The sequence below is a fragment of the Coleofasciculus sp. B1-GNL1-01 genome (assembly GCF_040220235.1).
Classification (GTDB): Bacteria; Cyanobacteriota; Cyanobacteriia; order Cyanobacteriales; family Coleofasciculaceae; genus Coleofasciculus.
The window spans coordinates 1-57671 of sequence record NZ_JAVJTO010000088.1; the positions used below are offsets into that span (position 1 = coordinate 1).

Annotated in this window: 41 protein-coding genes and 1 pseudogene (1 of these 42 running past the window's edge); 21 read left to right on the top strand and 21 right to left on the bottom strand. The window is 45.5% G+C overall.

The genetic code is table 11. The features are described from left to right. The 3 genes and pseudogenes from RID53_RS21445 to ppk1 all read left to right on the top strand — a co-directional run. Positions 1-186 (top strand): annotated as a pseudogene (locus RID53_RS21445) (hypothetical protein); the annotation flags it as partial. Between the two features lie 945 nt (positions 187-1131). Further along, entirely contained in the window at positions 1132-2172 is a 1041-nt protein-coding gene (locus RID53_RS21450; RefSeq protein WP_446390024.1) for an L-histidine N(alpha)-methyltransferase, read from the top strand. A gap of 307 nt (positions 2173-2479) precedes the next feature. Continuing rightward, positions 2480-4627, top strand: a complete 2148-nt coding sequence (gene ppk1, locus RID53_RS21455) for a polyphosphate kinase 1 (RefSeq protein WP_446390025.1) — start codon at positions 2480-2482, stop codon at positions 4625-4627. A gap of 440 nt (positions 4628-5067) precedes the next feature. Here the strand turns inward: ppk1 and RID53_RS21460 are convergent, their stop codons facing one another. The 4 genes from RID53_RS21460 to RID53_RS21475 form a co-directional block, all read right to left on the bottom strand. Further along, on the bottom strand, positions 5068-6372 hold the full coding sequence (locus tag RID53_RS21460) for a pentapeptide repeat-containing protein (RefSeq protein ID WP_446390026.1): 1305 nt from the start codon (positions 6370-6372) through the stop codon (positions 5068-5070). Positions 6373-6661: 289 nt separating this feature from the next. Then, a complete protein-coding gene (locus RID53_RS21465; protein ID WP_446390027.1) occupies positions 6662-7012 on the bottom strand; it encodes a ribulose bisphosphate carboxylase small subunit in 351 nt (116 codons plus the stop codon). Between the two features lie 78 nt (positions 7013-7090). Further along, complete coding sequence (rcbX, locus tag RID53_RS21470) at positions 7091-7477, bottom strand: RuBisCO chaperone RbcX (RefSeq protein WP_446390028.1); 387 nt, start codon at positions 7475-7477, stop codon at positions 7091-7093. Positions 7478-7562: 85 nt separating this feature from the next. After that, positions 7563-8993 (bottom strand): form I ribulose bisphosphate carboxylase large subunit, encoded by a 1431-nt coding sequence (locus RID53_RS21475; RefSeq protein ID WP_446390029.1) that lies wholly within the window; start codon positions 8991-8993, stop codon positions 7563-7565. Between the two features lie 642 nt (positions 8994-9635). On the opposite strand from RID53_RS21475, the gene RID53_RS21480 reads away from it, so the two are divergent. The 3 genes from RID53_RS21480 to RID53_RS21490 all read left to right on the top strand — a co-directional run bounded on the left by RID53_RS21480 (position 9636) and on the right by RID53_RS21490 (position 12379). After that, positions 9636-10763 (top strand): ligand-binding sensor domain-containing protein, encoded by a 1128-nt coding sequence (locus RID53_RS21480; protein ID WP_446390030.1) that lies wholly within the window; start codon positions 9636-9638, stop codon positions 10761-10763. A gap of 241 nt (positions 10764-11004) precedes the next feature. Continuing rightward, positions 11005-11784, top strand: coding sequence for a 3-methyl-2-oxobutanoate hydroxymethyltransferase (panB, locus tag RID53_RS21485; RefSeq protein WP_446390031.1), 780 nt, complete (start codon positions 11005-11007; stop codon positions 11782-11784). 82 nt (positions 11785-11866) lie between these two features. Beyond that, positions 11867-12379 (top strand): DUF3862 domain-containing protein, encoded by a 513-nt coding sequence (locus tag RID53_RS21490; RefSeq protein ID WP_446390032.1) that lies wholly within the window; start codon positions 11867-11869, stop codon positions 12377-12379. A gap of 46 nt (positions 12380-12425) precedes the next feature. Here RID53_RS21490 and RID53_RS21495 read toward each other — a convergent pair whose 3' ends face one another. The 3 genes from RID53_RS21495 to RID53_RS21505 form a co-directional block, all read right to left on the bottom strand. Beyond that, positions 12426-12833 carry a DUF4351 domain-containing protein gene (locus tag RID53_RS21495; RefSeq protein ID WP_446390126.1) on the bottom strand — a complete coding sequence of 136 codons (408 nt, stop codon included), beginning with the start codon at positions 12831-12833 and terminating at the stop codon, positions 12426-12428. A 9-nt stretch (positions 12834-12842) separates the two neighbouring features. After that, positions 12843-13031, bottom strand: a complete 189-nt coding sequence (locus RID53_RS21500; RefSeq protein ID WP_446390131.1) for a hypothetical protein — start codon at positions 13029-13031, stop codon at positions 12843-12845. 83 nt (positions 13032-13114) lie between these two features. Continuing rightward, entirely contained in the window at positions 13115-14503 is a 1389-nt protein-coding gene (locus RID53_RS21505; RefSeq protein ID WP_446390033.1) for a hypothetical protein, read from the bottom strand. A gap of 821 nt (positions 14504-15324) precedes the next feature. Here RID53_RS21505 and RID53_RS21510 point away from each other — a divergent pair. Further along, positions 15325-17709 (top strand): M48 family metalloprotease, encoded by a 2385-nt coding sequence (locus RID53_RS21510; protein WP_446390034.1) that lies wholly within the window; start codon positions 15325-15327, stop codon positions 17707-17709. A gap of 693 nt (positions 17710-18402) precedes the next feature. Here the strand turns inward: RID53_RS21510 and RID53_RS21515 are convergent. The 3 genes from RID53_RS21515 to RID53_RS21525 form a co-directional block, all read right to left on the bottom strand. Then, positions 18403-18786 carry a hypothetical protein gene (locus RID53_RS21515; protein ID WP_446390035.1) on the bottom strand — a complete coding sequence of 128 codons (384 nt, stop codon included), beginning with the start codon at positions 18784-18786 and terminating at the stop codon, positions 18403-18405. A gap of 133 nt (positions 18787-18919) precedes the next feature. Beyond that, positions 18920-19492 (bottom strand): CAP family protein, encoded by a 573-nt coding sequence (locus RID53_RS21520; protein ID WP_446390036.1) that lies wholly within the window; start codon positions 19490-19492, stop codon positions 18920-18922. 112 nt (positions 19493-19604) lie between these two features. Continuing rightward, positions 19605-20990, bottom strand: a complete 1386-nt coding sequence (locus RID53_RS21525) for an HlyD family secretion protein (protein WP_446390037.1) — start codon at positions 20988-20990, stop codon at positions 19605-19607. An 83-nt stretch (positions 20991-21073) separates the two neighbouring features. Between RID53_RS21525 and RID53_RS21530 the strand changes: the two genes are divergently transcribed. Beyond that, on the top strand, positions 21074-21289 hold the full coding sequence (locus RID53_RS21530; RefSeq protein ID WP_446390038.1) for a hypothetical protein: 216 nt from the start codon (positions 21074-21076) through the stop codon (positions 21287-21289). 132 nt (positions 21290-21421) lie between these two features. Here RID53_RS21530 and RID53_RS21535 read toward each other — a convergent pair whose 3' ends face one another. The 5 genes from RID53_RS21535 to RID53_RS21555 form a co-directional block, all read right to left on the bottom strand. Beyond that, positions 21422-22861: a M50 family metallopeptidase gene (locus RID53_RS21535; protein WP_446390039.1), complete on the bottom strand. Its 1440-nt coding sequence runs from the start codon at positions 22859-22861 to the stop codon at positions 21422-21424. 807 nt (positions 22862-23668) lie between these two features. Continuing rightward, on the bottom strand, positions 23669-24877 hold the full coding sequence (locus tag RID53_RS21540; protein ID WP_446390040.1) for a glycosyltransferase: 1209 nt from the start codon (positions 24875-24877) through the stop codon (positions 23669-23671). A 748-nt stretch (positions 24878-25625) separates the two neighbouring features. Next, positions 25626-29120: a S8 family serine peptidase gene (locus tag RID53_RS21545; RefSeq protein ID WP_446390041.1), complete on the bottom strand. Its 3495-nt coding sequence runs from the start codon at positions 29118-29120 to the stop codon at positions 25626-25628. A 610-nt stretch (positions 29121-29730) separates the two neighbouring features. Beyond that, complete coding sequence (locus RID53_RS21550) at positions 29731-29928, bottom strand: hypothetical protein (protein ID WP_446390127.1); 198 nt, start codon at positions 29926-29928, stop codon at positions 29731-29733. A gap of 76 nt (positions 29929-30004) precedes the next feature. Beyond that, positions 30005-30937, bottom strand: a complete 933-nt coding sequence (locus RID53_RS21555) for a PEP-CTERM sorting domain-containing protein (protein ID WP_446390042.1) — start codon at positions 30935-30937, stop codon at positions 30005-30007. Between the two features lie 495 nt (positions 30938-31432). On the opposite strand from RID53_RS21555, the gene RID53_RS21560 reads away from it, so the two are divergent. The 3 genes from RID53_RS21560 (at position 31433) to RID53_RS21570 (ending at position 36283) form a co-directional block, all read left to right on the top strand. Then, positions 31433-32770, top strand: a complete 1338-nt coding sequence (locus RID53_RS21560) for an AAA-like domain-containing protein (RefSeq protein ID WP_446390043.1) — start codon at positions 31433-31435, stop codon at positions 32768-32770. A gap of 266 nt (positions 32771-33036) precedes the next feature. After that, positions 33037-35526, top strand: a complete 2490-nt coding sequence (locus tag RID53_RS21565) for a CHASE2 domain-containing protein (protein ID WP_446390044.1) — start codon at positions 33037-33039, stop codon at positions 35524-35526. A 16-nt stretch (positions 35527-35542) separates the two neighbouring features. Further along, positions 35543-36283 (top strand): DUF928 domain-containing protein, encoded by a 741-nt coding sequence (locus RID53_RS21570; RefSeq protein WP_446390045.1) that lies wholly within the window; start codon positions 35543-35545, stop codon positions 36281-36283. 122 nt (positions 36284-36405) lie between these two features. Here the strand turns inward: RID53_RS21570 and RID53_RS21575 are convergent, their stop codons facing one another. The 3 genes from RID53_RS21575 to RID53_RS21585 all read right to left on the bottom strand — a co-directional run bounded on the left by RID53_RS21575 (position 36406) and on the right by RID53_RS21585 (position 40339). Continuing rightward, complete coding sequence (locus RID53_RS21575) at positions 36406-36765, bottom strand: DUF5615 family PIN-like protein (RefSeq protein ID WP_446390128.1); 360 nt, start codon at positions 36763-36765, stop codon at positions 36406-36408. Between the two features lie 4 nt (positions 36766-36769). After that, positions 36770-37093, bottom strand: coding sequence for a DUF433 domain-containing protein (locus RID53_RS21580; RefSeq protein ID WP_446390046.1), 324 nt, complete (start codon positions 37091-37093; stop codon positions 36770-36772). 207 nt (positions 37094-37300) lie between these two features. Further along, positions 37301-40339 (bottom strand): CHAT domain-containing protein, encoded by a 3039-nt coding sequence (locus RID53_RS21585; RefSeq protein WP_446390047.1) that lies wholly within the window; start codon positions 40337-40339, stop codon positions 37301-37303. A gap of 562 nt (positions 40340-40901) precedes the next feature. Here RID53_RS21585 and RID53_RS21590 point away from each other — a divergent pair. Together RID53_RS21590 and RID53_RS21595 are read left to right on the top strand one after the other, a co-directional pair. After that, positions 40902-41177 (top strand): DUF433 domain-containing protein, encoded by a 276-nt coding sequence (locus RID53_RS21590; protein ID WP_446390048.1) that lies wholly within the window; start codon positions 40902-40904, stop codon positions 41175-41177. A gap of 121 nt (positions 41178-41298) precedes the next feature. Then, a complete protein-coding gene (locus RID53_RS21595) occupies positions 41299-41559 on the top strand; it encodes an AbrB/MazE/SpoVT family DNA-binding domain-containing protein (RefSeq protein WP_446390049.1) in 261 nt (86 codons plus the stop codon). 244 nt (positions 41560-41803) lie between these two features. Here the strand turns inward: RID53_RS21595 and RID53_RS21600 are convergent, their stop codons facing one another. The 3 genes from RID53_RS21600 to RID53_RS21610 all read right to left on the bottom strand — a co-directional run bounded on the left by RID53_RS21600 (position 41804) and on the right by RID53_RS21610 (position 49258). Further along, positions 41804-46114: a two-partner secretion domain-containing protein gene (locus RID53_RS21600; RefSeq protein WP_446390050.1), complete on the bottom strand. Its 4311-nt coding sequence runs from the start codon at positions 46112-46114 to the stop codon at positions 41804-41806. 672 nt (positions 46115-46786) lie between these two features. Further along, complete coding sequence (locus RID53_RS21605; protein ID WP_446390051.1) at positions 46787-47875, bottom strand: hypothetical protein; 1089 nt, start codon at positions 47873-47875, stop codon at positions 46787-46789. Positions 47876-48334: 459 nt separating this feature from the next. Then, positions 48335-49258 (bottom strand): nucleoside hydrolase, encoded by a 924-nt coding sequence (locus RID53_RS21610; RefSeq protein WP_446390052.1) that lies wholly within the window; start codon positions 49256-49258, stop codon positions 48335-48337. A 188-nt stretch (positions 49259-49446) separates the two neighbouring features. Between RID53_RS21610 and RID53_RS21615 the strand changes: the two genes are divergently transcribed. The 8 genes from RID53_RS21615 to RID53_RS21650 form a co-directional block, all read left to right on the top strand. Next, positions 49447-50715: an AAA-like domain-containing protein gene (locus tag RID53_RS21615; RefSeq protein WP_446390053.1), complete on the top strand. Its 1269-nt coding sequence runs from the start codon at positions 49447-49449 to the stop codon at positions 50713-50715. Positions 50716-50913: 198 nt separating this feature from the next. Beyond that, positions 50914-51537, top strand: a complete 624-nt coding sequence (locus tag RID53_RS21620) for a restriction endonuclease subunit R (protein ID WP_446390054.1) — start codon at positions 50914-50916, stop codon at positions 51535-51537. Between the two features lie 63 nt (positions 51538-51600). Further along, positions 51601-54276, top strand: coding sequence for an AAA-like domain-containing protein (locus RID53_RS21625; protein WP_446390055.1), 2676 nt, complete (start codon positions 51601-51603; stop codon positions 54274-54276). Positions 54277-54285: 9 nt separating this feature from the next. Continuing rightward, positions 54286-54429 (top strand): hypothetical protein, encoded by a 144-nt coding sequence (locus RID53_RS21630; protein WP_446390056.1) that lies wholly within the window; start codon positions 54286-54288, stop codon positions 54427-54429. 8 nt (positions 54430-54437) lie between these two features. Then, positions 54438-55889: a signal recognition particle protein gene (gene ffh / locus RID53_RS21635; RefSeq protein ID WP_446390057.1), complete on the top strand. Its 1452-nt coding sequence runs from the start codon at positions 54438-54440 to the stop codon at positions 55887-55889. Between the two features lie 160 nt (positions 55890-56049). Next, positions 56050-56301: a 30S ribosomal protein S16 gene (rpsP, locus tag RID53_RS21640; protein WP_446390058.1), complete on the top strand. Its 252-nt coding sequence runs from the start codon at positions 56050-56052 to the stop codon at positions 56299-56301. Next, entirely contained in the window at positions 56273-56674 is a 402-nt protein-coding gene (locus RID53_RS21645) for a KH domain-containing protein (RefSeq protein WP_446390059.1), read from the top strand. The genes rpsP and RID53_RS21645 overlap by 29 nt, the downstream gene beginning before the upstream one ends. 166 nt (positions 56675-56840) lie before the next feature. Continuing rightward, a protein-coding gene (locus RID53_RS21650) for a PhoH family protein (protein ID WP_446390060.1) crosses the window boundary here: on the top strand, positions 56841-57671 show its 5' portion. The gene runs 126 nt beyond the window's last position; only the first 831 of its 957 coding nucleotides appear in the window; its start codon is at positions 56841-56843; the stop codon falls past the right edge of the window.

The following is a 57671-nucleotide window of genomic DNA, read 5'->3' on the forward strand; positions in this document are numbered from 1 at the left end:
TCGACAAGTATTAAAAAAAACGAAATCAAGCCATGGTTAAATGAATCTTGGTGTATTCCTCCCCAAAAAAATTCTGAGTTCGTTTGCTGTATGGAGGAGGTTTTAGATGTTTACACTCGTCCCTATGACTCGGATTACCCCACCGTGCGACTTTCCGGAATTTTTCTGTCGCCCAAATACAGGTAAAAACACTCTCCACTTTGATGTAATGGGGTTGGACATCCGTTGTAGAGGAAGGGAATTTAGGGGGTTTGCGATCGCGTTCCGGACTGAGTGCCTTTGGAAGCATCCCATTTTGGTAACAACATCACCGAAAGCAACGGTATTTCAAGAGTTTCAGCCCTCCCCAAAGAGCTAATGTGCAAAATGGGGATGCTCCCGTGCCTTTCCCTTTGTCGGAACGGTCGTTGATTGTTCTTGTTAAGCGGAAAAACCCCAAAATTTAAGGTTTTTTTGTACACCTGACTGTTAGATTTTTTTTCATAAAATAACTTTGAGAGAACTTAAGTTTTGGGGTTCACTCTTAATTAGGATACCCAGATGGGGTCAACTTGTCAAAGCTGACTGGACAGCTTACTATATATGTCCAGCCTTCTGAATTGTTAAGAAAGATGTGAGTAATGCATAGCTTGCTAAGGGGGGAAATCTGAAGGGGTGACAAGCAGTCTTACACCCTTGAAAATGAGGCTTTGAGCGATATTGATATCTCTAAAGATGAAGTCTTATTGACATGCTTATTGACAGATGAAGACCACCGGATGAGGTATGGGATTAGCGAAGCGTTGCGCAGGGGGTATGGGGGAGGCGCTCGTCCCCCATTGGGGGGTCTGGGGGGCTAGTCCCCCAGAAAAAACTGCTATCTTTGACCCTATCTGTGACAAGAAGAAATGGGCTAAAAGCAGTATGGCTTAACACTTCAGCTAGCTTGTCACCCCGTGAGGGGGGAAATATTTCCTCCCGGTTCCCTCCCCTTGATAAGGGGAGGGTTAGGGTGGGGTCAAATCAAGGAAGGTATTGCTTTCTTTTTTAGCTTGAGTTGACACCAATACACGTCAGTGCGCCCCTACGATGAATGGTGCAAGATGTAACGTTGATGCACTAAAGTGCTTACTACGAACCAGGGAAACATTAATGTCTAAATCTCAATCAACTCCAATCTGTCGCACCACCCAGCCCAGTGCTGAATTTTACTCGATTTTCTCAGATGTTGAAATCTTAGATATCATTCAAACCTTAGCCACCCGACGGGAAATTAGCCTCAAATATTCCTACAAAGGTCAAGGCGCAAACATCTGGGATAAATTTTATCTCAACTATCTACGTCCGCGCTGGTATCGACCCGTTAATCGGGAAATTGCCCTGTTAAATGATACTTTTGAAATCATCACCCGCAAAATTCCAGCCGTCAACACCGTTCATATCATCGATGTCGGCGCTGGCAATTCCTATCCCGTCAAACAGTTTATCCGTCGGCTGCATCGCTTAGGTAAAATCACTCGATATATCGCCTTAGACATTAGCGACGACTTACTCAAACTATCCCGGCAAAACATCAAAAAATGGTTTCCTCATATCGACTTTATCAGCGACACAATTGACATCGAAAAACATTCACTATCCCAAACCTTATTAAACCATCAGGTTAACCTAAAACCTAACGACACCGCCCAAATCATATTACACTTAGGTGTAACCATGGGTAATCATCACAATAGAACCGCCGTCCTGCAAAATTTTAGGGATAGCATGGGAAAGCAGGATGTCCTCGTCTTCACCAACGAAATTGGTTCTAACTCTCAATGGGATGGAACAGTAAGAGGAGGATTAAAGTTTCATGTGGATCAAATCTATGCTTGGGTGAAAAATGCGCTGGGGATTCAAGCTGAGGATTGTGAACTGGTGCGAAAGTATGATCACAAAACTGATAGTATTGTGGCGACGATGAAATTTCGTCAGAACTATCGGATAAATTTTAGGTTAATGGGAGAGGATAAATGTCTAGAAATTGCTGAAGATGAAGAGATTACAATTTGGAGACAGCATAAGTTTGAAATCCCTGAACTGGTGCGAGAAATAGAACAGGCTGGACTCCAACTTATCCACGACAAAACTGACAAATATTCATCGAATATTATGGTAATTTGTGAGATTGATGAGCTGTCATGCCTTTAAATTGGGTATTATAGCGCTACGCGCTAGGCAATGGGCAATAGGCAACACCTCGGCTTACCTCGGCTTACCTCGGCTTCGCTCGGTGTTGAGCGATTTAAATTTTTCTTCTTTTGTCCTAACCTTAGAGCAAGATGTTCACACTACGTCCTGGCGATTCATCTGGTCGGTCAATCAGAGATTCGACGGCTTGACTGAGCGCTCGCCGAACGTCCGTGAGGCTTGGAGCCGATAAGCTGATAATATTTATACTGACATCCTACCCGCGCCAGAAAAGGCGAACGGATGGTGCGCCGTTTCCCTAATCATCATGGCTAAGAAATCGAAGACAACGACCGAGGTTAGTCTGAGAGACCCTAAATACTACTTCAACCGGGAACTCAGTTGGTTGGAATTTAACGATCGCGTCTTGCATGAAGCCCTCGATTCCCGAACCCCACTGCTGGAACGCTTGAAGTTTCTGGCAATCTTTAGTTCAAACCTGGATGAATTCTTTATGGTTCGGGTGGCGGGTTTGAAGCAGCAGGTGGAAGCAGGGGTGACCTCCCTAACTGCTGATGGCCGCACACCTGGCGATCAATTGGATGGGATTAATCAGCGGTTACTCCCCATGGTCAAGGAACAACATGAACATTTTGAACAAATCCTGCGACCATTATTGGCAAAACAGGGGATCTACCTGCTGGAGTACATGGATTTGAACTCCGAACAGCGGACTTATTTGCAAAACTACTTTGAGGAGCAAATTTTTCCGGTTCTGACGCCGCTAGCGGTTGATCCTAGCCACCCGTTCCCCTATATTTCCAACCTGAGCCTGAATCTAGCGGTGGTGGTGAAAGATCCTGAGCAGGGCGAGGAATTTTTTGCCCGGGTGAAAGTTCCTAAAGTCTTACCTCGCTTTGTCACCCTTCCCGAACCGTTACGAGAGCGGCAAAAGGGAAAACCTGCTCTTTGGATGGGCGTTCCCTTAGAACAGGTGATTGCCCATAATTTAGAATTTCTGTTTCCAGGGATGAATATCCAAGAATATCATCCGTTTCGGATTACTCGTAATGCTGACTTAGCCGTCGAGGAAGATGAAGCCGATGATCTCCTCTTGGCAATTGAAGAAGGATTGCGAAAGCGACGCCTAGGGGGTTCTGCCGTCCGCATGGAAATTCACGCGACTGTACCCGAAAACTTGCGGGAAACGCTGATGCGGGAGATGGGACTCCAGGACAGTGATGTTTACGAAATAGACGGTTTATTGGGACTAGGGGACTTGATGTCGTTTATGGGATTACCCCTACCGGAACTCAAAGACACATCCTGGACACCCGTCATGCCCGTCGAGTTGCGATCGCTCTCTGGGGAGGAAGATGGCGAGGACTTCTTTAGCATTATTCGTAAACGGGATTTATTTGTCCACCATCCCTACCATTCCTTTAGCGGTACCGTGCAGCGATTTATTACCCAGGCGGCGGATGACCCGGATGTACTGGCGATTAAAATGACACTCTATCGCACCTCTGGCGATTCCCCAATTGTCAATGCTTTGATTAAAGCGGCTGAAAATGGCAAACAGGTCGCCGTTTTGGTGGAATTGAAAGCCCGTTTTGATGAAGAGAATAATATTCTCTGGGCGCGTAAGTTAGAACAAGCTGGGGTTCATGTCGTTTATGGGATTATTAAGTTAAAAACCCATACCAAAATCGTACTGGTGGTGCGTCAAGAAGAGAAGCAGATTCGCCGCTATGTTCACATTGGCACGGGAAACTATAACCCGAAAACAGCCCGAATTTACACGGATTTAGGACTTCTAAGCTGTCGTGAGGATTTAGGGGCAGATTTAACCGATTTATTTAATTTTCTGACGGGATACTCTCGCCAGCGCTCCTATCGCAAGTTATTAGTCGCTCCCGTGAATTTACGCGATCGCATGACGACGATGATTCGGCGGGAAATCGAGCATTGTCGCCAGGGAAACACAGGGCGCATTGTTGCCAAAATGAATTCTTTAGTCGATCCTAAGATTATCGCGACTCTCTATGAAGCCTCCCAAGCGGGCGTACAAATTGATTTAATTGTCCGGGGAATTTGCTGTTTGCGTCCTGGTGTCGTAGGCGTTAGCGATAATATTCGCGTAATTAGTATTGTCGGTCGCTTTTTAGAACATTCGCGGATTTATTATTTCTATAATCAGGGTGATGAAGAAGTGTATATTGGTAGCGCTGACTGGATGCGTCGCAACTTAGATCGACGAGTTGAGGCGATTACACCGATAGAAGATCCAGAAATTATCAAAGATTTGCAAGAAATCCTAGCCATTATGATGGCAGATAATCGCCAAGCCTGGGAATTACAACCGGATGGGCGTTATATCCAACGTCAACCAGAGGATGCGAAAGAGCAATGCGCTCAAAAGATTTTCATGGAGATGGCGAAGGACTCAGCAAAGGAGGCGGCGGGAATGGCATAGTTAGGGGCTGCGGAATAAGTCTTGTGGTGGGGTTAGAGAGCAGGGGGAGCAGGGGGAGCTGGGGGAGCAGGGGGAGCAGGGGAAGCAGAGGGAGCTGGGGGAGCAGGGGAAGCAGAGGGAGCTGGGGGAGCAGAGGGAGCTGGGGGAGCAGGGGGAGCAGGGGAAGCAGGGGGAGCAGGGGAAGCAGGGGGAGCAGGGGAAGCAATGGTACATTTTCGGTGATTATTCTATCGCCATAGTTTTGATAGATATAGCACTACGAGGTACGGAAAGGACATCAGTTGATTCCAAGAGGGAACAGGGAACAGGGAACAGTACAGAATGTCCTAACCTGTTTTGGTACTGCTATAAGCAGCATCTTCCCCATCTTCCCCATCTTCCCCATCTTCCCCATCTTTCCCATCTCTCCCATCTCCCCCATCTCCTCCTCACCTCAATCCTTATTTCCAGTCGGCGATCGCAGGCAGTAAAATTCTGCTCAGAGGATGCTCAATGTACTCTTGCAGTCTGGTAATTCCGGCGCTTTGTACCGCTTCTATCACCCTGGATTTTAGCGGACGATTACTCTCAATCTGTTTAATCGCGGCGGCGACAGCAATTACTTTTTCTAATGGTGTATTTGTTGGGCAAGTTTGGCTCAATTCCTGTAAAAGTTGCTGAATTTCTGCGGCGACTTCTGACCATTTAGGTTGGGAAAGATTCTGATCCAGTTGTTCTAAAATTCGGTGAACTTCCGATACCGCCTGTTGTAGATTCGGTGGGATAGTCGGGCTGTCACTTAGGGAAGAAGACGGGGGACTTAAGTCTGTTCCCTGAGAAACACTAGGCGTTACGGTATCATAAACGGGCGGTTGAATGTCTACTTTAATCGGCGGTGCGCCAGTCGTTGCGGTGTAATTGACAGGCGGTTGGTGGGGCTGTTGGATTTCAACTTTTACCTCGGGTGTACTAGCGGATCTATTCGGGTTTGGGGTTGGAGAAGCTTGAACTGGAGCAACATCTGGACTAACTTTGACTTGAACAGTGTTAAGATGCTGACGCCATAACTGAGTAAACTCTCCCGGAGCAAAACTTCCCTGATTGGGATGGCGTTGTTGTTGACCCGTTTGCAAGTAAATATAATCACAAATTACTTCGTCCAAGTTGGTAGCACTGTTGATTTGCCAGTCCTGCAAACAGGTTCCCGTTAAGATAGCTTTGTTAAAGTTTGCCGATAAGACTTGGGTTTTTTCTAAATTGGCTTCACTGAGATTTGCCATCCGCAGATTCGCTTCACTCAAATTTGCCACTTGCAGATTGGCTTCACTCAAATTAGCACCACTAAGGTTAGCCATCCGCAGATTGGCTTCACTTAAATTTGCCCCACTGAGGTTAGCAATTCTCAGATTCGCTTCACTCAGGTTAACCGCCGTAAGATTAGCATCAATAAAGTTGACTAAGGTTAAATAAGCTCCGTTTAAATCCGTACCCGTCAGGTTAGCTAGATTTAGGTTAACCCCTCTCAGGTTAGCCCCCCGGAGATCGGCGCTGCTGAGATCCGCACCCTGGAGATTCGCATCACTGAGATTTGCCATCCTCAAATCAGCGTTCTGAAGGTTCACCCCACTCAAGTTTGCTTCATTGAGATTAGCTCTACTTAGCTGTGACTGACTCAAATCGGGTACGAGTTGAGGATTCTCTTCCCGCCACTGATTCCAGGTTTCTACGCCTTGTTTAAGCAAAGCCGCATGTTCTTCATTTGCCATTGACTGCTAACCTCTTCAGTTGCCCTTTTGTCGCAGCTTAGCTCAAGAAAACAGTAACCTACAAGATCCCTCGCCCTGCTCCTCTATTCCTGCATGTCCAAAAAGCTTCACCCTTAGGGGAAGCCTCGGTTTGCACCATGGTATGAAGCCTGAATTGAGGATACAACATCCAACAAAACCAATTTGAGTATAGCCTTCTGTCCTCTACCTTCTGTCCTCTGCCTTCTAAAAAAAAGAGAGGTAATCAAACCTCTCCTTCCTATCTCAGCAGATTTTAAGCTTTTGCGACTTAGTAGTAACCTCGGCTACGACCACCTTCACCGGGCTTATAGATAATAAAGCTCAAAACTTGGCACTGCTTAATATTATCAAAACCCACAACCCGGATAAAATTGTCGCGATAGTCAGAGCGACAAGCATCTACCTCAGCCATAACTTCTTTAGGCGAAGTGGCGTTGAACAGGGGAAGCTTCCACATTGTCCAGTAGTGCTGTTCGGGTTCCGAACTTTCGCTAAATTCGATCGCGGGAATAAAGCCCTGATCCAAAATGTATTCAATTTGGCGGACAATTTGCTGATCGCTCAGAGGCGGCAAATAGGACAAAGTTTCGTAACGACGCTCTTTCGGTAACGTTTGCATGGGGTTTTTCTGTAATGGTTGTGTTTTTGAAGTCCGGGTATGCCAGCAGGTGACAAGAGTACCCGGTTGAATTGCCAACTAGGTGTCCGAATCAGCTTGCTGTTCGGGTGAGGCTGGGTCAGATATACTGAGTTGCGTCATTCGCTCCAGATACTGACGTCGATATTCCATATTCGACTGCTGAATGTTACTCCGAACCATTTCTGGTAAGAAGTCTGCTACTTCTTCAGCTAGAAGCTGTCGCACAGTCATAATCCGAAACGCCAGTTCTTGTTTTTCCACCAAGAGTGCTTGGAGATAGGCATCTCCATCTTGAACGCCTTGGTTTGCCGAAAAAGAATGCAGCCACAGCGCCTGGGGGGGGTCAGTTTCACCCAATTGATCCAGAACAATCCGTAGTGCTTGGTATGTCATGTAATTGGTAAGCACTTTGGCTGTATCTTTGGCAACTCGTTTTAGATCCATAGTCTGATCCCAGCCTTCTAACAGTATGAAGTATCAATGATGAAGTATGAAGTTTTACACTTCATACTTCGCACTTCATCCCGTCTTAGACGGTATCAACAGCTTCATACTCGAACTTGATTTCCTTCCAAAGTTCGCAAGCCGCCGCTAATTCAGGACTCCATTTAGCGGCTTCGCGGATAACGTCGCCACCTTCACGCATCAGGTTGCGTCCTTCATTACGGGCTTGAATGCAGGCTTCTAATGCCACACGGTTAGCCGTTGCACCGGGAGCATTGCCCCAGGGGTGACCCAGGGTACCACCACCGAATTGCAGGCAGGAATCATCACCAAAGATTTCTACCAGTGCAGGCATGTGCCAAACGTGGATACCACCAGATGCCACAGGCATTACACCGGGCATGGATGCCCAGTCTTGGGTGAAGTAAATACCGCGTTCGCGATCGCGCTCGATATGATCTTCCCGCATTAGGTCAACAAAACCCATGGTGATGCCTTTTTCACCTTCGAGCTTACCAACCACAGTACCAGAGTGGAGGTGGTCACCACCAGACAACCGCAAGCACTTCGCCAGCACCCGGAAGTGGATACCGTGAACCTTCTGACGGTCAATTACGGCGTGCATCGCCCGGTGGATGTGCAGGAGCAGACCGTTGCTACGGCACCATTTTGCCAAGGTGGTGTTAGCGGTGAAGCCACCTGTCAGGTAATCATGCATGACGATCGGCGTACCCAGTTCTTTAGCGAACTCAGCCCGCTCCATCATTTGTTCACAGGTGGGGGCGGTAACATTCAGGTAGTGACCTTTAACTTCACCGGTTTCGGCTTGGGCTTTTTCAATTGCCTCTTGCACAAACAGGAAGCGATCGCGCCAGCGCATGAAGGGCTGGGAGTTGATGTTTTCGTCGTCTTTGGTGAAGTCTAGACCGCCGCGCAGACACTCATAAACGGCACGACCATAGTTCTTCGCCGATAGACCCAACTTGGGCTTAATCGTGCAACCCAACAAAGGACGCCCGTACTTGTTCAACTTATCGCGCTCAACCACGATACCGTGAGGCGGTCCCTGGAACGTCTTCAGATAAGCGACGGGAACCCGCAAATCTTCTAGACGCAGGGCTTTGAGAGCTTTAAATCCAAACACGTTCCCCACGATGGAGGTCAGCATGTTGGTAACCGAACCCTCTTCAAACAGATCCAAGGGGTAGGCAACGTAGCAGATATACTGATTATCTTCGCCACGGACTGGCTCAACTTCATAGCAACGACCTTTGTAGCGATCGAGGTCAGTTAACAAGTCTGTCCAAACCGTTGTCCATGTCCCGGTGGAAGACTCTGCTGCTACTGCCGCACCCGCTTCTTCCGGGGGAACTCCCGGCTGCGGAGTCATGCGGAAAGCTGCCAGAATATCTGTATCTTTAGGAGTGTAATCCGGAGTGTAATACGTTAATTTATAATCCTTGACCCCGGCATCATACCCAGCTTTTGACTGAGTTTTTGTTTTAGCGTAAGACATGTTTTCCTTCCTTAGGAACTACTGAATGTTGCGACAGGCTAAATTCATAAACATCATTAACGATTTTACGCCCTTAGTTAAGCACTAAAATCTCTAAAATGACGCTTAAAATTAGCCCTGATTGGGTGCATCCCCACACCCAACCTGCTCGTGTTGGTTTTTGGTGTCTGAATTACCTATTATCCGCCATATTGGGTCAAAAAACTTGACTAAGCCAAGACATTTTTTTATTGAGCGGATTGGGCAAGAGCTATCATCCCACAACACCAAACAAACAATTGCTTGATGGGGGTTCTCTTCCCTTATGGCTTTAGCTAATCCGGCAATTCATTTCACGCCAAGTTAAACAATCATAGCGTGTTGATGAAGCAGCATGTCATCATGCAGCTCCTTGCCAGACCCGTTAAATTTTCAGCAACGTAGCTAATATACCAAAGAATTCAATAAGTTTAACTTCAAATATTCTTGAGAATTGTATAAGGTACTGTTATAAATCAACGAAATGTAAAAATATATTAATTTTTTGTTACAAATAAACCTATTTGGGACATTTTAAGGTAAAGATTCTATAGTCTAGGCTGTACCATCACTCTTTAATATAGATATAGATCTCGAAAAACTATCCAAATCGTCTCAGACACCATGGCGTCTTTGAATGCCCCGATTCGTCTTTTCATCGGTGCTACCCTGCTAGGGTGGGGGTTGGCCCCGACCCGGCTCATCTCTCCTGTCGGGATGGGAACCGATCCGACCCTAGTGCTAGCCCAAGAGACCCTAGCTCAAACCGAACTAGGGACAGCCCCCGACTATCGAGGTGCGCCTCCTCCCCCTGGCGGCGAACCGTTACCTCCTGAACGCTTGCGACGAGAAGTCGAACCCCTACCCACAGATTTTCGCGTCCCCGCTTTGCAACCGGACTATACAGGTGATCTCTGGGTGGGAACCTACTCAGGATTATCCCGAGTTGACCCGAACACCGGACGCTTGAAAGCCCGCGTTGATTTACCCAACTACACCATCGACGCCTTAGCCCAAGACCGGGTGGGACGAATTTGGCTGGGAACGTATGAAGGATTGTTACGAGTTGATCCTCGGAGTAACGAAGTTACTGCACAAAACTTTACATTACCCTCGAATCGGGTCTTATCCTTACAAGTTGATCGGCGCGGGTATCTCTGGGTAGGAAGCGATCGCGGTTTGGCATTGATTAGTCCCGACAAAGGATTATTAATGACCACAGTGCAAGAACTTCCCGGCGTTAGCGCCAATGCGTTGACATTAGATGAAGACGGTCAACTGTGGGTGGGTACATTAGAAGGATTAGTGCAAATCGATACCGCCAGCGCCTTTATCATTCGGCGGATTGGTAATCTACCCGGAACCATTGTCCAATCCCTAACCACCGGACCCGATGGTAAGCTGTGGGTGGGAACTCCTAGTAGTTTGTTGGTGATTGACCCCAATAATCCCTTCGCTGAACCGCGTTCAGTGACACCATTACGGGGACGTAGTGTAACGGCGGTGCGCTTTGCTCTAGATGGTAGTGTTTGGGTAGGTACGGAACGTAGCTTATTAAAAATCCGAGCGGAAACGGGAGCGGTGTTGGGTGAACTGTCGAATCTTCCCTCAGACTATATTCTTTCCTTGGCTCCAGATGTGGGAAATAAATTATGGGTGGGAACGACGGAGGGATTAGCCTGGGTTAGCCTATCCACGGGTCAAGTTAGACCTCATTTAGCGTTTGTGAAGAATCCGCCAGAGACGTTTTAAGTATTGGTCATTGGTCATTTGTCATTCGTCAGAGTGGGTTTAGTCACATCCGGGTGGCACAAAATGTTAGTCGTCAAACCCACCCCTACACATCGGTCAGGGCGGGTTTTGTAGAAACGTTGACAAAAACAATTAAGATGAATTCCTAAACCCGCCCCTACAAACTATGTCCGACAAGCGAAGCGAAGGTCTTCCCTAATTACCCTGTCATTAATCCCTAATCACCAATCACCCATCCCCAATGGTCAATATCCAACAACTGAAACAATGGAAACAACAAGGGCGTCCGTTGGTCGTCTTGACCGCTTGGGATTATGCGATCGCACAATTATTAGATGCGGCGGGAGTGGATATTATTCTGGTTGGGGATTCCTTGGGAATGGTCACATTGGGGTATGAGACCACATTACCTGTGACGTTGGATGAGATGCTGCACCATGCTAAAGCCGTGCGTCGGGGTGTAAAACAGGCATTCGTGGTGTGCGATTTACCCTTTTTAAGTTATCAGGAAAGTTTACAACAAGCCATGCACTCGGCGGGTCGGGTATTGAAGGAAACCGGGGCGCAGGCGGTAAAGTTAGAAGGCGGACATCCAGCTATAGCCCAAACGGTAGCCCATTTAACGGCGGCGGGAATTCCGGTGATGGGTCATGTGGGGTTGACACCGCAGTCGGTACATCTTCTCGGTTATCGTCAGCAAGGGAAAACAGAAGCAGCAGCAGAGCGAATTTTAGCCGAAGCGATCGCCCTTGAGCAAGCGGGTGTTTTTGCCCTAGTTTTAGAGCATATTCCGGCGGATTTGGCTAGGAAGATTACACAAACCTTAACCATTCCCACTATTGGGATTGGTGCAGGAGTCGATTGCGATGGACAGGTATTAGTCACCGCCGATTTACTGGGACTTTCGGAACGTCAGCCACCTTTTGCCAAAGTCTATGCGAATTTGCGGCAAGTGATTACTCAGGCGGTGCAAGACTATAGTCATGATGTGCGAGAGCGACAGTTTCCAGAGGGGAAATAGTTAAACCAGATAGATAGTTTTGGAGATGTGAGCGTCTTTTGACTTTAAAATTTTCTTAGAGACTATACCAAAAGCTACCAATATGCAATCTCTGGGAAAAACCACACTATGGGTTTTATCGGTCTTGTTTATCCTGCTCGGGCTGGTATTTTTCGCTACTAACCTGTCTGCTGCACTAATGGCATTGCTGATAGGCGTTGTCTTGCTCCCTCCAATGGCTCAGTTCATCGACTATCCACCATTCAAAGTCATTCGTTGGGTTATTGCAGGCGCAGCGTTTGGTTTATTTGTAGCGTTTGTTCCACCTTCAGAGAACCCAGTCCAGCCACCTCAAGCCTCACCTACTCCTAGGCTGCAACGTCCAAGTCCAAGTCCTACTCAAAGATTAACACTAGAGGCTTTTAATCAGATAAAAGCAGGGATGACTTATGAACAGGTCATTGAGATTTTAGGAGAGGGGGAAGAAATCTCTAGAGTAGAAATTCCTGGGACGCCCACTACCGTCATGTACCAGTGGCAAACAGGACTTAGAAGTGTAAATGCCACATTCCAGGATAATAAGCTGATATCAAAAGCCCAGTTTAATTTAGATTAATCCGGCAAATATTGACAACTTCCCTGAGTAAGTCGAGCATAAAGCGTCAACCCAGCACCTGTTGCTCCTCCAACCAAGCCACTAAATCCGCAACTTGGAAAAAATCCAACAGCGCGACTCCCAACGCTTCCAACTGTTCTGTCGATAACCTGTGAATGCGATCGCGCAGTGAGGGGTCAACGTCACCCAGTCGTCGGGTTAGCTGGCGGAGAATCAAAGCGATTTCCACGTCTCGCATCTTTTGTCGGTCAAACCAAGCGATTAAATCCGCAACTCCGGAAAAATCCAATAGCGCTACCCCCAACTCCTCCAATTCCTCGATGGATAACGCCCGAACCCGCTCAATTGCGCCTGGGTTAACCTCACCTAGTGCAGCTTGGCAAAAATACTTGAGCAGCTTCGTAGATACGATGAAGCAGGGGGAGCAGAGGCAGCAGGGGAAGCGGGGGGAGATATTAGCTGTTCAGTTATTTCTGCCTTCTTGCACTAGCCGCCGATTGAGTTGGCGCATGACTAATGAAAGGGCTTCCTGTTGTCTTCCTTGTTGCAAGATATCTTGATAAATAACTGACTCGCGCATGATGTCCTCCCGAAAAAACCGACGTATCAAAGCTTTTTCAAACCGCAATCCAGCTAAAATCTCCGCACCCATGAATGGGACTATCGGATCACTAAACTAGGATTGGGTGTATGTTGACCTACAATAAGGTTTTATGCTGTCCCTGACATGTTCCCCTAGGATTTCTTTAATTGAACACCATACCAATTTAGGACGGCTAACCATACTATTGATAGCAATCCCGCCAAACTCAAGGTTAAGCCACTATAGGGTACAAGTAACCCTAAAATCGGTAACACCATACCCGCGATCGTACACACTATCGCCGCCAGTGACGTTTGGCGATCGCGTCCTAATCCCCAAACCAATACCAACACTACCAACGAAATTCCTGTCCACGCTAACCTTGCATCGATAATCCGGCTAAAATAAGTCAAGGCTAGCAAACTAGCAAAAAATACACCCCCTGCGATCGCAACATTCCGTAGGCTCAAGGGTAGGGAGAGATAGAGTAACAATATCCACCACAAAAATAATCCTGGCGCTAATAACAACAGACGCGGAATTACCCCAGTATTTGTAATCGGATTGGTTGCGGTAAACACACCGAACGGATTGCGAACCGATACATTATCCTCAAACAGCCAAGTAAACACCGTCCCCTCTCCCTGATTCTGCATTTGGGTGGGTATAATCCCACTGGCAAAATCCGCCTGGGGAAAATTAGCATCAATGGTGAGGCGAAAATTAGATAGTAACTGTCCCCCTGCATTGTAAACCCAGCGCGGTGCGCCTTGGGCTTGATAGGTTACCTGAAATTCCGTCTCTTCCCCCGGTTCTAAACGCAACGGAAAACTATAGTTATTTGGATTTGTCGGTTCGAGTCGCCTTCCCTGCTGTTCGACTCGGAAATTTTGTAATAATGAATAACCGTAGGGTGGTGAAATCTCAAAAAATAGTTCTTGCGTTTCTGCCAGAGTATTAGTAACCTGATACGTAGCCGTAAAGTCAATCTGGTAATGATTCGTCTGATCCTGCCAATTGCGGATTTGATCAATTGTCACCTGAATTTCAGACCCTGCCAAGGCTAACAAGCGACTGACTTCTTGTGTATCTTCCACCTGAACAATTCTGCCATTAATTTGCTGATTGTAGGTAAACGGTTCCTCTACCACATAGCGAACTTGCGGCGCAGATTGTTCCAACCGTTCCCCCGCCACAGTTGCTGCAATTTCCGCGACTTGGGCTTGTTCCCAATGGTGGTAACGATTTCCCAAAGTGGAACAGAGAAAAAATCCCGCCACTAACAGAACAACGACGACTATTCCATGCAATAATACTCGTAAAAGTTGAGAATAGCGGACAACCCATTCCCCGATAAAAATCGATTGTTCCGGTTGAGTGCGGCGCAATGCAGCACCAATCATGGCAATCACGATTCCTAACGCGCCAACCAGTAAGGCTAGGGTTAGGAATGAACTGAGTAGCTGTTCTCCAAACTGAATTAACTCTTGAGGATGGGTGAGATCAGGTAAGCCGGGAATACCTTGGGCAGTTTGATTCATTATTATACAATTCCCACTGTGAGTCGTCGTTGGCATCTTGTGCGAAGACGACTGATTCTCCTTTAGAGTTTCTACAATAGGAGAATTCATCATTTTATCGTGTCACACCCCTGTAGGGGCGACCCGCCGAATTTAATTAACACCACCCAACCCTTAATTATATCGGGTCGCCCTGCCTCGGGTATAGCCAATTATTAAAGACCCGGTAAAATTCGGGTATTTTTGATTAAGATAAAACACCGTAGGGGCAAAGATACGTAACCAATTAACACCACCCAATTCTTAATTTTATCGGTTTTTCCCCCTGTAGGGGCGACCCGCCGAATTTAATTAACATCACCCAACCCTTAATTATATCGGGTCGCCCTGCCTCGGGTATAGCCAACTATTAATTACCCGGTCAAATTCGGGTATTTTTGATTAAGATAAAACACCGTAGGGGCAAAGATACGTAACCAATTAACATCACCCAACCCTTAATTATGTCGGGTCGCCCTCCGTCGGTTATCATCTGAAACCCCATACATTTAGACGGGGGCGAGTCGAGATAGGTTAATTCTCGCACCAAACATTTGTGCAGCGACTCGCCCCTACAGCCTACACCCTACAGGTTGTTATGTTTTTACAGCATTGCAGTTAGAATTCAACAATTCCTTATCGAAGATGACAATCTTGACAATCCTCCTCTGCCCAATCCTTGCTACCCCCTGGTGCTACAGTAACTGTATAACCTGTACCGCTCAAATCCACGATTGATCCGCCGGATGAAACATTCTCGGCATGACAGATTATTGTAAAAGAGCAGGGTTAGTGTAACGATTATGGCATCTGTACCCAATCCCTCCCTTGATGCTGGTTTAGCGGCTCTTAAACAGGGCAATTACGATCTGGCGATCGCACACCTGGAAGGTGTGTGCGAATTTGAGTTAGATGAAGCCATTATCTCCCGCGCCAGTGTCGCCCTCGTCAAGGCTTATCGCCGCCGGGGTGATATCCAAAATGCGATCGCGCTTTGCCAAACCCTTACCCAAGATCCCAATCCCAAGGTGCAACAATGGGCAACAAATACCCTACCGGAACTCATGGCGGAATCCCCCCCGCCAGCGAATCAGACGGGGTTTACGCCAGAAGCAGACACTTCAGCGAATCCCACCGGATTTGTTCCTCTCAACTCGCCTTCCTCCCCAACTAAACCGGGAACGATTAAACAGCGGTTAACCGATTCGGCTAAACGCCTGTTTACAGGGGGCAAATCGCAGCAACAGTCTCCGGGAAATCAACCTCCTCCCTCTCAACCCTCATCCCAACTCCCGGTTGCGTTCACACCCCCTTCCGCGCCCTCTGTCTTTTCCCCCAGCCCTCGGTTTCGCAACTTAGGGCGTGCAGAAAACTGGCGTCCGTTCAAACGCCCGAAATTAAGGCAATTGGGGTTAATTGGGATTGGAAGTGCGATCGCGTTTGCTTGGGTGCTGCGTTTCTGGCTAAAGTTTCTGATGGCAACCACCAATACTATTTTGGTGCAATTGCCGCTATTATCACCCATTCAATGGTTCTACCGTGATCCAACTCCAGCTTTAGTTGTTTTGGCGATTGTGACGCTAATCGTCTCTCCCTGGTTAATGGATTGGCTATTAAGACAGGTGTATGGATTAGAACCACTCTCCGTCAGCCAACTCTCGGCGCGATCCTCAGAATCGGCTAAAGTGATCCAACGGTTTTGTCGTCAACGCCGTTTACCGTTACCGACGTTGGGTATTTTACCCACAGAAGCGCCGTTAGCGATAGCTTATGGGAATTTACCGCGCACCGCCCGAATTGTCGTCAGTGAAGGACTTTTATCACAACTGGCGGAAGATGAAGTCGCCACGATTTATGCGGCTCAGTTAGGGCATATTGTTCACTGGGACTTTATCTTAAGTTCTCTGGGAACCTTAATTCTCCAGTTTCCCTATCTCCTTTATTTATATGTTGCTCAAGGGGGAGAACAGTTAGCGGAATGGATTCGGCGCAAATACCCCGCCACCCAACGAGTGTTACCGCCTTTGTGTTTAGGAATTAGCAGTATTATTTCCAGCTTAGGTTACGCCACTTACTGGCTACTGCGTCTCCCCCTGCTATGGTTTTCCCGGATTAGAATTTACTATAGCGATCGCGTGGCGATAGAAACCACTGGAAATCCCAATGGCTTAACCCGGGCGCTATTGAAAATCGGCTTAGGGATGAGTCATGCAATCCATCAAGCCGAACAAACCCGCCCTTTGTGGGAAAGCTTTGATTTAGTCTTACCTGTAGGATACCGACAAGGATTACTTTTAAGCAGTTGTTCGCCTCATGTTCCCTTTGAACGGGTTTTACAGTGGGAATGTACCAACCCTTACCGCCACTGGTTAATTATCACAGCCGCGCATCCATTATTAGGCGATCGCTTGCATTTGTGCGCTCGTTATGCTCTTCATTGGAAACTAGGTACAGAATTAGATTTACCCATACCACCACCGCCAATACGGGATAATAAAACACGCTGGTTGAAACTTATCGCCAGTTATGAAGCCTTTCCCTTATTTCAAAGTGTTCTATTAACCGGATTCGTTGTCGGTGTTGTACTGCGAATTGGGTTCTGGTTACTCGGTATTCTCAGTGATTGGCTATCTCGCTGGTGGATAACTGGATTCTGGCGGCTAATCTGGTTACACAACGCCGGATCATTTCTGGATGCTTGTATCCTAATAGCCTTTAGTTTAAGTATTATTCTCTGGATTAATCGTTACTTTCCCGATATCAAACCTGCGGCGATTCGTCACCAACCCAGCTTGGAACAAATGCTAGCTGATCCGAATGCGTTACCCTCTACTCATCAACCTGTGGAATTTACAGGTAAACTTTTAGGGCGGCGAGGATTGCAGAATTGGTTAGGCGTGGATTTAATTATTGAAACCGATAGTGGGTTAGTTAAATTGCATTACTTTTCAATTTTAGGTTCTCTGGGTAACTTACTCCCTCTGGGAACTCGCCCTAGTGATTTAGTCGGTGAATCGGTGACGGTAATGGGTTGGTTTCGACGGGGGGTGACGCCTTGGATTGATGTGGAGATGTTGAGTACATCAGATGGGAAAATCAGTCGCGCTCATTATCCGTTATGGTTAGTGATTCTGGCTGTGGTGGCGGCGATATGGGCATCCTATTTAATTTGGACATTACCTGCATAGATGTTTGTAACTTTTCCCACGGCGATTAAAATCGGAAGTATGTCATCTTTGTAGGTTGGGTTGAGGAACAAAACCCAACATCATCGTTAGTAACCCCCTTTTACCACGGCGATTAAAATCGCTGCTACACAAACAAAGTCCGCCTACGCGGACTGGGTTATAAAAGGGGGTTGCTAACCCTAATTTGGTATAAATCTTTTGTCACCTTAATGTCACTAAATCCACCCTTTTGTAGGGGCGGGTTTCATATAGTAGGGACATGGCAATACCCATTGGTGTTAACTTAAGCGGAAAAACCCAAGCAATACCTTGACTCTACCCCACCCTAACCCTCCCCTTATCAAGGGGAGGGAACATTTCCCCCCAAAGCACCGGGGGGATTAAGGGGGGTTAAGATTAAAACGATGAGATTCAAAGTCTTATAGGGAAAACTTTTCACATTAAGTTGACACCAATGGGTAATGCCGTGCCCCTACAGGTAGCGCCTGTGCCGTCAATTTGCGTAAGTCCTATTTTGCTTCATGGGAGAAGGGGAACCATCAGCTAATTTTCACTTATCTGGACTTATTTCTATCGGGTTATCATCTAAGCTAAAATAGAGGCGTCAAGCTGAAACAAGATCATTCCAATGGTAGTCCGACAACCCCGATACAGCAAAGAAGAATTTGCTCAACGTGGTGACGAAATCATCGCTCATAACTCAAAAACATCTGTTCGTTCAATCATAAACCATTCATGATATAAAATTGCCAAAAAGAAATCTTCATCTTTCACCTTATCGCAAACAGCTATATAGCCAGAGAAAAAGGGGTCATCATCATAGGTAGTGTCTTTGAAAAACAACGTCAGTGAATTACCATCCGCACTCCAAATTGAACGGATAATCGTGATATTGGCATGATGCTCTCGCTCGATAGGCAGAAGTACCCAACGCCCCTCAATTTCCATAAATTCGGGTTCGTAATATCTGAGAACCGACTCCCATTTTTCGGGACCTTCATGCTTTTCAATAATTCTGTCCCAGCGCACAGATTTAATTTTTTCCAGGGTGTCTGTTGATACGTTAGCGAGTTTCATAGTCTGGTTTAACTGAAAGAAGGAATATCAATCTGACTTTTTTTTTGCACGAAAGGAGGAGAATTAAAAGCCTCTCTCCTTGCAGGAGAGAGGTTTGGAGAGAGGTTTTCCAGATCCCGTGAAGTCAGAATAATTACGGTGCCATAACGTTCTCTGGAAACTGCCCAATCACATTACCCGCAGGCGAATATTGGCAAACCACATAGAAGGCATTATACTGAGTCCCTTGAATGGTTTTGACGCCCCGTGCCGCACCACATCCTAATTGGGTGCTATTCTTCCACACCACCTGGGTAAAATGCCCTGTCTCCGAAGAAAATCCTGGATTGGCATAGTCATAGTCTGAAACCTCGTTATACCAATTTGTAACCGCTTGGTTCGCCAGGGTAGCGGCGTCTACAGAGGATGCTGTCGTGTACGAAACATAGAGGTTTTCTCCTGCATCCGAGTTACTGTGTTTTAAAACACCATTGCTTGCCAGATAATTCGCCCAGTTTTGAGCGCTGTTGTTCAGGGAATTACTCAGGGTCATATCTGGACTATTATGGGTGTTCCGATAGGTATTGTGCTGAGACAAGGCTGTGTTACGAAATGTACTTAGGTTTATCCCTGTTTGCCCGATAACGGGGTGAGTGCCGATTATCCCCAAGGGTATTATTGTTGCCAAGCCGAGACAAATACCTTTAACGAATTGCTGCGGATTCATAGGCTATTCCTGCTTGCAGATGGAAAAAAGTTGTATATCCAAGCTAACTGATCAATTGATTGAATGTCCAGGAGACGGTTCAAACCCCAGAGATGGTTATGATCAAACAATTTTAGATAAAAATCGGACGCACAACTTTGAGAACTTCATGTTTGAGTTTAGCAAATAGGGTCATCGATCGCGTTTCGATAGAGACATAGCCTGTCATTCCCGGTTTCATCGGATTCGTATGATCATTGGCAATCGAAAGTCGTACTGTCCAGATGGGTTTGATTTGGTTTTCATCGGATTGCAGGGCTGAGGAAATATTTTCTACCGCCGTGGTATAGGGTTGTAGTTCTCCTTGTTTGTAGAACTTGACTTGATCGCCTTGGAGGATAAATTTTTCATCTTCTTGGCGAATCTTGGCAATGACGGTTAAGTCAGATAAATCAACAATTTCCATGATTTTTTCACCCGCAGGATGCCAGGTATTTTCCAGTAAGTCTAAGTCTTCGGTGGTAATGGTTCCCGTTGTATCGGCGACTAAAATTAGCTGATCTCGTCGGGAGAGTTGGCGCTGAACTTCTGCGGTTAATTCCTGGATTTGTCGTTGACGATCCTTAACCACAAGTTGGGCGGCGTTCAGGTTTTCCTGGACGGATATTCTGGCGGCGGTGGCGGCGTTTAATTCCGCTTGGGCGCGGGTTAATTTATCGTTAAGTTCCTTGACAATGGATTGAATTTGGGCTTGTTTTCTGCTAATTAAACTGGTAAGTTCAGCCAGTTCCCCTTGGCGGCTATAGGTATCATCTAGAAGTTCATCAACCCGAATCGCTGGAATTACAGAACTTCCCGCTTCTTGGTTCACGGCTTTGATGGTTTTCAGACGCTGCTGGCGAAGGGTGAGACTGGCAGAAAGTTGTTCTTTTTTCTGGTAAAGTCCTTGAATATCCCGTTCTAATGCTTGAATTTGGGGGGGAGAATTGCCTTGGCGGATGCTAGCCAGTTCGTGTTGGATTCTATTCACCGCTTGACGGGCATTATTTTCTAAGACTAGCATTTCCGCCTGGTTTGCCCGTAAATCTTCGACTAATCGCAAGGCGTCTTGTAGGGCGGATTGGGCTTTTCCCAGTTCAGTTTGGGCATTAGCGATCGCGCTTTCGATTTCCTGGCTTTCTAGTTGTACGAGTTTATCACCTTTGCGGACAGGTTGATTGGGTTTGACATAGATTTGTTTAATCACACCCGCTACTTTTAAGGTAACATCTTGGCGGGCGTTGGAGGTAGAGGTGATATCGGCTTCTCCGCGTACTGAGTGGGGGAATTCGGGGATAAAGGTAACGTATCCGACACCTGCCATAATTGCGGTAATTAGGAGCCATTTTTTTAGGTTAACAGAAGGGCGTTTTTCTGGTTTGGGCAAAGCGGGTGAATCTGAGGCGGGTTGTACCGGGGATTTAGGTTGTGGGGGTACAACTTTGAGTTGATTTTGGCGGGAATTAATGGAAGGGTTCATGATGAAATAATCCTCAATTTAATTGTTCTGTCGGGGCGGGTGTCATTATTATCATTTCTCACCTTACCCAGAGGTAAGCTGTCATGCATTTAAATTGGGTATTAGTAGCGAGCAAGATGCTCAATGTAGCGAGCAAGATGCTTGATTTAGCGAGCAAGATGTTTGATTTAGCGAGCAAGATGCTTGATTTAGCGAGCAAGATGCTTGATTTAGCGAGCAAGATGTTTGATTTAGCGAGCAAGATGTTTGATTTAGCGAGCAAGATGCTCGCACTACGGCAAGGATTGCGCCATTATTGATATTAAGGTTTAAATGCCAAATAGCTTAACAATAATTTTGTTTTCCTGTAGGGGCGGGTTTCACGATTATCCTTTCGTCTCTCACCCTGATGGAACTAAACCCGCCCCGACTCAACGCCGCATAAATACCAATCATTGATCGCGGGGGAAATAGAAATAAATCGCCCAGAGAACCAACAAACTCATCGCCAGAGTCGGAATATTGGCAAAACTCCAGCCGATGACTCGATAGAGAATAAATCCGAAAACGAATTGCAAATAGAGAAAACTAAATGGGGCATAAGCTGCCAGAATCCAGGCGTCGCGGGGACGTTCTTGAATCGGTTTTCGTCGCAGTAGATTGCCGTAAAATTTAAATGAACGACTGCGTAAATTGTTAATTCCAGTTAAGGCAACGGCGAGATAATAGCCGTCAAATTTAGCCAAAGGATTGAGGTTAAGGGCAACGGTAAATAATGCCGCCCCCATTAATAGATAACTGGTGGTAAATAGCCAACTTTCGGATACAGAACCATTCCATAACCAAAGCGCGATCGCGGCAATAATCAGTTGACAGAGAACCCCAGCGGCGACAACCAGAACTCGTTGATAGTGTTTGACTAGACAATAGGCATCACTGGTATTTGTATACGCCGCAGGCATGAGAAACATGAAAAATACTCCCATTTCTGAGACTTGCAGGTTCAGGTGAGGGACTTGATTGGCATAATGTTTTAGGGTGAAAGCATGACCGAGTTCATGGAGGGAAACAACCAGTAAGGCGAGGAGGATAAAAGGGAGAAATAAGTTGCTACCTTGTGTGGTGATTAGTTTTTGTCCAATGGCTAAAATTTCCTGGCGTTGGTGCAGTCCAATGATTAGGGAAACGATTAAAAATAGACCTAATGTGAGAGCAAACTGCTTTGTCCAAATCCAGGACAGGTTCTCAACATGACGGCTTAACCAAGGATCAGGATTAAACAGGGGAATGCGGAAATATAAGAGTTGTAAGGGCGTGAATTTACCTCGGCGGGGTTTCGGGGATTTGGTTCCTTCTAGCATGGCGGTGGCGGCGAGTTGTTGGAGGAGGATTCGCAGTTGATTAGGGGGAATGTTATAGGTTTGGCAGATAGCATTGGGGGAGAGATGTTCGAGTTCATTAATGACGGTTTTGGTTTGATTGTTGAGTTGGAGAAAGGTTCTATCTTCGGGGTTACGAAGTATCCAATAGTTGTCGGTGTGTTGAATCCATTGCAGGCTGGATTTGAGATGGGGGGAATTGGGATTTGGGTGGGAGGATGGGGTAGGATTGGGCTGATTTAGGTGGGAGGGGTCTAGGGTGAGGATGTTGAGGGTGATTAATTTTTGCAGGAGTTGTGTGACGAAATTGGGGGGGAGGGTTTCGCCGAGTTTCTGTTGGATTTGATTGACGGTATAGTGTCCAGTGAAATAGCGCAAGGCTTGGGCTTCAGTGGGGGAGAATTGATGGTGATGGTGGTTATTTGGGGTGTGGAGGATGAATTGGCTGGAGTCTCGTTGTTGGCTGAGTTTCCAGTAGGGTGTTATATCGGGACAAATCCAGTTGTTATCCATAGTTTGTTGGTTTCGGATAAACGTTACGATTGTTGGCGGATTTTTTTATGTACGAAGCATTCTTGACAAAATGTTACTACGGATGTAAAAGATTTATTCAATAATGCTTCGCCCAGATATCAACCTCAAAGTGACAAAATAGAGGTAAGGATTAGGGGGGTTGGTGATATCACTCGGATGGGAAAACCTAACCCCCCCAGCCCCCCTTCCCTGCAAGGGAAGGGGGGAGTATTACTTGATAATTGGGGAGTATTACTTGATGATCGGGGAGTATTACTTGATGATCGGGAACTCTTACTCCCCTCTCCTTGCAGGAGAGGGGTTGGGGGAGAGGTTTCCCTTCTAGTATTGCGAGTGTTGGAGGGTAGATACATTGTCTTGATCATAGCTACAACTGATTATGTAAAATTTCTGTAGGGGCGGGTTTAGTCTTTAATTTTGATGTTATTGATAACGTTTCAACAAAACCCGCCCTGGTTCAAAATGGAGGTGTGTTTTAGGCGATCGCTCTTTTGATCAGGAATTAGTGCAAACCGGGAGGGGGAGGGCGATCACCGGGTGGAGATAGAGGAGGTGCGATCACATTTGAGGAAAAGACCGAAACCGGGTTGATTCTCTCCGTGTAAATTTGGTGCGTTACGTCGGGCTTTTTAATTGACTGATTAAGTCCGAAATTTATTCCCGACTAACGCACCCTACCGCTAAGGGAACAGGGAACAGTAAGGGTTTGAGGGCGATTTACTTGCACTTAATAAGCGTGCCGTTTTCTTTTGTCCGACCACTTATGTTCACTCAATTTGCCAGGGTTTAATGGTTTTCTGTAACAACAGTTTTAATCGGGACAGCAGGAGATTGAAATTGATGACGCCGAAGCGTTTGGGTTAAGGTTGTTAGGGTTTGGCTAAACTGAGCGAATTCAAATCGTTGAATGGTTTCCTGTCGCAATAGTTCGGGTTGAAATAGTAGGGGATTGGGGTAAGTCCCTTGTAAAATTTGTCGGAGATTTCGGGCAATTGCTGATTCATTTAAAGGGTCAACTAAACAGCCTAATTTGCCATGAACTAGGGGATCAACGGCTCCATCTTTGTTTCCGGCTAAGACGGGTTTTCCACAGGCGAGGGCTTCTAAATAAACAATGCCAAATCCTTCTCCTTGGCTGGGCATGGCAAAGATATCACAGAGGTTGTAATGGTCGCACAGTTCGGCGTCGGGGACGAATCCGGCTAAGGTGACAGACTGTTGTAAGTTAAGCTGGGCGATGAGGGCTTCAATTCGGGGACGATCATCTCCTTTGCCTGCCAGAATATAGTGGATGTTGGGGATGTGGCGGCGGATTTCGACTAAGGCGCGGAGAATTTGGTCGTAGCCTTTGTAGGATGCAGAACGCCCTAGGCGGGTGACGGTGAGGATGACGGGTTGGTCTTTTGTGAGTCTGTAGCGTTGGAGTAGGTAATCGGGTTTGGGGGTGGGTTGGAACTGAGTCGCTGCAAAGGTGTTGGGTAGAACGGAGATTTGGGCGGGGTTGAGTCGTTGTTCTTGGAGCAGGCGATCGCGGGTATAATGACTGACGGCAATTATTTTGTCAGCATGGCGTAATGCTTTCTGGCGCAGGGGATGAGAGAGGTTCCATCCTTCTAAACCGTGGACGATAACCCAGTAAGGGGTTCCGGTTAAACATTTGAGCCAGTAGCAGGGGATGCTGTAGTTGAGGTGGGTGGTGATAAGGGCGGTGGGTTGTTGCCAGATACCGAAGCTGATGGTTTTGAGAGTGAGCAGAAGGGTTTGTAAGAATCGAGACCAATTGCCGAGGCAGTGAAAGCGGGTTTGGCTTAAGAATGGGGGGTTGTCGGGAGTTTCGCGATCGTATTTGAGAAAGATATCATAGTTAGCTTTGGGATACAACTGCTGTAAGGCTTGTAGGAGGAAGATTGAGTAAACTTGTACTCCACCTTTGAAGCCGAAGATGTTAGGAAATAGTAAAAAAAAGTGGTGGTTTTGGGGTCGGGTTTTTAACATTTTTAGGGGTATGGGGTTGTATTCTGATAGGTTGTGATGTTGGACGTTAATCGGGGGAGTTGGGCGATCTGCTGTAGGCTCTACTCGCTTCGCTATCGCAGGGTGGGGATAGAGAAGGTGCGATCGCGTGGGAGTCCAGGTATTTGTAGGGGCGGGTTTAGCCGTTTAATTTTGATGTTTGTGATCACGTTTTAACAAAACCCGCCCTGACTCAAAATGGAGGTGTGTGTTTTAGGCGATCGCTCTTTTGATCAGGAATTAGTGCAAACTGGGAGGGGGAGGACGATCGCATTCTGGGAATAGAGGGGATGCGATCGCGTGGGAGTCCAGGTATTTGTTGGGGCAGGTTTAGCCGCTTAATTTTGATTTGTGTGATAACGTTTCAACAAAACCCGCCCTGGCTCAAAATGGAGGTGTGTTTTAGGCGATCGCTCTTTTGATCAGGGATTAGTGCAAACCGGGAGGGGGAGGGCGATCGCATTCTGGGAATAGAGGGGATGCGATCGCGTGGGAGTCCAGGTATTTGTAGGGGCGGGTTTAGGCGTTTAATTTTGATGTTTGTGATCACGTTTCAACAAAACCCGCCCTGGCTCAAAATGGAGGTGTGTTTTAGGCGATCGCTCTTTTGATCAGGGATTGGCGCTAACCGGGAGGGAGAGGGCGATCGCACGCTGGGGATAGAGGAGGTGCGATCGCCTTTTTTTCGCCAGTTAGTACATCAGAAAAACCTTAGTAGTAGTTAAACCCACTAAAAATCAATATAGTTCCTGGGGTTTTGTGCTGAGTTATTGACACGGATTTCAAAATGGAGGTGATGCCCAGTGGAGTTACCTGTATTACCTATATTACCAATGTGAGTTCCTGCATTTACTGTCTGTCCAGGACTAACATTGATACTGGACAAGTGTGCATAGCGCGTCTCTAGACCATTACTGTGATCGATTTTGATGTAGTTACCATAACCATCATTCCAACCATAACTTGCTATGACAACTGTACCGCCTTTAGCTGCTTTAACAGGTGGAGTAGTTCCATAAGTACCTAAATCAATCCCATTGTGCCAATTATCTCCACCCCATGCAGATTCATCGCGCCAACCAAATTCACTTGTTACCGGATAACCGGGAAGAGGATGTTGCCAAGATGTAGGTTGTGGTTCGGGATCAGGAGGAGGTGTAACAGGTGTTCCTGGACCCGTTGTATAACCGACAGGTAAATAAACTGACATCCCAACTTGCAGTCGCCGCGCTTCCGCCTCAGTAAACGTACTACCATCGGCTTTGGTAATTTCCCGCCAGCGACTACCATCGTTTAAGTATCGCTGGGCAATCCCCCAAAGGGTATCTCCAGACTTAATAATATACTGTTGCTGTTCACCGGGACGGGCGGGAGGTTCATTGAGCGAATTGTCGGGGCTACCATTAACAATCGCCGCTGAAATCCACTCATTGCTTCCCTGTATTTTGTACCATTTGTCTGTTGCTGTTCCTAAGCTAGGGAAGGAAATAAACTCACCCGTCGCGACTTGATCAAAGGTAACTACTTCACCATAGTTTCGGGTTCCCACAAGAGAATTCCCTGTACTCGGTCCAGAGCGAACATTTGCGCCAATGGTGGCAATGATTCGACCTGTAAAGGAAATGGGAGTATTATTATCTCCAGGGTTCTCGCTAGGTGGTGGAGCAGGTGCAGGAACTTCTTGGGGAATCTCAATGGTACTACCCGGATAGATAAGATTGGGGTTAGCAATCCCATTATGTTGAGCAATAAAATTGTAGTAAGTGGCAGAACCATTCCCCATTGTCCGGAGAGCAATTTCCGAGAGCGTATCACCGGATTGAATGGTATAAGGAACCCAGTCATAGTATTTACCCATAAAGGGAGTCGATACTGCCCGTTCCCCTGGTGTAACTTTTCCTTCCCCACTCCAACTTTCAGGAATGAGACTGGAGGGAGCATAATGCGTTTCTGGCTGCGTTGCCTTCGCCAGATTTACAGCCGCCGCCATGTTCAGCAACCCTGTACCCGTTTCTGAGTTCCAGTTGGGTGTGCCTAAATCCGTTGCTGTATCCTTGAGAATATCAATCACTTGACGATAACTCAGTTCAGGATTCGCCGCCCAAATTTGCGATGCGGCTCCCGTCACATTGGCAGTCGCTACCGAGGTTCCCGCCATTGTTCCTACACCTTCATCCGTCAATGATAGGGTGGGATTGTCAATTGTCCCCCCGTTAGACATAATGTCTAAACCGTTACCGTAGCTCGAAAAGTCACTCCGCTCAAATCCTTTCCAAACTGATGTATTCGGGTCAAACTGTTCGGCTGCACCAACCGTAATAATATTGTCAAACTCTTGAGAGGCTTGTCCCAACGCGGACATCACCCCGCCATCATTTCCCGCCGCCACCACCAGCATGACATTATTTTGACGCGCATACTCAATCGCGGATCGTTCTTGAGGTGTAAACTCATAACGAGTGGTAACGTTTCCATCCGCATCAATTTGGGTTAAATCCATACTCAGATTAACCACAGCATTGGGTTGACCCGATTCTTGAGCCGCATCAACAAATTCAACTAATGATTCTGCCCATTGACCGGAACCCACAGCACGCCCAACCCAAATTGGCGCATCATCATTAATCCCTTCAACGCCAATATCGTTATCTTGAGTCGCCCCAATTATTCCTAACACATGAGTGCCATGTTCATTCCCCTCACCAGCTTCCATCAGAGGGTTATTATCGCCATCAATCCGGTCTTGCCCTAAACTGATTCGGCTATAGTCAATATCAGGATTATTGTCACTGAAACCTGTATCAATAATGCCGACTAACGGCTGATTTTCCTGGGGAAACTCATTCCGGACAGGTTCAGCCAGTTCAGGATCTGTTGTGGGTTCGGCGATAATTTCACTGGTGTTAACAGGTTCATCGATAACAACATCCGTTGATTCTTCAGTCGTGGGTTCGGTGACAATTTCACTATTGTTAACAGATTCATCGATAACAACATCCGTTGATTCTTCAGTTGTCGGTTCGGTAACAATTTCACTCTCATCGACTGGGATGTCATCGGTTGGCGATTCCCCGACTAATTCATCCGTTAATAGTCCGCCATCATCAGGCGTATCCGGCGTAATATAAGGTTCGGCATAATCAATCAACGCTTGACCCAAATCCGTCTCCCGCCAATCCTTTCCAGACTCAATCACCTCATCCATTAAAGCCGCTTCACCCGTCGCCCCGCGCACCTGGAAAATAACATCGTTATAATCCCCATCCGACTTCGTATCCACCCGCAAATCTTCCATCACAAACGTGCTACCATCCCCCGTGACATCGGCAATTTGCCCGACATGAAACCCATCATCTGGATTCGCTGTCGCCATGGAAAATAGGGGACGCGCCGCCCCTCCCACATCGGGATTATCAAACACCCGTTGTACTGTATTATTGGGAACCAGCATGAAACCAAATTCATCCCCTGGACGCATTTGGACTGTCTGAACTCCCAAATACTCCCCAGAATTTCGGTCACCTTCTCCTAACTCTCCAACGAACCGCGCCCCCTCAGTTTGGTCAGATATCACCACATGACCTAATTCTGAATCACTCAATGCACGAGAGGCGGCTTCCTGGATAAATTCTTCTGAACCGGGTTCAAATTCATCCATGCCATCTAAGCTAAAGATAGCCAGTTCGCCTTGATAACCCCCGCCATCAAAGAGGAAATCAATGCTTACTTCCCCAGTTTCACCGACGGTGAATGTGCCAGACTCAAAGGTAGGATTGATAAAGGGAATGTCTTCGAGTTGATCGGTTAACAGTGGTGTCTCTGGCGTCGTTTCGGCACTACTATCAGCCGTATCTTCCAGGGTTAAATCGACATCCCCATCCATATTGCTAGAGGTTTGACTTTCCCCGTCTGAGATATCCCAATCCTCACCCAATTCTGGGAGTTCAGGGGTATCAATATCCATTGTTGCTAAGTCGGGTGTCTCATCGATGCCATCCACTAAACCACTAGGAGTGTACATGGGTTCGAGGATAAAGGCTTGTAGCAATATTGGAGACTTGTCATCCAGGGATTGGTGATCAGGGGGTGATTTTGACCCGAATAAACCATTCCAAAAACTCGTCAGCCATCGAAAAACACCATTGTGCGATCGCGCCTTGGTGCTGGATGCTGGAGATGGTTGAGTGGCTGTTGGTTTGCTTGTCGATACCTCTAAACGGTTCATAGAATTCGTTTCCTTAAAATCATGATCGAGAACTATGTCCATTAAAAAGGGGTTTCTGGGTGCAGAACCCCCCGTTAGGTATCAACTTCAATCGGGTTATTGCTATCAAAAGCTATCAGAAGGTATCAGGAGGTATCACAACCCAACTTTGGGGAGGTTCATTTGCTCATCGGTTGAGTAAGCGGTTATGCATTTAAATTGGGTATTAGTAGCGAGCAAGATGCAAAGCCTGCGGCATGGCTTCGCTAAACGCACTACAAGGATTTCGTCATTGTTGACATTAAGTTTTGAATGCCGAACAGCTTAGAGGGTAAGCTATAACAACCACCAAGTCAGTAGGATGGGCATTGCCCACCAGCATACCAGTCAGTTAAATTCAATTTAGTAAGTCCTGTAAGGACAAAAAAAACAGACGCCGCTTTCTCCTGCTGTTGCCTATTGAGTTTCACATCTCAAATGAAAACACTATATAAGGACACGACAGTGTCGTGTCCCTACAAATAGGCAGAAACTTTTGGGTCAAAAATCTATGGTATTGATGAATCTATTCAACCTGTTTTAAGAGTAGGGGCGCACCGACGTGCGCCCTATTCCCAACCTGCGCCCTATCTTATGTTTCTGCGCTCAATTCTCGCGACTTTTGCCTCACCATCCCCGCAATTACCGCTTGTTGCAATTTCATAAAGGCGTTGATGTCTTCTAAGCCATATTTTGTGGTTTGGAGTAATTGTCGGAGTTGGTTTTCTGCTTCAACGCTAAGATAACCATTGGTGAGCGCTTGTTGTACAATTTGCCGAATTAAAATTATGGTCTTTATCCCTCCTTGGAAACTGTCATGAATGACGGTTAGTAGAGACGTTGCCTGCAACGTCTCTACAATTTGTTTACATCCGACGACGTTTGCGAAGTTGACTAACAAAAATTAAGCCTACGGTGCCTAAACCAAAAACTGTACCTGGTTCAGGTACAGATTCACAGTAATCCCGTTCGCAAATACCGGATTTGTCAAATTTAAAGGCAATATTGTGATTGCCATCAAACTGATTTAAGTCGTAACCTGCCGTTATTAAATCAGAATCACTCAGATATATAATATCGGCAATAAACTCTCCCGATGCAATAGAGTTGAGACTTTGACCTTGATCAAAATAGGTTGTTGTGGCGGGTAAATCCCCGAAACTGGGTTCACATAAACCGGGAATACAGTCTCGGGTAACCACAGCATTATTATAGGCTTCTATGCTGCTAAAACCATTGTTTTCTCCTGTAACACTTTTGGCGGTAACATTGGCGTATAGACCCACTTCGGGTGCGCCGGAATCACTGTTGGGAGAGAAACGAACGGCAAATAAATCACCCGCGTCACTGGCGGTGGTAAAGTCTTGATCAGTCAAGTTGATGAATAAATCACCCCAACCCGTATTCCCGTCATCCGCGTCAGTTCCCTCTACACCGGTTAAGGGCATATTGCCATTGAGGACAACCAAAATGCTATCAACGGTTTCTTTGACAGACATCCCGTAGAGTTCATAGCGATTATCTTTGCCGCCAACGATATCGCCATCAACGCCATCATTGGGGGAATCTTGACTATGATCCCAGGGGGCGTCATCACTAGGTTTGGGTCTGGGTTTTTTCCCCGGATCAAGTGCGCCGCCATCGTTGAGACATTCTTCAAAGATACTGAGAATGGAGCCTTCATTTAAGGCTCGTAATGTGGCGGCTTGGGCGGCTTCTCCTGTGGGCAAAATTAAGCCCATTGCAGCGATTAAACTAATCAGTTTTGCGCTAATTAATAGTGTATTACGATTAGACATGGGTTTCTCCTTAAACTGTTATGGAGTCAGGGCTTTAGCCCTAAATTCTGTTGGGTTTCATGACGGGGCTGGAGCGAACCTGGTGCGTTACGCTTCGCTAACGCACCCTACGACTAGAATACTGCATAGTGTACAGGGGTTAGCGTTTTATTTGTAAACCGATACAAACTCAGGTTCGTATTTGTCATCTGTCATTTTTCCTTTGTCCTTGGAAAATGGGAAATCCGGCGAAATTAGGCTTGCCTCGCTCCAATTCGTGGATTTTCTGACTATCCTTATTAAAGAGTAAACTTACTGCCCTTAACCCCCCGCAACCTATCAATTTGCCCGCTAACCTAGCGGTGGGGAATTTACAGAAAGTATCAAAAGGTATCAAAAGGTATCAAAAGGTATCATCATCTTAAGTCAGGGTGGGTGGTGTGGATAAGGTATCGGTGGTATCCTCTGGTTATAGGCTAAACTCGCCCCTACAGGTGATTACAGGAAAATAGCTATATGTTGTGGGATGCATTTCTAGAACGAGTCGCGGATACTCATGATTTGTTTGCAGAAGATGAGCGACAAGCGTTCTTGGTTCGGTTTGATGAGCGAAATTTACCCCGTTCGGATATCCAGGTGGCACAGGATTTGAATATTAGTGAAGTGACGCTGCAACGGCGACTGGGGAAGGGGGTGTATACTCATTTGCTGAGGAGTTGTCCTCAGCTTAATACGGATAAAAAGGGAAAATTTAAGATAGTCCGAGATTGGTTAAAAAAAGGGTATGTTCTCTGTCAAGGGAATGGCACCACGGGGATGAATAAAACGGCGGTAAGTTCACCCTCTCCAATCGCCAATTATCCTTATGTAGAACGCCCCCCAATTGAATTGTGTTGCTATCAAAGTCTTTTTGCACCGGGCGCGTTACTTCGGATTAAGGCATCTCGGCAAATGGGAAAGACAGAGTTAATGGCAAGAGTTTTGAATTTGGCGAAACAACAAGGTTATCACCCAGTCTATTTAAATTTATGTCAACCGGAAGAATCGGTAGTCAAAAATCTGGATCAATTTTTGCGTTGGTTGTGTATGAGTGTCAGTCGTCAACTGCAAAAACCGCTGCAAATTCAGGAATATTGGGATGTGGATCTCAGTAGTAATGATAACTGCTCGGCTTATTTTCAGGACTATTTATTAGAGCAAATTGATAGTCCCTTAGTTTTAGGCTTGGATACGGTTGATCGCCTCTTTCCTCATTTAGCGATCGCTCAAGACTTTTTTGGTATGCTACGGGCATGGCATGAGGATAGTAAAATTCTGGATAATTGGCAGAAACTGCGGTTAATTGTCTCTCATTCGACGGAAGCTTATATTCCCCTAGATATCAATCACTCGCCGTTTAATGTGGGATTAACTGTTTCTTTGCCAGAATTTACCGCCGAACAAGTCACTGAGTTAGCCCAAAAGCATGGACAGGTATTCAATCAGGCTGATGTCAGTTTATTAATGAATCGGGTAGGCGGACATCCCGGCTTAATTAAAAAAGCGTTATTTGAACTCAAAACCTTACAGAATACGACTCTAACACAGCTATTAAATGAAGCGGCGACAGATTCTGGTATTTATGGAAATTATTTACGCAAGATTTGGCTAGAATTGCAGGAAAATCCAGCATTAATTCCGGCGCTAAAAAAAGTAGTGGCTGCCAGCAATAGCGTAGAATTAGCGTCAAAACTTGCCTACCAGCTTGAAAGTCTGGGATTGGTAGATTTAAACGGAAATAGAGTAACAATCAGATGTGAGCTTTATCGTGACTATTTTGGCTCTCGCTTGGCGAATTTTGGGGAGGGTTTGTAAGCTGTCATGCATTTAAATTGGGTATTAGTAGCGAGCAAGATGCAAAGCCTGCGGCATGGCTTCGCTAAACCCACTACAAGGATTGCGCCATTATTGATATTAAGGTTTAAGCAACAGAGAATAATAACAAATGACCAATGACACTTAAAATCCTAATCATCCTATCTTGATGAGAGAACTTTCCTTGTCTGTGTAATCAGTGTCAATAAGCTCTCACCTCCTACCCCTATCTCCCCAATAAATCCGTGAAATCAGTGTTTTGACAAATGACCAATGACTATCATGTAGGCGGAAGCTTACCACCAAATGCAACAAGCTATGTCATGCGTTCAGCAGATAAAGAACTCTATGAGGGATTAAAAGCCGGAGAATTTTGCTACGTGCTAAATTCCCGACAAATGGGCAAATCCAGCTTACGAGTAAACACCCAAAAACGCCTGGAAGCCGCAGGAATTGCCTGTGCGGTAGTTGATTTAACTCGAATTGGAAGTCAGGCGAATGAACAACAATGGTACAAGGGAATTGCTTATCGTTTAGTCAGTGAATTACGACTGGCGAATCGCGTCAAATGGAAACTGTGGTGGGATGAACATGACTCCTTATCACCTGTACAGCGGTTGGGAGAATTTATTGAAGCGGTTGTCCTAGACATTATCCCTCAAAATTTAGTCATTTTTATCGATGAAATCGACAGTACCCTAAATTTATCCTTCCCCACCGATGATTTCTTTGCCTTAATTCGATCCTACTATAATGGACGAGATACGAAGCAACGCTATCAGCGTTTAACCTTTGCCTTGTTAGGAGTAGCCAGCCCATCGGATTTAATCCAAGATAAAACGAAAACACCGTTTAATATTGGCAAAGCGATAGAATTACGGGGGTTTAAACTCAATGAAGCGCTGATTTTAACCAAAGGATTTGCAGGAAGGGTTAAGCATCCACGAAAAGTGCTGGAAGCGATATTATATTGGACAGGGGGTCAACCCTTTCTTACCCAAAAATTGTGTCATTTGGTACAACTGTCCTGTGACTCTCAGTTAGACAAAATTATCGACAAGGGAAGGTTGAGTCAAGTTATCGATTGCTGCGATAATTTTAGCCGTAAACCTCTAAGGATAAATCCGGCGAATTTCCCTAGATTAGGGGGTTTATCAAGAAGGCTTATGAGTAAAATTCGCCCCGACAACAATGAACGGGAATTCGTGAAACAAATCGTGCGATCGCAGATTCTGCTAAACTGGGAATTCACCGATCATCCCGAACATCTGAGAACGATACGCGATCGCATCCTCCTTAGTCACCATGGTTCAATCCCCTTACTTCGCCTCTATCAGCAAATCCTACACCGAGGAGAAATTCCCACCGATGAGAGTCACACCCAACAGGAATTGCTACTCTCTGGATTAGTAGTTCAGCGTCAGGGTAAACTCAGGGTTCATAACCCCATCTACAAATCCATCTTTAATCGCCAATGGGTCAAATCCCAACTTCCAGCACAAAATGAGCATTCTGTCAAGACCCCAGCTTGGACAATTCCGATCCTGAGTGGAGTTGTCAGCGTGGTGGTGATTGGCGTGCGATCGCTTGGCTTATTGCAAGGGTTAGAATTACAAGCCTTGGATGGATTAATCCGATTGCGCCCAACCGAAGCCTTAGACTCGCGCCTCTTGCTGGTGAAAATAACCGAAGCCGATATCAACCAATACCGCTATCCGTTATCCGATGACATTCTAGTCCAATTATTGCAGAAACTGGAATCAATGCAACCGCGAGTAATCGGCTTAGACATCTATCGAGATAACCCCATTCATTATCGCGATCGTACAGTAGAATCGTCCTTCGATTTACCCACCTATCTACGCCAAACCAATCAGGTGATTCATATCTGTAAAGTTAGCAGTGAAAGCGATCAAGGAACCGCCTCCTTCCCCAATCTTCCCTGGCAAAATCTCGGCTTTAGTAACGTATTAGTGGACAGCAACAACACCGAAACGGGTTCACTACGCCGCCAGTTATTATATCAAAAAGTCCCTTCAATTTCACCCTGTCCCACCCCCTACGCCCTCAACGTTCAACTCGCCTTTCGCTATTTAGCCGCCGAGAAAATTTTACCCAAATTTACCGCCAAAAACGGCAACTTACAGCTTAAGGATGTTATCTTTACCGATTTAAACCCCCGTGCTGGCGGATATCAACGCTATGATTCTAGAGGTCAACAAATCCTCCTCAACTACCGTGCGGTTCAACCCATCGCCCAATCCGTAACCTTAACCGAAGTTCTCCAAGGTAAAATTAATCCCCAATGGGTCAAGAATCGAGTAATATTAATAGGCGTTACCGCCACCAGCATCAAAGATAGCTTCTCTACCCCCTACGGTGAAATGCGCGGCTTAGAAATTCAGGCGCATGGGGTGAGTCAGATACTCAGCGCGGTACTCGATCAACGTCCCTTAATTCAACCGGGGAATTTCTGGAGTGAAGTATTGTGGATTGGCGGATGTTCTTTCATCGGCGGACTATTGATTCAGTTAATCCCCAAACGCCCCTACCAAATCCTCGCCTTATGTACAGCATTAGTTTTATTATCAGGACTCAGTTTAATTCTATTAATTCACGGTTATTGGATACCCCTAATCCCATCCGCGATCGCCTTAATGGTTTGTAGTAATGTTTGTAGTAATGTTTGTAGTAAGGGCTTTAGCCTTTTACCAGCCTCAAATCGTGACGACACAAGTATAACAAAAAACAAATAAAAAGGACAAACAACAAATGACAAACAAACTATTCAACCTTGCCATTATACCCCTTCTAATCATCGCCCAGAAATCCCCCCTCGACGCCCTCATCTTCAATCAACCACCACCCCCACCGGATAAAGACACACCGGGACAACAAGCGGATTCAGGAACCCGTGGACCCTGTGACGCACAGCCCTCCGCAACCGATAAGCAATTAGTCGCCTTTGTCCCCACCATAGAAAAAACCCGGAACAGCTTACCAGAAACTCATGTTTGGGGATTAACCCAGAGTCAACATCCAACATTTTGGTTTTATCTTCCCGCCACAGCAGCATCGGCTCAAGTCGCCCAATTTAGCCTCGAAAATGAAGCAGATTACCAATCCAACTTTCAATTCAATCTCCCCCAAACTCCCGGAATTATTAGCCTAGCCATCCCCACCAATGAACCCCCACTAGAACCCGGACAATGGTATTATTGGTCACTGAAACTCTATTGTCAGACTCAACCCTCAACACCTAACTTTTTTGTTGATGGCTGGATTCAACGGGTACAAAATGACACACCCTTTAACAGTGATACGCCCCAAGATAAAATAGTCATTTATGCTCAAAACGGTTTATGGTTTGACACCATCACCGAACTAGCCAACCTGCACCGCCAAACACCCCAAGAAACGGAGCCAGCCTGGGCAGATTTACTAGAATATATCGGTTGGGAATCCCTTGCTGAAAAGCCAATTCTACCCTGCTGCACCCTAGAAAAACAGTAGAAAAACTCCTCACATCTGACAACGACAAACCCTCTCTGCGTACCTCTGCGTAAAAAAAACATAATCATAATATCAATAACTAGGAGAGTAGAAGTTCAGGGAGGTAATGAGTATTGTCAGGTTCAAATGGGTAAGTAAATAATTTGGTCTTGATATTCGTCATCTAAAGCTCCTTCAGCAATAAGTATTAGTTCATTGATTGTTTCACCAATACCCATATCAGGGTTTAAAATAAAAATTCCTGGTACGTGGCGACCTTGACTGAGGTGATCAGCTAAATGCACGGGCATTGAAGTACGATTATTAGTAACTAGAATAAAGTTATGCTCTTCACACCAAATTAGGATTTCTGGATCTAATGTGCTTTTCACCGGAGTAGAGGGTTCTCCAACTGCCCGGATCACCAACTTTGGTTCTCGTCGTCGCAGTTGATTAATATAGATTGGATTCATATTTTCATCCATTAGATACTTGAGCATTATTTCTCTAATTTATTGCCTCGCTTTCCGCCTTTAATTGCATGAGTTTTCTCACGACAGGTGATGGATTACGTCGTTGCTCTTGCCGCATTTTTTGCCCCCACTCTAACCAATCTTCTATATAGTTACTAACTGTTTCTTGATTATGCAGATAATAAAGAATTGTGGCATAAACTTGTTCTAGGGAAAGAGTAGTATAAATTTTGGCAATTTCTTCTGGAGTACGAGCGCGATAAATGTACTCATACAAGATTGTCTCAATTCCGATCCGCGAACCTTTAAGCCTTATGTCATTGGGAGCGAGAATATTAAAATAGTCTTCGAGTTGCATATTGGGCTACCCGCTATTCAAAGTTAAAACGCAAAATGTAGTATTACTATACCATTTTATCCTCTTATAGCGCTACGTGCTAGAGAATAGGCAATAGCCAATAGTGATTATAGGGCATGGCAATGCCATGCCCCTACCAAAGGGTAGAGATCATTAATTTGATTAGGTAGGGACACGATACTATCATGCCCTCATCTAGCGATAAATTCATCCTGGAAACAGCGAAAGCCAATTGCCAATTAAAACAAAAGGTGCCCAATAATAGGGATGTTTATAATTCGCATTGGTTAAAAACGCCTTCTGAACTTGTTGTATCGCTTCCGCTTTGCTCATCGGTTCCGTGGAATTAGTTAACTGTTGATAAAGCAACTGAATAAAAGCAGTCGTTGATTGATCATTCACTTCCCATAACGTCGCAATCGTACTCCGCGCCCCAGCCCGAACCGCTATTCCCGCCAGCCCTAATGTCGCCCGATTATCCCCATTAGCGGTTTGACAAGCACTCAACACTAACAGTTCAATCGGATCAGGTAAACTTTCCTCGCGACTTTTGAGATAATGACTTAATTCATTCACCTGAATTCGTTTATCCCATGCCAAAATAAAGGTTTCATTGGGATTAGAACTAAATTGTCCGTGGGTGGCAAAATGAACAATAGAAAAGGGGCGAGCGTTGATTTGATTTTGCAGGGCTTGACTGGTAAATGCATCATTGAGTAGCGTTACATCTGACGGAATTTGTGATAGTTCGGCTTCAACATTGGCGAGGGATTGAAAGCTTTTATGAGGGGCAAAACCGGAGCGCACCTGAGAGAGTCCAAAAGCCAGCGTCTGTAAGGGGTACTGGGAGAGGGGTACAGGGGCGAGTAATTGGGGTTCTCGATTTAGCGCGATCGCATATTTTTCAATTAGGTACTGGTTCCCATCCCAAAGCACTGCCATGGGAATGGTTTGTAAGGCACCATCAAGGACAAAAACCAAGGTGTTTATCCTATTCGCTTTAAGCTGGGATTCAAAGGGAGCAATTAACCAATTATAGATGGGTTGCGAGGTATTTTGAATCGCTTGACTATAGCGAGAAGTCCGTTGGGGATTGGTAAGTTGAGTGCGGAGTTGATCAACTCTTTCTTCCACCTGACGGGGGGAAAGTTTGACGCGATGGTGTTGTAAAGTTGCACCCGCCAAAATTTCAGTGGGATTCGATTTAGAATGACTGGGGTTAATTTTCGATCGCCATGGTGTAGAGACGTTGCATGCAACGTCTCTACAGTGTTGACAGTTGTCGTCGTTAATTTTGTTACATTCCGAGGGTTGAGGTAATTTAAGGATAACCTCTAATCGATTATCTAAAAGAATGGTATAAATAACCGCCGTATTCGGGGCATGTTCATCAACAATTTGGTCAATCAAAGCCGGATCTGATGATGCACAGGCTTCTTGTAAGTAGTTCTCTAATTCCGCTAATTGCAGTTGAGCTAAAACCTCTCTGGCTTGGATTAAATTTTGCGGAGATGGCGTTTCATCTCGCAAAAGCAAATCAATTAATTCTCGATAAATCGGCTCAACTTCATCGCGAAATGAAAAGCGAACATCAGGATTGAGAGTGGCTAAATCTTGGCGAATCGTATTGAGTGTATTGACCGCCGCTTGATAAGCCGCGATCGCGGAGCGTGTTCTTTCAGAACGTATCGCGCCCAATTCTCCTTCAATGTTTCCCTGGGCTTTCCGCAAGCGTCCCAGTTGCCATTGCCATTGATAAGCAATATCCCACGCCTGAATCGATTGGCTAATTTGAATCGCTTGATTAGTTAATTCCTGGGCATTGTCCAGGTTCTGAGTGGATTCATAGAGTTTACCACTAATCCCCGTCACATAAGCCTCACTGCGCCGATCCTCTACATCCTGGGTTTGTTGAATAATTTGTTGATTTTTGTCAAAGGTTGCGGTTAATAAACCCTCCAATCTTGTCCAAATGCTATGGCGATAAATGGTGGGAACCTGTACCTGGTTTTGGTTAACCGTTTCCTTAATTTGGTTTAAAGTAACCAGCAGTTGAGCAAACTGAATTTGGCAATCAATAGCGGTGTGATTAGGAGGTAATGTAGTGATCTTGGCTTGAACTTGGGTTAAATTCGGCAGTTGCGGTACAAGTTTTTCCTGCCACCAGGTTTGAGCATTTGACCAGTGACGTTGCTTAAGTAACCAGTGTTGGGTATTGAATAAAACACTCAGGTAATTTAGCTGAGATTGGAGCGTAATTAGGGACGAATTAGATAGAGTTATTGCCTGTTGATAATAATCGCCAGCTTGAGCCACAGCATCCAGAACAGGTTGAATGTTCTGGAGAGAGGGGCGAGTTCTTTCGTAGAGACTGCGCTGGTGATGATAAGTATCCTTCGCCCAGTTTCCCAACTGGAAATACGCTTCAGCCATCGCTTCTGTATTGTCCAAGCTTTGCGCCAGAGTCAAACTTTTATCTAATAAGTATTTAGATTGCTCTAAGTTAGTTAAAGTATTGAACTGGAAAGATTGTTTTAAAGATAACCAATTGGGATCAGACAGATTAGAATTACCCACAACCCGCACCAATTCTCCTAAACGAGACCAAGCCGTAAATTTAAGCAAAGAATCCGGTTGGCGTTGCAGACGTATAGTTGCCAGAGTTAACGTTTTAAATGCCTCCCGTAACTGTCCTAGACTTTGTTGAGCTTGAGCTTGATTAATCAAGCTACCAATACTTCCGGTTTCATCTCCCAAGCGGGTGTAGAGGCGATGTACCTTTTCCCAAGTTTGTCGAGCATCAGCCGCATTTCCCAGAGCGAGTTGCAAATGTCCTTGATTATTAAGAACTTGAGCCAAAATTAAAGATTTATCCGGAGAATCAGGAAGAGATTGGAGTTGGTTAAAACTGAGTGCGATCGCGTCTTTCGCCTCTTGCCATTTTCCCAATTCTTGGAAACCCAAAGCCAGATAACTTAAGACTCGCGCTTGTTGAAGTTGATTCCCTTCATCAGCCAATAGAGATACCGCATCTTGCCAGAGACTTACCGCCTCGATAAATTGTCCATTTTGATAATACCCTTGACCTTGTTCAATCAAAGTCTTGCTATCAACAATAGGACTTTGGCTAAGAATTCGCGGAGGTTCGGTACTAAGTACCGATTGACCAATGAGATAAGGTTGACCCAAGCCAATCAACAGAGTCAAACAGAAACCAATCAGACCATATTTAAAGAATAAATTCATAAGAGTCATTCAACCTTGTTCGTAATTGCGCTTGTAATTGCGCTTGTAGTTGCGCTTGTAGTTGCGCTTTAGCGCCAGTTCATCGTCACGCTTTCCCCCCAATAGCGACAGAACAAGAAATAGCTTAAGCTGTAATGCATTTAAATTGGGTATTAGTAGCAAGTGGGTATTAGTAGCAAGTGGGTATTAGTCGCAAGTGGGTATTAGTCGCAAGTGAGTATTAGTAGTGAGTGAGTATTAGTCGCAAGTGGGTATTAGTCGCAAGTGAGTATTAGTAGTGAGTGGGTATTAGTCGCAAGTGAGTATTAGTAGTGAGTGAGTATTAGTCGCAAGTGGGTATTAGTCGCAAGTGAGTATTAGTAGCGAGCAAGATGCAAAGCCTGCGGCATGGCTTCGCTTAACGCACTACAAGGATTGCGCCATTAATGATATTAAGGTTTAAATGCCGAACAGCTTACCACCAACAAATATAGAATGGCGATCGCAGAACTCCTCTCTCTACTCTACACATAACATAATATGATAAAATCACAAAAGTATTCTTCTTGCCCAAAACTAAAATATGCGGCTTCAACCCATAAGCACAGAACATATTGCCATCGATCCTGACTATTGCTGCGGTAAACCTCGCATTGCTGGTACAAGAATGCCAGTAGCTACTATTACCAAACTCTATCTAGAGATGGGAGAATCCCTAGAAGATATTGCTCAGGAGTATGATTTACCCTTAGCATCCGTTTATGCTGCTATTGCGTATTATTACGATCATCGGGAAGAAATTGACCGTCATACAGCCGAAAGTGAAGCTTATGTTGCACAAATGAAGCGTAATAAGTAGGTGGGGACAATTAAAGTTAACGGTGGAGATCGTCATTCGTCATTCGTCATTTAAGTTCGCGATCGCTGATGCGACTGTTATAATTTATACAGATTCCCAATTGTTAAGGCTTGAGCAATTTATGGAAACAATAAAAATATCGTCTCAAGGTCAAGTGATACTTCCTAAGTCTCTGCGAGATGCTCATCACTGGGAAGCCGGACTTGAATTAATCGCCATTGAAATGGGAGATGGGATTCTTTTGAAACCGAGGAAACCTTTTCCAGAAACAACATTAGATGAAGTCGCAGGCTGTTTAAAGTATAATGGAACGCCTAAAAGTCTTGAGGACATAGATGAAGCAATTCGCCAAGGTATAAGCTGTTCGGCATTTAAACCTTAATGTCAATCATCATGAAATCCTTGTAGTGCGTTTAGCGAAGCCATGCCGCAGGCTTTGCATCTTGCTCGCTACTAATACCCAATTTAAATGCATGACAGCTTAGAGGAATTATGGCATGATCGCGATTGATACGAATGTTATTGATGCTTTGCTTTTATTGCACGGAAGGGAGATAATTCAAAGCCTCTCTCCTCGCAGGAGAGAGGTTTGGAGAGAGGTTTTCCAGATCCCGACTAAAAGTAAGTTACGGGACAATCGCGTCATTCGGTGCAGGACAACTCGGAGTTTGCCAGGAACTATACAGCGTCGGATTCGGGACTTCCGCCACCAATTCTACCTCTCCATTTTCCTTAATAATCCATCCTTGCGCCTCAATAATTTGAGTTGATTTCCTCTCCGGCTGCGGATTATTTCCCCCTGAATTCACCCGATTTTCCGTCGAACCTATCGGATCACGAAAATCAACCCAACCCTGATTATAACCACCATTATTTATTGGATTGGGCGGTAAACCCCCGCGCCCGGAAATAATAAATTCACTGCTTCCACGCCGTTGACCGACTTGACATCGCGCTTCAATTGGGTCTACAGGTTGTAACTGGGGTAACGGTTCAAGTTGAGGTTGAGTTTCCGTATTAATGTCTACCGTTCCATCAATTCCCAATTCAGAACTCGCCGTGAAATCACTCTCTGGAGTGCGGCGGTCTTCAAATTGGCGAAACCCTTCAATTAGTAAAGCCGTCGCTGAAATATTTCCACCTTGACCCGAAAATGCATTAGCTACAACATCACTATTTTCCGAGAGAATTGCCCAAACAATTCCCCCAGCATTAATCGTAATATTGCCTCCATTCGCCGTACCAAACGCTTCCGCCGCAATTTCACTATTGAAGCGCATAATAATAGAATCGGTCACATCTAAACGAATATTCCCCCCTTGACTAGCCATCGTTGTTGCCCGTAGGCGTCCTTGATTGGTTAAAAAGATAGAATCCGCCGTAATTTCCAAATCCCCAGACGTGCCAGCACCACTCCCACTCACGGTTAATTGTCCCCCATTTTCCACGGTTAAACGACCCGTATTCAGCGTGATTCCTCTGGCATTCGCAAAACTTCGAGACTCAAAAAATAAGCCACTTCCTGAACCGTTAACGTCTACGGATTCTGAAGCGTTCACCTCTATAATTCCGCCCTGTCCAGAGTCAAAAGTTGTGGCGGATATTTGTCCACCGCCTTGAAGAACTAACCGTTCTGTGTCAATCTTCAATTCTCCCGCATTACCGGAACCCGACGAATCAAAGACTAAAAGGCTAGGGGTTTGACCATTCGGTGATGTACCAATAACTTCTACAGATTCAGACGCATTTACAGTTAATTTTCCGGCTTCCCCAGTATTCGCCGTTGTCGCTGACACCAATCCGCCATCTTGTACAATTAACCGACTTGTATCAATAGTTAATTCTCCTGCATTTCCCCCAGTTTCTGAGGCTAAGGAATCAAACAATAAGCGACTAGGAGTAGTTCCATCCGGGGCTGTACCAATAACTTCCACCGATTCAGACGCATTCACGGTTAATTTTCCCGCTTCACCAGTATTCGCCGTTGTCGCGGAAACCAATCCGCCATCTTTAACAATTAACTGACTTGTATCAATCGTTAATTCTCCTGCATTTCCTCCCGTTTCAGAAGCCGACGAATCAAATAATAAGCTACTAACAATTTGACCATTTGCAGAACTTCCAATTACTTGAACAGAATCAGCATTTACCTCCAACGTTCCAGCTTGACCTTGATCAGTAGTTTTTGCTGATACCAGTCCTCCATCCCGAACCAGCAACTGTCCAGTGGTAATGGTTAAATCTCCAGCATTACCTTCATCAGACGTATCAAAAGATACGCGACTTTGAATACCTGCCTCTGAAGTACCGATTACTTCCACTGAATCCGTAGCATTCACGTTCAAATTCCCGGCTCGACCTGAACTAAAAGTGCTAGATGATATTAATCCCCCATCTTGTACCAGCAATCGCCTGGTATTAATCACCAAATCCCCACCATTACCAGAACCACCAGTTATTGCCTGTACTTTGCTACCATTCCCGCTAACTCTTGATGTTCCAATTAATTCCACCGACTCAAGGGCGTTGATAATCAATTTTCCTCCCTGACCTTCACGTTCAGTACCTGTTGATATTGATCCGCCATCTTGAACAATCAATCGCCCTGTTTCAATATTCAAGTCTCCTGCATTTCCAGAACCGCGAGAAAATGTAAACAAACCTCCAGGTGTTCCATTAGGTCTTGTGCCAATTAATTCCACTGAATCGGAGGCTTTGATTGTGACATTTCCACCCGCTCCACTACTGGTATTTTCAGGAGCCGCAGCAATCTCCGCCCCATCCCGGATAATCAATCGCCTGGTTTCAACGAAAATATCTCCGCCATCCCCATCAAGCAAACTCTGACTATAAATACCACTGGGACTCGGACGAGGATCTTCTATGTCTGGTGTACCCGACAATTCTATAAATTCAGACGCATTAACTCTCAATGTTCCTGACTGCGCTGTACCACACCGACTAACTGCTCCGCTTCCACAATTAGTCGTTGATAGTATCCCACCATCTCGCAGAATCAACTGTCTAGTATTTACGGTCAAATCTCCAGCATCACCATCTCCCAAAGTCCTAGCTTGCAAACTGGTATTTATCGGCTGATCACTACCTGGGAGTATACCTAAACCAATTACTTCCACAGATTCGCTGGCATTAATTGTCAGATCACCGCCTTGACCTGAATCCTCTCCCTCTCTTTGAGTAACCGTAAAAATTCTAGCTCCATCCATCAGAGAAAGTGACCTAGTATTAATCTCAATATCACCGCCTTTACCTTGACCCTGAGTAACGCTACGAATTAAACTATTTACACTAGGGAGAACGATTTCTTCTTGAGCCGTCACAGTAATATTGCCGCCGACACCAAACCCTAAACCATTATCAGGTCGAACCGAAGAATCAACATTGTCTGTAAAAGTAATATTTTGACCAGAAATAATCCGAATTTCACCGCCATTTCCGGAAACGCTGCTGGTATCAATCTGACCGACTTCTATATTGCCTCTGGAGTCAATAAAAATAGAGCCACTGTTCCCAAAAAAACCGCCATTAACATCATCGGTAAAAATCCAGGGTACAGTAATACTCCCCCCCGACAAGGAAAGATTGGGGCGATACTGATTCGTTAAAAGCAGCAATCCATCCGCCGCCTGAATATCGATAAAACCATCAATTCTAATATCTGCACTCGTTCCTGTACCTACAGCGTCAATCGTCGGCGCTGGATCGAAGTCGCCAAAGGGATTAAAATTATCAAGTGGTGCAGCATTAGGCGTGCCAAAATCAGTCGTACCCGCACGGATATCTAAAGTGGGTCTTATCGAGCCATTAATCGTGATTTCTGTCCCATCCGATAAGACGATAATATCCCCATTAATCGCATCAGCATTTGCCTCGACACCTTCTATAGCAACATCCCCGGAAATCGTGACACTTCCCCCAGCCAAAATATGTAAAGAAGGACCTGTGTAGCTATTAAAACTCACATCTCCCCTAGCCCGAATCACTGGGTCATAAGGACTTGACAAATTCCCTAAACTACTATCTAACTGCTCAATCTGAAAATTTCCACCACTCCAGAAGTGAGCATCCGCACTCACGGTATTACTAGAACGCAACACCATATCCCCACCGGAAAATAACCCACTATCGGGATGATTCAAGGCAAAAATATCAACCGTTTGATTCCCCTGTACCAAAAGTTGACCCATAGCTGAAGCAATAAACGGACTCGCCACACTATCGCGCACCTTCAGCGTATCCGTCGCCAATAGAGTCAAATTCCCCCCAGCTTGTACCTGATTCTCTAGGTCAAGAGTTCGACCCGCCAGAATCAAATCCCCTCCTACCGCTAAACGACCAGAACTTGCGATCGCGCCTTGATAATTCGACCCATATTGCAATCCCGGCGTCAGGTTAATCGTCAGTAATGGCGGCGCTTGGGGGTTCGTCGCACTAAACGCTGTACCATTCTCAAACACCCACTCCTGTGCCGTAGACGCCACAAACGCCCCCTGAACATCCAACTGGGCATTTTTACCAAACACAATCCCATTCGGATTAATCAGAAACAAATTTGCCCCACCATTGACCCCCAGAGTTCCCAAAATATCCGACATATCCGTACCCGTCACCCGGCTGAGAATATTGTCAATTCCCGTCGGATTAGCGAAATAAACCCGTTGTCCCGCGCCGACATTAAACTCCGAGAAACTGTGGAACAGATTGGTTCCTCGAATCGCCCCCCCATCAATTTGATCCGCCGAGAAACCCTGAATGATCACATCCGGCGTCACCACAGAACCTTCTACCCCTAGAGTAGAATCCGGAATAACTTGGGCAACGGTAGGAGTTGTCCAATGGGATAGAAGCCACGCGATCGCCACTCCTGCTGTGACACAAATTCCCCGACATGATTGACTTTGCCTGCATCTCACCATCACACCCTGTCTCCGACTCCGTATTTCTACTTACTTAAAATTAAGCCAGATATAGAAATGCGATCGCTACCGTAGAATTACGGAAATTTGGCGCTTATGACAGGCTTCAACCCGTCAATATCTGATCACCACTTACCGCGAACACTGGGTTCACAGAACCTGATTCATAAATTATTTGTAACACAAACGACAGCCTTTAATCATCGAAACGTAAACTTCTATGTCATTTACTTGTGCTTTCCTGCAAAGGTGATTACATTAGAAATTGAAGCCTAAAGGCTTACTAATGACAGAAGTTGAACTGACAAAATCAAATTAGGAGGTATAAAACCGACTGATAAATTTCATTTCTATTTCCTCATTGAAAAGTAACAGCAACACTCAACAAATTGCTGAGATTTCCTAAAATTGTAAACTAGGGAGATTAAGCACTCAAAACTAAATTTTTAGTGCAACTCCAGATAGAATTAACTTAAACAGGAAATCATTCAAGCAAGCTAGTTTTGAGAATTGCTGTTACTTTATCGTTTGTCATTCATCATTCGTAATTCGTCATTTGTCGTACTCGCTTCTCTTCACGCAAGCGCAGTTTTAAACCCAGACTTAACGATAAAATTATAGAACTCTTCTTTTCCAGACTGTAAAGACGTTGCAGGCAACGTCTCTACAAGGCTATTCTGGCTCTTGAAACACATCACAGGAGAACATCTCCGTTAATGTCCGCAGATAGGGTAAAAAGGTTGCCATATTTTCGGGAGGTAGGCGATTGTACATTTCCCAACCAATCGCTTTGAGCATATCTTGCACTAAACGCCAGCCCACACGCAGACGCGGATAAAGCATAACGCACAGGGGAAACAATTCTCGCTGCACTGCCCGAATGTCATCTTCTAAGACACACAGACACAGATACACCTGAAACATTTCCACGTCGCGGATACTGGCAATTCTCACGGTTTTGCTAATCAACGAACCACTGTAGGTTTCGTAATTAGGATTCTGACGACAAACTTGTTGGCAAACGGAAATAGCCAGTTTCGTACTGATGGGTAACAGATTTTGTACCGCTAATAGCGCCGGGGAATTGTAGGGATGGTTCGCCGCCGCATCATACGCCGCTTGTAGGGGCATGTACATGTGGTCATCCATTACCTTTAAATAGGGAAGCCACAGCTTTTGTTCCGCTGGGGAGAGCCACTCCAGTAGCTTTTGACCCGTATAGTGGAATTGCATACTGACAAACCCGATCGCACGGCGGTCAACGCTAGTATATTTTTGGCGCACTTGACCAAAATCTTTGCCGACAATCACCGATAAACGTCGGGGTGTTGCGCGTTCAGCATAAGCATTCGCTGTCTTTTGAAACAGATAACGGGTATCAGCCGCAATTTCTAAGGGATTGACTAATTCAGGATTAATACCATGACGCCGAATTTCCTCCGATAGCAGCGTTTCGGTCAATGACCAGGCTTGGGCGCTGGCAAAGTTGAGCTTTTGCATCATTTTCTCTGCCGTGCTTTTTCTGGCTTCCAGTGAGGCAGTTTCCTTGAGATCCGCCGCCGCTAAACTGGATACTGACTCATCTTGGTCTTGGTTGGTAACAGCCGTATAGTATTTCCTCGCCCAAAGCACCGCCAAGGAATGAACTTTGGATGTTGACGAGTCGGACTTTGACGAGTTGGGTGGTTTGCCACCAGTAGAACGCTGACGCTGTGTCGGCTGGGACACGGAACGTTCTGTGGATGGGATGGAATAGGTCATGGTAAAAATCCCGTTACACTCTAATTTCCCTTCAATGGAGAGGATACAAAAAACCAATTTGTCTCACCTGTTGTCAGGTGAGAGTCAATCAGCACTAATTATGTATCCTCTCGGCGTTAAAAAAAGTCAGATGTTATATAGAAACTTTAAAAGAGCAGAGTCTGCGTCTGAACCCTTCTCCCAGACAAGCAGGGGACAAGCATTGCTGTAACGACTCTGCTCAAAAATCGCTTCTGTCATATTTTTGCTATTTTTATCATTCATAATACAGGACTATCACAATTATTAAAAGAAATGAACCATTCTCATTTAGTTTTCATCCAACGGGTGAGACTGGCAGGGGATTAACCCCTCAATCGCATTCCCGGAAAGGGTTAATGGTTAATTGGGTGGGGGAGGCATAATTCTCAGATAAGTCTGCCGAGGGCGATTAAAGTGACTGGGATCACATCTTCTATGTTACCGCGCCCACTGATGTAAAAGATAGGAGTAGTATTGTGTCTTATCGACGGTATCCAGCACCCGAATCCGTTTTCCTCCCGCCTCAACCTGGATACGACCTTGACTGGAACCCTGCGGAATCACGGTGGTTTCCCAATCTTGCCAGGTAAAGAACTCGGGATGGGCGAGATAGGTGGTGGCGAGAACATCCCAGAAATAATAGTCTTGGGGAATCACTAAGGCGTAACATTGACCCGCCAAATCGGAAATGGGATGGTGACGCTGTTTCCCCAATTTGTAAACAAACTCAGAGGTAACCGGGACGGTATTGGTGAGGTCAAGAGGACAAAGGACAATAGGAATCTGAGTTTGCCAAATCTGATGGACGGCGAGGGAGTCCCAGTAGGCGTTCCACTCGGCTGAACCATCTTGTCCAGGTTCCAGGCTTTTTTCTACATTACCAGAAACGTGAATCGCCCCCCCCATCCAGACGATTTTCTCAATGTTGGCTTCGATATCCGGGGCGAGGTTAAGGGCGGTGGCGACAGTGGTGAGAGGTCCTGTCACCATCAGGGTAACAGGTTGGTCAGCCGTTTGCAGCGATCGCACAATAAACTCTTGACCCGTTTCCTTCAGCAAGGGGGTTTGGATAGTGTCATTCTGGTTAAGAATTGGCAGATGATCCACAATAAACGCATCCCGGCGGTAAAGGGGAGGAAAGGGATTAATCCCGCGTACCGTACTTTCAGCAACGGGGATATGAGAACATCCGATTAGGTCTAAAATTTTGCGCGTGGCGCTAACAGCAGGTTGAATATAGCAATCAGCCGGGGTGACAACGATACCCAAAGGTTGGATGTGATCCATTGTCATCAGCAAGACGGTTGCCAAGTAATCATCGACACCGCCATCATGATCCATGAGGACGAGAGGTTTGGACACGAGGAGAAATTTTCCGCGAGCATACACTTGATTATTATCTCTCAATTCTCATCCCTGACCAGAGCCCCGACTTCTTGAAGAAGTCGGGGTTCTAAATTGTCCGACTTATGTGTGACTTATATCTGACTTGGCGGGATCAGAGGGATGAGAAGACTATGATCACAGCAGGGTGATTCAAGTGTTTAATCATGTCGCGATCGCTAAAAGTTGCTCCCCAGTATATCGAAATAGTCAAAGCTGCACTACCGCGAAATCGTTTTGCGAGTCAGCGAAACTTAGCCGAGAGTGTACAGCTTTCTCTCTCCACCGTCTCCAATTTCCTCAATGGTAAACCTGTGGACTATTTGAATTTTTATGAACTTTGCCATAAGTTGGGGCTGAATTTAGAGGAAATCGCTGATTTTTCTGTCGCGGATAAGAACTCATCTTTAGCAATAGAGGTAGATGAAGAACAGACGGGTACTGAACCTGAAGTCTCTACCTATATCCTGCGTCCCCCCAGCGAATCGCGTTGCTATGAAACAATCGTCAAGCCCGGTTCCCTACTGCGACTTAAAGCCCCAAAGCGGATGGGAAAAACGTTGCTGATTGATAAGATTCTCGAAAAAGCAGTTAAAGAAAATTATCGCACCGTTCGCTTAAACTTACTCCACGCCGATCAAGCTGTTTTGCGCGGACTGGATGAATTTTTGCGCTGGTTCTGTACGTTTGTTAGTCGGCGGTTAAAGTTACCGACTCAACTGGCGGAGTATTGGGAAGAAGGGTTAGGAAGTTCTCAAAATTGTACGATTTATTTTGAAGATCATCTGTTATCTCAATTAGACCAGCCCTTAGTCTTAGCGTTAGATGACGTTGATCGAATTTTTCCCTATCCCAAAATTGCCCAAGACTTTTTTGGTATGCTGCGAGTTTGGCATGAGGAAGCAAAAACCAGCCGACTGTGGCAGAAATTGCGGTTAGTGATTTCCTATTCTACCGATGTTTATATTCAGCTTAATACGAATCGTTCACCGTTTAATGTTGGTGTGCCAATTGAATTGCCAGAATTTACATCCGAACAAATGCACGAGTTAGCCCAAAAACAAGGATTAAATTTGGATAATTCCCAGGTGACTCAGTTAATAGAGATGGTAGGAGGACATCCGCATCTGATCCAGCTTGCCATTTATTCCCTGACTCGTGAGGATATTACGTTTGAACAACTCTTGCAAACGGCTGCTACCGAATCAGGAATTTACAGCAATCATTTACGGGGACAGTTATGGAATTTACAACAGTATCCTGAGTTAGCCGCAGCAATGAAAACGGTAGTTGAGGCAAATTGTCCTATACCATTGGAATCGATACTGGCGTTTAAGTTACAAAGCTTAGGTTTAATACAATTAAAAAATAATGCTGTAAAGCCGCGTTGTCTATTATATTCCCAGTATTTTTCCCAGAAGTATTACCCCCTTTGACTACGGCGATTGAAATCGCTGCTACACCAATGTATGCGAAGCCTTCCCGAAGGGTAGTCCGCCTGCGCGGACTGGGTTATCACGGGGGTAGCTAACCCAGATTTTGTATTACCCCAAAAAAGGGTTTACCTATTGCATCATTACAAAATCAGTTGGCTTCTAGTTCACCCGAAAATGCTGATTACAGGAGGTAAGCTTATGGTTGAAACCATCGCCGCTCAGAAAATTAATCTCGATGATTTAATCGAAAAATTTGGTTTAGAACGTATCGATGATCTGCAATTCTTCCCTGAATGGCAATATGACTTACCTGAACTCACGGATTCAGAACGGCAAGCCTTAGATGAAGTTAAAGCAGACTATCTTCACTTATCTCGATATACCATCCTTGAAGCCATCGTTAAACTTGTGGTGTTGTCACCCTTGTTAAAACTAGCAGGATTTTATCGTCCACCATTTTATCTCACGGCTGAGAAGGAGGTAGAAATTGTCTCAGAGGATGAGGAACTGATCATTAAAGGGCGTCTTGACCTTTTGATTTTTACGCCTGAGTTTTGGATACTGGTGATTGAGGCAAAAGGGGCAAAATATTCCTTAGATGCTGGGATACCTCAAGCTTTAACTTATATGCTGGGTCATCCTAATTCTGAGGAACCTGCATTAGGATTGGTTACAAATGGTATGGATTTTATTTTTCTCAAGCTGATTAAACAGGATAGACCAAGATATGCTGAGTCCTATCCATTTTCCCTCAGACGCGGAGATGACATTTATACTGTACTGAGGATTTTAAAACGGTTTAGTCAATTACTCAGTCAATAGAACTTGTTTCCTACTAATCCAAAAATAAATATAGTGTCCGCTGCTACGAAGGACAAATGACTAATGACAAAGGACAAAGGATCAATGACTAATTACGAATATCAAGTTGGCGGAAGTTTAGCGGCTGATGCTCCCAGTTATGTAATGCGTCAAGCTGACCAAAATCTTTATCAGGCGTTAAAAGCTGGTAAATTTTGCTATGTGTTGAACTCGCGGCAAATGGGAAAGTCTAGCTTGCGGGTGCGAACGATGCAAAAACTGGAAAAAGAAAGAGTAAAATGTGCGGCAATTGATCTGACACTAATTGGCAGCGATAATGTTACCCAACCCGGCTGGTACATGGGCATATTTTACGATTTAGTCAGAAAGTTTGAGTTATCGGGTAAAATTAACAAAAGGGCATGGTGGAAAGAACATGAATCTTTATCCCCTGTGCAGCGATTGAGTAATTTTTTGGAGGAGGTATTATTAGCTGAGATATCAGACAACATTGTTATTTTTATCGATGAAATCGATACGGTACTCAGTTTAGAATTTCCCACCGATGATTTTTTTGCCTTAATTCGGGGGTGTTACAATCAACGGGTTGACAATCCCGCTTATAAACGGTTGACGTTCTGTCTACTGGGTGTAGCCACGCCTTCAGTTTTTATTCAAGACAAAAATCGCACATCTTTTAACATTGGTTGTGGAATCGAATTATGTGGTTTTGAATTAGATGAAGCACAACCGCTAGCTGAGGGATTATTAGGTAGAGTTGATAATCCTGAGATCATTTTAAAAGAGATTTTGACTTGGACAGGAGGACAGCCATTTCTCACCCAAAAGCTTTGTCAAATTGTTTATAATGCTTGTGGAGAATCCGATTTTTCTTTAAAGCCAGGAGAGACAGAGAAAAAATGGGTGGAAAAGTTGGTGCGATCGCACATCGTTGAAAACTGGGAATCTCAGGACAATCCAGAGCATTTGAGGACAATCCGCGATCGTATTTTGGGAAAAGGTCAGCGTAGTATTGATCTGCTGAGACTCTACCTGCAAATTTTGCAAGACAAAGAAGTAGAAGCTAATAGTCGTATTGAACAAACGGAACTGCGGTTGTCAGGTTTGGTCGTCAAACGGTACGATAGTTTAAGAGTTTATAATCGTATTTATGAAACTGTTTTTGACCACAATTGGGTCGCTAAAACAATAGTCGATCTGCGACCTTACGGAGAAGCGTTAGCCAGATGGATTGATTCTAAGCATCAAGACAAAAAGTGGCTGTTACGCGGGCGGGAATTACAGGAAGCACAAATCTGGAAAGCCAATAAAGACAACCTGAATTTAAGCGTTCAAGATTACCAGTTTTTGAGTGCTAGCCAAGAATTGGAAAGGCGAATAAACCAGCGAATTTTTAGGTTATTAGTCCTAGGCAACATACTATTTATAATTGGGTTGATTTTTGGATTTCGCCAGAACATTAGTCATTTAATTGAAGATTACTCTGCTCATTTGGCTGCACAAGTTGCTGGACAAGAACAATTTAGTGAAGGTGGAAAAACTTTTTTTGCCAGTAATGATAATTTCAATCGTCAAATTGCCATTGAAGCATTCAAGCAACAGAATTACTCGACAGCGCTTGAATTCTTCAAGAGAGCCAAGCAATCTAATCCTAATGATCCGGAAATGTGGATTTACTATAATAATGCACGAGCTATTCAACAAGGTAAACCTCTAACTCTTGCCATTGTTATACCTGCCCACACTGATAGAGATATTGCTCTGGAAATGTTACGAGGTGTAGCCCAGGCACAGGATAGTTTCAATGAGCAGCGTGAAAAATTACAACTGCCCTTATTAAAAATCCTCATTGCCAATGATAGTAGCGATCCAACTCAAGCCAAAAAAGTTGCCCGAACTCTGAGTAGAAACCCAGATGTTTTGGGAGTAATTGGACATTATACCAGTAGTGCGAGTAATTCAGCTCTAAAAGAGTATGAAAGTGAAGGTCTAGCGATGATATCTCCTACTAGCACGAGTAATTCACTCAACGGTGATGTTTTCTTCAGAACAGTTCCTACCAATCAAGATGCAGCTAAAATATTAGCCCGTTATGTCTGGGCAAATAAACTGAATAAAGTGGTCGTTTTTTATAACCCGAAAGACCTATATAGTCAGGACTTGATGGATTCGCTAGAAAGTTCACTCAATCAGCACTCTGTCGAAATAAGTCAAAAAATAGACTTAAAAAATCTAGGACAGAAAGCCAATACTGAAACGTTCTTACTTAGTCACGTTAAACCAGAAACCAATGCAATAGTATTGCTGCCAAATACGGAACTAATTTCTGTTGCCATTGAAATTGCTCGTGCTAAAAACAATCTGGAAAGCTTAAAAAATAAGCCGCTGTTAGGAGCCAGTGCTTTGTATAGTTCAGAAGCTTTAAAAGTAGGGGGTTCAGCCCTAGAAGACTTGATTGTAGCGGTTCATTGGTTTGCCGATGCACCAGATTCACAAGACTTTGCCAATAAAGCTCAAGATATGTGGAAGGGGCAAGTCAATTGGCGTACTGCGAAGACTTATGAGGCGACACAGGCTTTCATTGAAGCTCTATCTGAATCCGATCAACCTTCTCGCTCAAGTGTGATTGAAAAACTCAAAACGATGAATCTTTCAGGCAAGGAATCAGTGTTAGTTAAAGTCGTTAGAGGTGAAGGCGGTCCCCAAGGAAGTGACTTTCGTTATCAACTGGCTGAGTAGGGGAAAAGAGTGAGATTCATCATCTTGCCCCTGAAAACCGCGATCGCACAATCCAGAGGTCGAGAACTGGTAGAAAAAGCCCCTAAAGCGTTATTGTGTAAGAAGTCACGGCAATCCGACCCTATCTCTCGTAACACTAAACTTTTAGACTAACGTTAACTATGTTTGATGCTCTCGCCGAACGCTTAGAAGACGCCTGGAAGAAACTACGCGGTCAAGACAAGATATCTCAAGCCAATATTCAAGACGCCCTGAAAGAGGTGCGTCGGGCTTTGCTGTCGGCAGATGTGAACCTGCAAGTTGTCAAAAAATTTGTTGCTGACGTTGAAAGCAATGCCATGGGCGCTGATGTCATCGCTGGCGTCCGCCCTGACCAACAGTTTATCAAGATTGTCTATGATGAACTGGTGCAGGTGATGGGGGAAAGTAATGTCCCCTTGGCTAAGGCAGATACATCGCCCACTATCGTGCTGATGGCAGGGTTGCAGGGAACCGGGAAAACTACGGCTACAGCTAAGTTAGCCTTACACCTGGCTAAGGAAAACCGCAGTTGCTTGATGGTGGCGACAGACGTTTATCGCCCTGCGGCGATTGACCAGTTGGTGACGTTGGGTGAACAGATTAATATCCCTGTCTTTGAAATGGGGACGGATACTAACCCCGTAGAGATTGCCCGTCAAGGGGTTGCCCGTGCTAAGGAAACGGGTGTTGATACCGTAATTATCGATACGGCGGGGCGATTACAAATCGACGCTGAGATGATGGCAGAACTTGCCCAGATTAAGGACAATGTTAAACCCCACGAGGTTCTGCTGGTTGTTGACGCGATGACGGGTCAAGAGGCGGCTACCCTAACCCATACGTTTAATCAACAAATTGGGATTACAGGGGCAATTCTGACCAAACTGGATGGCGATACCAGAGGGGGTGCAGCCTTGTCTGTGCGCCAGGTATCGGGTCAGCCGATTAAATTTGTCGGTGTGGGTGAAAAGGTAGAAGCACTACAGCCATTTTATCCCGATCGCATGGCATCCCGGATTCTGGGTATGGGTGATGTGCTGACGCTGGTGGAAAAAGCCCAAGAAGAAATTGACATGGCTGACGCCGCCCAGATGCAGGAGAAAATGCTCAATGCTCAGTTTGACTTCAGCGATTTCTTGAAGCAAATGCGGCTGTTGAAAAATATGGGTTCCCTGGGTGGGTTGATGAAGCTGATGCCAGGAATGGGTAAGCTGAGTTCAGATCAACTGGAAAAAGGGGAAGGCAAGCTCAAGCAAACGGAAGCGATGATTAATTCGATGACGGCTGAGGAACGCCGTAATCCGGATTTGCTGGCTGGTTCTCCCAGTCGTCGCCGTCGTATTGCCCGGGGTTCAGGGCATAGCGAGCGTGAGGTGAGCAGTCTAATCAGTGAGTTTACCAAGATGCGATCGCTGATGAAGCAGATGGGTCAAGGTCAAATGGGCGGACTTCCCGGAATGGGCGGAATGGGCGGAATGGGCGATATGTTTGGTGGCGGAATGGGCAATCGTGCCTCACAGGGTTGGCGCGGTAGCGGTCCGACGAAGAAGAAGAAAAAGGCGAAGAAGAAGAAGGGGTTTGGTCAGTTATGAGGGAGATGGGGGAGATGGGGGAGATGGGGGAGATGGGAAAATCAACAAAGGACGAATGACGAATGACGAATGACAAATGACGAATGACAAATGACGAATCCCCATTTACCCTAAATTCTTAATCATCGCGTAAAATCAAACAGGTGAGTTATTGGAAACTATGGTCAAAATTCGATTAAAACGATTCGGCAAAAAGCGTGAAGTGAGTTATCGCATTGTGGCGATTGAGAGTAGTGCCCGTCGGGATGGGCGTCCTTTGGAGGAGTTAGGCTTCTACAATCCCAGAACTGATCAAACGACGCTGAATGCCCCCGCTATTACCAAGTGGCTGAAAAACGGAGCGCAGCCCACGGATACTGTTCGCAGCATTCTCAAGAAAGCCAATGTCCTTGAACAACAAGCCAGTGTCTGAAACTGGGCAGAAAACCAGCCCGGATTATGGGAGTCTGGTGCGATTTTTAGTTGAACCGTTTTTAGAGTCGTCCACGTCGCTGAGTTTAGACTGCGAACATGCCCATGGTAATAATCGGGTCTGGATTCGGCTGGCGTTTGACGGAGAGGACAAGGGGCGAGTCTTTGGTCGAGGCGGTCGTAATATTCAGGCAATTCGCACCGTTATCCAAGGGGTGGCTAAGATTGCAGGTGAATCGGTCTATTTGGATATCTATGATGAGTCGGGTGGCACATCCCGCCGTGAGACCCCTTCCGGGAGTAGATCCCAGGGGAGGAAAGGTTCGCCTCGACGCTTACCCTTGCCTAAACCTAACTCTAAGCCTCGTTCTTGATTTGTCATTGGTCATTGGTCATTTGTCCTTTGTTTTCCCTGCCTGCTAATAGTTGCAAGACTTACGCAGCCACACCCGATATACTGGTTAAGGTGCGTTACGCTTCGCTAACACACCCTACCACCCTACTGGCTGATAACTGCTCACTGATAACTGATGATAAACCTTGAGTGAAGTATCAACAACGATTGAATTACCGAGTGTCCAGAGTGCTATGGTACTGGCGGGCGATCGCGAGAGTAATCTGAAATTGCTCGCTCAACGCACTGGCGCGAGTCTGGTTTTACGGGGACAGGAATTGCTCATTTCTGGCACTCAAAAACAAGTTGAGCGCGTCTCGTCTGTGGTGCGATCGCTTAAACCGTTTTGGCTGGAGGGTAGACGGATTGAAGAGGCGGATATTCGCACCGCGTTTCATGCTTTGGATACTCACCGTCAAGATGAACTCCAGGATTTACATCATGATGTGCTGGCGCGTACTCGTCGCGGTGATGTGATTCGCGCCAAGACGTTTCGCCAGCGCCAATACGTTAAAGCGGTTCTTACTCATGATTTGACGTTTTGTATTGGACCGGCGGGAACCGGGAAAACCTTTTTGGCGGTGGTATTGGCAACCCGGGCATTATTGGCAAATGAGTATGAACGCCTTATTTTAACCCGACCTGCGGTAGAAGCGGGGGAAAAGTTAGGATTTTTGCCGGGAGATTTACAGCAGAAAGTGAATCCCTTTTTACGTCCGCTTTATGATGCGTTATATGAACTAATTGATGGGGAGAAAATTCCCAATTTAATGGAACGGGGAATTATTGAAGTCGCACCCTTAGCCTATATGCGCGGACGAACCCTGAATAATGCGTTTGTAATTGTGGATGAAGCCCAAAATACCACCCCAGCCCAGATGAAAATGGTATTAACTCGCTTGGGATTTGGTTCTCGGATGGTGGTGACTGGGGATATTACTCAAACCGATTTACCGATGAATCAAGATTCAGGATTA

Coding starts and splice junctions, on each gene's coding strand:
- RID53_RS21555 (WP_446390042.1), bottom strand. CDS start 30,937: ATGTCTAATCGTAATACACTATTAATTAGCGCAAAACTGATTAGTTTA.
- RID53_RS21600 (WP_446390050.1), bottom strand. CDS start 46,114: ATGGTGAGATGCAGGCAAAGTCAATCATGTCGGGGAATTTGTGTCACA.
- RID53_RS21465 (WP_446390027.1), bottom strand. CDS start 7,012: ATGCAAACGTTACCGAAAGAGCGTCGTTACGAAACTTTGTCCTATTTG.
- RID53_RS21565 (WP_446390044.1), top strand. CDS start 33,037: ATGACCAATGACTATCATGTAGGCGGAAGCTTACCACCAAATGCAACA.
- RID53_RS21515 (WP_446390035.1), bottom strand. CDS start 18,786: ATGAAACTCGCTAACGTATCAACAGACACCCTGGAAAAAATTAAATCT.
- RID53_RS21505 (WP_446390033.1), bottom strand. CDS start 14,503: ATGAATCAAACTGCCCAAGGTATTCCCGGCTTACCTGATCTCACCCAT.
- ppk1 (WP_446390025.1), top strand. CDS start 2,480: ATGGCTAAGAAATCGAAGACAACGACCGAGGTTAGTCTGAGAGACCCT.
- RID53_RS21530 (WP_446390038.1), top strand. CDS start 21,074: ATGCATTTAAATTGGGTATTAGTAGCGAGCAAGATGCTCAATGTAGCG.
- RID53_RS21560 (WP_446390043.1), top strand. CDS start 31,433: ATGTTGTGGGATGCATTTCTAGAACGAGTCGCGGATACTCATGATTTG.
- RID53_RS21615 (WP_446390053.1), top strand. CDS start 49,447: ATGTCGCGATCGCTAAAAGTTGCTCCCCAGTATATCGAAATAGTCAAA.
- RID53_RS21480 (WP_446390030.1), top strand. CDS start 9,636: ATGGCGTCTTTGAATGCCCCGATTCGTCTTTTCATCGGTGCTACCCTG.
- RID53_RS21520 (WP_446390036.1), bottom strand. CDS start 19,492: ATGAATCCGCAGCAATTCGTTAAAGGTATTTGTCTCGGCTTGGCAACA.
- RID53_RS21605 (WP_446390051.1), bottom strand. CDS start 47,875: ATGACCTATTCCATCCCATCCACAGAACGTTCCGTGTCCCAGCCGACA.
- panB (WP_446390031.1), top strand. CDS start 11,005: ATGGTCAATATCCAACAACTGAAACAATGGAAACAACAAGGGCGTCCG.
- rpsP (WP_446390058.1), top strand. CDS start 56,050: ATGGTCAAAATTCGATTAAAACGATTCGGCAAAAAGCGTGAAGTGAGT.
- ffh (WP_446390057.1), top strand. CDS start 54,438: ATGTTTGATGCTCTCGCCGAACGCTTAGAAGACGCCTGGAAGAAACTA.
- RID53_RS21590 (WP_446390048.1), top strand. CDS start 40,902: ATGCGGCTTCAACCCATAAGCACAGAACATATTGCCATCGATCCTGAC.
- RID53_RS21620 (WP_446390054.1), top strand. CDS start 50,914: ATGGTTGAAACCATCGCCGCTCAGAAAATTAATCTCGATGATTTAATC.
- RID53_RS21475 (WP_446390029.1), bottom strand. CDS start 8,993: ATGTCTTACGCTAAAACAAAAACTCAGTCAAAAGCTGGGTATGATGCC.
- RID53_RS21535 (WP_446390039.1), bottom strand. CDS start 22,861: ATGGATAACAACTGGATTTGTCCCGATATAACACCCTACTGGAAACTC.
- RID53_RS21490 (WP_446390032.1), top strand. CDS start 11,867: ATGCAATCTCTGGGAAAAACCACACTATGGGTTTTATCGGTCTTGTTT.
- RID53_RS21580 (WP_446390046.1), bottom strand. CDS start 37,093: ATGCAACTCGAAGACTATTTTAATATTCTCGCTCCCAATGACATAAGG.
- RID53_RS21500 (WP_446390131.1), bottom strand. CDS start 13,031: ATGGGTGCGGAGATTTTAGCTGGATTGCGGTTTGAAAAAGCTTTGATA.
- RID53_RS21645 (WP_446390059.1), top strand. CDS start 56,273: ATGTCCTTGAACAACAAGCCAGTGTCTGAAACTGGGCAGAAAACCAGC.
- RID53_RS21450 (WP_446390024.1), top strand. CDS start 1,132: ATGTCTAAATCTCAATCAACTCCAATCTGTCGCACCACCCAGCCCAGT.
- rcbX (WP_446390028.1), bottom strand. CDS start 7,477: ATGGATCTAAAACGAGTTGCCAAAGATACAGCCAAAGTGCTTACCAAT.
- RID53_RS21545 (WP_446390041.1), bottom strand. CDS start 29,120: ATGAACCGTTTAGAGGTATCGACAAGCAAACCAACAGCCACTCAACCA.
- RID53_RS21570 (WP_446390045.1), top strand. CDS start 35,543: ATGACAAACAAACTATTCAACCTTGCCATTATACCCCTTCTAATCATC.
- RID53_RS21525 (WP_446390037.1), bottom strand. CDS start 20,990: ATGAACCCTTCCATTAATTCCCGCCAAAATCAACTCAAAGTTGTACCC.
- RID53_RS21460 (WP_446390026.1), bottom strand. CDS start 6,372: ATGGCAAATGAAGAACATGCGGCTTTGCTTAAACAAGGCGTAGAAACC.
- RID53_RS21625 (WP_446390055.1), top strand. CDS start 51,601: ATGACAAAGGACAAAGGATCAATGACTAATTACGAATATCAAGTTGGC.
- RID53_RS21595 (WP_446390049.1), top strand. CDS start 41,299: ATGGAAACAATAAAAATATCGTCTCAAGGTCAAGTGATACTTCCTAAG.
- RID53_RS21540 (WP_446390040.1), bottom strand. CDS start 24,877: ATGTTAAAAACCCGACCCCAAAACCACCACTTTTTTTTACTATTTCCT.
- RID53_RS21510 (WP_446390034.1), top strand. CDS start 15,325: ATGGCATCTGTACCCAATCCCTCCCTTGATGCTGGTTTAGCGGCTCTT.
- RID53_RS21585 (WP_446390047.1), bottom strand. CDS start 40,339: ATGAATTTATTCTTTAAATATGGTCTGATTGGTTTCTGTTTGACTCTG.